The sequence below is a fragment of the Streptomyces sp. NPDC041122 genome (assembly GCF_055592445.1).
Genome location: NZ_JBVIYQ010000004.1, coordinates 1 through 54638 on the forward strand (window position 1 = coordinate 1; position 54638 = coordinate 54638).

General features: G+C 72.7%; 52 protein-coding genes and 1 riboswitch. Of the genes, 21 read left to right on the top strand and 31 right to left on the bottom strand.

All coding sequences use genetic code 11. The features are described 5' to 3' along the window. Positions 1-266: 266 nt before the first annotated feature. Together ACZ6B8_RS16010 and ACZ6B8_RS16015 are read right to left on the bottom strand one after the other, a co-directional pair. Positions 267-836 carry a transcriptional regulator gene (locus ACZ6B8_RS16010; RefSeq protein ID WP_471607570.1) on the bottom strand — a complete coding sequence of 190 codons (570 nt, stop codon included), beginning with the start codon at positions 834-836 and terminating at the stop codon, positions 267-269. A gap of 299 nt (positions 837-1135) precedes the next feature. Next, positions 1136-1756, bottom strand: coding sequence for an SH3 domain-containing protein (locus ACZ6B8_RS16015; RefSeq protein ID WP_471607571.1), 621 nt, complete (start codon positions 1754-1756; stop codon positions 1136-1138). Positions 1757-2036: 280 nt separating this feature from the next. Between ACZ6B8_RS16015 and ACZ6B8_RS16020 the strand changes: the two genes are divergently transcribed. Next, a complete protein-coding gene (locus ACZ6B8_RS16020) occupies positions 2037-2651 on the top strand; it encodes a class I SAM-dependent methyltransferase (RefSeq protein WP_471090730.1) in 615 nt (204 codons plus the stop codon). Between the two features lie 128 nt (positions 2652-2779). Here the strand turns inward: ACZ6B8_RS16020 and ACZ6B8_RS16025 are convergent, their stop codons facing one another. Further along, on the bottom strand, positions 2780-3034 hold the full coding sequence (locus tag ACZ6B8_RS16025) for a hypothetical protein (protein WP_471090732.1): 255 nt from the start codon (positions 3032-3034) through the stop codon (positions 2780-2782). A gap of 134 nt (positions 3035-3168) precedes the next feature. Between ACZ6B8_RS16025 and ACZ6B8_RS16030 the strand changes: the two genes are divergently transcribed. Next, entirely contained in the window at positions 3169-4230 is a 1062-nt protein-coding gene (locus ACZ6B8_RS16030) for a squalene/phytoene synthase family protein (protein ID WP_471607572.1), read from the top strand. Between the two features lie 138 nt (positions 4231-4368). Here the strand turns inward: ACZ6B8_RS16030 and ACZ6B8_RS16035 are convergent, their stop codons facing one another. After that, positions 4369-5154 carry an ArsR/SmtB family transcription factor gene (locus ACZ6B8_RS16035; protein WP_471607573.1) on the bottom strand — a complete coding sequence of 262 codons (786 nt, stop codon included), beginning with the start codon at positions 5152-5154 and terminating at the stop codon, positions 4369-4371. A 1110-nt stretch (positions 5155-6264) separates the two neighbouring features. After that, a riboswitch (cyclic di-AMP (ydaO/yuaA leader) is annotated at positions 6265-6426 on the top strand. 2 nt (positions 6427-6428) lie between these two features. Between ACZ6B8_RS16035 and ACZ6B8_RS16040 the strand changes: the two genes are divergently transcribed. From ACZ6B8_RS16040 to ACZ6B8_RS16060, 5 genes are all read left to right on the top strand, one after another. Next, a complete protein-coding gene (locus ACZ6B8_RS16040) occupies positions 6429-7157 on the top strand; it encodes a transglycosylase SLT domain-containing protein (RefSeq protein WP_471090742.1) in 729 nt (242 codons plus the stop codon). A 294-nt stretch (positions 7158-7451) separates the two neighbouring features. Continuing rightward, positions 7452-7916 (top strand): SRPBCC family protein, encoded by a 465-nt coding sequence (locus tag ACZ6B8_RS16045; RefSeq protein ID WP_471090744.1) that lies wholly within the window; start codon positions 7452-7454, stop codon positions 7914-7916. A 72-nt stretch (positions 7917-7988) separates the two neighbouring features. Next, complete coding sequence (locus ACZ6B8_RS16050; protein WP_471090746.1) at positions 7989-9620, top strand: phytoene desaturase family protein; 1632 nt, start codon at positions 7989-7991, stop codon at positions 9618-9620. Between the two features lie 265 nt (positions 9621-9885). Beyond that, a complete protein-coding gene (locus tag ACZ6B8_RS16055; RefSeq protein ID WP_471090748.1) occupies positions 9886-10290 on the top strand; it encodes a rodlin in 405 nt (134 codons plus the stop codon). 748 nt (positions 10291-11038) lie between these two features. Next, positions 11039-11365, top strand: a complete 327-nt coding sequence (locus ACZ6B8_RS16060) for a MerR family transcriptional regulator (protein WP_471090750.1) — start codon at positions 11039-11041, stop codon at positions 11363-11365. A gap of 206 nt (positions 11366-11571) precedes the next feature. On the opposite strand, the gene ACZ6B8_RS16065 is transcribed toward ACZ6B8_RS16060, so the two are convergent. Together ACZ6B8_RS16065 and ACZ6B8_RS16070 are read right to left on the bottom strand one after the other, a co-directional pair. Then, positions 11572-12267 (bottom strand): ribonuclease H family protein, encoded by a 696-nt coding sequence (locus tag ACZ6B8_RS16065; protein ID WP_471090752.1) that lies wholly within the window; start codon positions 12265-12267, stop codon positions 11572-11574. A 344-nt stretch (positions 12268-12611) separates the two neighbouring features. Further along, the gene (locus tag ACZ6B8_RS16070) at positions 12612-13343 is read right to left on the bottom strand and encodes an MgtC/SapB family protein (RefSeq protein ID WP_471090801.1); all 732 of its coding nucleotides are present in this window, start codon (positions 13341-13343) and stop codon (positions 12612-12614) included. A gap of 240 nt (positions 13344-13583) precedes the next feature. Between ACZ6B8_RS16070 and bdeA the strand changes: the two genes are divergently transcribed. The 4 genes from bdeA (at position 13584) to ACZ6B8_RS16090 (ending at position 19567) form a co-directional block, all read left to right on the top strand. Then, positions 13584-14603 (top strand): bis(hydroxyethyl) terephthalate hydrolase, encoded by a 1020-nt coding sequence (gene bdeA, locus ACZ6B8_RS16075; protein ID WP_471607574.1) that lies wholly within the window; start codon positions 13584-13586, stop codon positions 14601-14603. 238 nt (positions 14604-14841) lie between these two features. Beyond that, complete coding sequence (locus ACZ6B8_RS16080) at positions 14842-17442, top strand: helix-turn-helix transcriptional regulator (protein WP_471607908.1); 2601 nt, start codon at positions 14842-14844, stop codon at positions 17440-17442. A 143-nt stretch (positions 17443-17585) separates the two neighbouring features. Then, the gene (locus ACZ6B8_RS16085; RefSeq protein ID WP_471607575.1) at positions 17586-18830 is read left to right on the top strand and encodes a hypothetical protein; all 1245 of its coding nucleotides are present in this window, start codon (positions 17586-17588) and stop codon (positions 18828-18830) included. 263 nt (positions 18831-19093) lie between these two features. Beyond that, positions 19094-19567, top strand: coding sequence for a hypothetical protein (locus tag ACZ6B8_RS16090; protein ID WP_471607576.1), 474 nt, complete (start codon positions 19094-19096; stop codon positions 19565-19567). Positions 19568-19635: 68 nt separating this feature from the next. On the opposite strand, the gene ACZ6B8_RS16095 is transcribed toward ACZ6B8_RS16090, so the two are convergent. From ACZ6B8_RS16095 to ACZ6B8_RS16110, 4 genes are all read right to left on the bottom strand, one after another. Beyond that, the gene (locus ACZ6B8_RS16095) at positions 19636-20088 is read right to left on the bottom strand and encodes a hemerythrin domain-containing protein (protein ID WP_471607577.1); all 453 of its coding nucleotides are present in this window, start codon (positions 20086-20088) and stop codon (positions 19636-19638) included. Between the two features lie 120 nt (positions 20089-20208). Further along, positions 20209-20757 (bottom strand): TetR/AcrR family transcriptional regulator, encoded by a 549-nt coding sequence (locus tag ACZ6B8_RS16100; protein ID WP_471090805.1) that lies wholly within the window; start codon positions 20755-20757, stop codon positions 20209-20211. Between the two features lie 91 nt (positions 20758-20848). Further along, positions 20849-22243, bottom strand: a complete 1395-nt coding sequence (locus ACZ6B8_RS16105) for an amidase (RefSeq protein ID WP_471607578.1) — start codon at positions 22241-22243, stop codon at positions 20849-20851. Continuing rightward, complete coding sequence (locus ACZ6B8_RS16110) at positions 22230-22436, bottom strand: hypothetical protein (protein ID WP_471607579.1); 207 nt, start codon at positions 22434-22436, stop codon at positions 22230-22232. The genes ACZ6B8_RS16105 and ACZ6B8_RS16110 overlap by 14 nt, the downstream gene beginning before the upstream one ends. A gap of 305 nt (positions 22437-22741) precedes the next feature. On the opposite strand from ACZ6B8_RS16110, the gene ACZ6B8_RS16115 reads away from it, so the two are divergent. Further along, complete coding sequence (locus ACZ6B8_RS16115; protein WP_471090766.1) at positions 22742-23656, top strand: MBL fold metallo-hydrolase; 915 nt, start codon at positions 22742-22744, stop codon at positions 23654-23656. 40 nt (positions 23657-23696) lie between these two features. On the opposite strand, the gene ACZ6B8_RS16120 is transcribed toward ACZ6B8_RS16115, so the two are convergent. Then, on the bottom strand, positions 23697-25037 hold the full coding sequence (locus ACZ6B8_RS16120; RefSeq protein ID WP_471607580.1) for an aspartate aminotransferase family protein: 1341 nt from the start codon (positions 25035-25037) through the stop codon (positions 23697-23699). Positions 25038-25538: 501 nt separating this feature from the next. Between ACZ6B8_RS16120 and ACZ6B8_RS16125 the strand changes: the two genes are divergently transcribed. Both ACZ6B8_RS16125 and ACZ6B8_RS16130 read left to right on the top strand, forming a co-directional pair. Then, positions 25539-26435, top strand: a complete 897-nt coding sequence (locus ACZ6B8_RS16125; protein ID WP_471090770.1) for an SDR family oxidoreductase — start codon at positions 25539-25541, stop codon at positions 26433-26435. A gap of 87 nt (positions 26436-26522) precedes the next feature. Continuing rightward, positions 26523-26744 carry a hypothetical protein gene (locus ACZ6B8_RS16130; protein WP_471607581.1) on the top strand — a complete coding sequence of 74 codons (222 nt, stop codon included), beginning with the start codon at positions 26523-26525 and terminating at the stop codon, positions 26742-26744. Positions 26745-26784: 40 nt separating this feature from the next. Here the strand turns inward: ACZ6B8_RS16130 and ACZ6B8_RS16135 are convergent, their stop codons facing one another. Then, positions 26785-27963: a PP2C family protein-serine/threonine phosphatase gene (locus tag ACZ6B8_RS16135; protein ID WP_471607582.1), complete on the bottom strand. Its 1179-nt coding sequence runs from the start codon at positions 27961-27963 to the stop codon at positions 26785-26787. Positions 27964-28229: 266 nt separating this feature from the next. On the opposite strand from ACZ6B8_RS16135, the gene ACZ6B8_RS16140 reads away from it, so the two are divergent. Both ACZ6B8_RS16140 and ACZ6B8_RS16145 read left to right on the top strand, forming a co-directional pair. Continuing rightward, complete coding sequence (locus ACZ6B8_RS16140) at positions 28230-28508, top strand: hypothetical protein (protein ID WP_471607583.1); 279 nt, start codon at positions 28230-28232, stop codon at positions 28506-28508. 91 nt (positions 28509-28599) lie between these two features. Continuing rightward, positions 28600-28971 (top strand): hypothetical protein, encoded by a 372-nt coding sequence (locus ACZ6B8_RS16145; protein WP_471090778.1) that lies wholly within the window; start codon positions 28600-28602, stop codon positions 28969-28971. A gap of 81 nt (positions 28972-29052) precedes the next feature. Here the strand turns inward: ACZ6B8_RS16145 and ACZ6B8_RS16150 are convergent, their stop codons facing one another. The 3 genes from ACZ6B8_RS16150 to ACZ6B8_RS16160 form a co-directional block, all read right to left on the bottom strand. After that, complete coding sequence (locus tag ACZ6B8_RS16150; RefSeq protein ID WP_471607909.1) at positions 29053-29598, bottom strand: ferritin-like domain-containing protein; 546 nt, start codon at positions 29596-29598, stop codon at positions 29053-29055. A 282-nt stretch (positions 29599-29880) separates the two neighbouring features. Continuing rightward, positions 29881-30594, bottom strand: coding sequence for an esterase/lipase family protein (locus ACZ6B8_RS16155; RefSeq protein ID WP_471607910.1), 714 nt, complete (start codon positions 30592-30594; stop codon positions 29881-29883). A 139-nt stretch (positions 30595-30733) separates the two neighbouring features. Then, entirely contained in the window at positions 30734-31213 is a 480-nt protein-coding gene (locus ACZ6B8_RS16160) for a cupin domain-containing protein (protein WP_471090780.1), read from the bottom strand. A 282-nt stretch (positions 31214-31495) separates the two neighbouring features. On the opposite strand from ACZ6B8_RS16160, the gene ACZ6B8_RS16165 reads away from it, so the two are divergent. Then, positions 31496-32950, top strand: coding sequence for a multicopper oxidase family protein (locus ACZ6B8_RS16165; RefSeq protein ID WP_471607584.1), 1455 nt, complete (start codon positions 31496-31498; stop codon positions 32948-32950). 37 nt (positions 32951-32987) lie between these two features. Here the strand turns inward: ACZ6B8_RS16165 and ACZ6B8_RS16170 are convergent, their stop codons facing one another. Both ACZ6B8_RS16170 and sigJ (ACZ6B8_RS16175) read right to left on the bottom strand, forming a co-directional pair. Continuing rightward, the gene (locus tag ACZ6B8_RS16170; protein WP_471090784.1) at positions 32988-33461 is read right to left on the bottom strand and encodes a carboxymuconolactone decarboxylase family protein; all 474 of its coding nucleotides are present in this window, start codon (positions 33459-33461) and stop codon (positions 32988-32990) included. 100 nt (positions 33462-33561) lie between these two features. Continuing rightward, positions 33562-34491: an RNA polymerase sigma factor SigJ gene (sigJ, locus tag ACZ6B8_RS16175; protein ID WP_471090786.1), complete on the bottom strand. Its 930-nt coding sequence runs from the start codon at positions 34489-34491 to the stop codon at positions 33562-33564. A 188-nt stretch (positions 34492-34679) separates the two neighbouring features. Here sigJ (ACZ6B8_RS16175) and ACZ6B8_RS16180 point away from each other — a divergent pair, with 188 nt between their 5' ends. Then, entirely contained in the window at positions 34680-35063 is a 384-nt protein-coding gene (locus ACZ6B8_RS16180; protein WP_471090788.1) for a nuclear transport factor 2 family protein, read from the top strand. Positions 35064-35166: 103 nt separating this feature from the next. On the opposite strand, the gene sigJ (ACZ6B8_RS16185) is transcribed toward ACZ6B8_RS16180, so the two are convergent. Beyond that, entirely contained in the window at positions 35167-36099 is a 933-nt protein-coding gene (gene sigJ, locus ACZ6B8_RS16185) for an RNA polymerase sigma factor SigJ (RefSeq protein ID WP_471607585.1), read from the bottom strand. A 558-nt stretch (positions 36100-36657) separates the two neighbouring features. Between sigJ (ACZ6B8_RS16185) and wrbA the strand changes: the two genes are divergently transcribed. Beyond that, positions 36658-37269: an NAD(P)H:quinone oxidoreductase gene (gene wrbA / locus ACZ6B8_RS16190; RefSeq protein WP_471607586.1), complete on the top strand. Its 612-nt coding sequence runs from the start codon at positions 36658-36660 to the stop codon at positions 37267-37269. A 90-nt stretch (positions 37270-37359) separates the two neighbouring features. On the opposite strand, the gene ACZ6B8_RS16195 is transcribed toward wrbA, so the two are convergent. From ACZ6B8_RS16195 to ACZ6B8_RS16255, 13 genes are all read right to left on the bottom strand, one after another. After that, positions 37360-37866 carry a PhzA/PhzB family protein gene (locus tag ACZ6B8_RS16195; RefSeq protein WP_471607587.1) on the bottom strand — a complete coding sequence of 169 codons (507 nt, stop codon included), beginning with the start codon at positions 37864-37866 and terminating at the stop codon, positions 37360-37362. Between the two features lie 50 nt (positions 37867-37916). Continuing rightward, positions 37917-38579: a phenazine biosynthesis FMN-dependent oxidase PhzG gene (phzG, locus tag ACZ6B8_RS16200; RefSeq protein WP_471607588.1), complete on the bottom strand. Its 663-nt coding sequence runs from the start codon at positions 38577-38579 to the stop codon at positions 37917-37919. Between the two features lie 123 nt (positions 38580-38702). After that, positions 38703-40649: an anthranilate synthase family protein gene (locus ACZ6B8_RS16205; RefSeq protein ID WP_471607589.1), complete on the bottom strand. Its 1947-nt coding sequence runs from the start codon at positions 40647-40649 to the stop codon at positions 38703-38705. Next, the gene (locus ACZ6B8_RS16210) at positions 40646-41269 is read right to left on the bottom strand and encodes an isochorismatase family protein (RefSeq protein WP_471607590.1); all 624 of its coding nucleotides are present in this window, start codon (positions 41267-41269) and stop codon (positions 40646-40648) included. The genes ACZ6B8_RS16205 and ACZ6B8_RS16210 overlap by 4 nt, the downstream gene beginning before the upstream one ends. Before the next feature lie 52 nt (positions 41270-41321). Continuing rightward, complete coding sequence (locus ACZ6B8_RS16215; RefSeq protein ID WP_471607591.1) at positions 41322-42497, bottom strand: 3-deoxy-7-phosphoheptulonate synthase; 1176 nt, start codon at positions 42495-42497, stop codon at positions 41322-41324. Between the two features lie 35 nt (positions 42498-42532). Further along, the gene (locus ACZ6B8_RS16220) at positions 42533-43021 is read right to left on the bottom strand and encodes a PhzA/PhzB family protein (RefSeq protein WP_471070653.1); all 489 of its coding nucleotides are present in this window, start codon (positions 43019-43021) and stop codon (positions 42533-42535) included. Between the two features lie 359 nt (positions 43022-43380). Next, positions 43381-44295, bottom strand: coding sequence for an aromatic prenyltransferase (locus tag ACZ6B8_RS16225; RefSeq protein ID WP_471070656.1), 915 nt, complete (start codon positions 44293-44295; stop codon positions 43381-43383). Positions 44296-44384: 89 nt separating this feature from the next. Next, the gene (locus tag ACZ6B8_RS16230; protein WP_471070659.1) at positions 44385-45458 is read right to left on the bottom strand and encodes a methyltransferase; all 1074 of its coding nucleotides are present in this window, start codon (positions 45456-45458) and stop codon (positions 44385-44387) included. Between the two features lie 77 nt (positions 45459-45535). Further along, positions 45536-46438: an aromatic prenyltransferase gene (locus tag ACZ6B8_RS16235; RefSeq protein ID WP_471070662.1), complete on the bottom strand. Its 903-nt coding sequence runs from the start codon at positions 46436-46438 to the stop codon at positions 45536-45538. A 592-nt stretch (positions 46439-47030) separates the two neighbouring features. Next, positions 47031-47426: a DUF3099 domain-containing protein gene (locus ACZ6B8_RS16240; RefSeq protein WP_471070665.1), complete on the bottom strand. Its 396-nt coding sequence runs from the start codon at positions 47424-47426 to the stop codon at positions 47031-47033. A 242-nt stretch (positions 47427-47668) separates the two neighbouring features. Next, a complete protein-coding gene (gene qcrB, locus ACZ6B8_RS16245; protein WP_471070668.1) occupies positions 47669-49420 on the bottom strand; it encodes a cytochrome bc1 complex cytochrome b subunit in 1752 nt (583 codons plus the stop codon). Between the two features lie 434 nt (positions 49421-49854). After that, positions 49855-51408 (bottom strand): FAD-dependent oxidoreductase, encoded by a 1554-nt coding sequence (locus tag ACZ6B8_RS16250; protein ID WP_471070671.1) that lies wholly within the window; start codon positions 51406-51408, stop codon positions 49855-49857. A gap of 594 nt (positions 51409-52002) precedes the next feature. Then, positions 52003-53067, bottom strand: a complete 1065-nt coding sequence (locus ACZ6B8_RS16255; protein WP_471070674.1) for a polyprenyl synthetase family protein — start codon at positions 53065-53067, stop codon at positions 52003-52005. 902 nt (positions 53068-53969) lie between these two features. Between ACZ6B8_RS16255 and ACZ6B8_RS16260 the strand changes: the two genes are divergently transcribed. Together ACZ6B8_RS16260 and ACZ6B8_RS16265 are read left to right on the top strand one after the other, a co-directional pair. Then, positions 53970-54416 (top strand): hypothetical protein, encoded by a 447-nt coding sequence (locus ACZ6B8_RS16260; protein WP_471607592.1) that lies wholly within the window; start codon positions 53970-53972, stop codon positions 54414-54416. Further along, positions 54413-54634: a MerR family transcriptional regulator gene (locus ACZ6B8_RS16265; RefSeq protein ID WP_471070680.1), complete on the top strand. Its 222-nt coding sequence runs from the start codon at positions 54413-54415 to the stop codon at positions 54632-54634. Before ACZ6B8_RS16260 ends, ACZ6B8_RS16265 begins: the two co-directional genes overlap by 4 nt. Positions 54635-54638: the final 4 nt, after the last annotated feature.

Genomic DNA, 54638 nt, shown 5'->3' on the forward strand with positions numbered 1-54638 from the left:
GCGCGCGGTCTGCTCCGCAGACACGACGCGCCGCCGCTACGCGGCGGTACCCCGGCTGCGCTCCGCGCAGCCGGGCCGGGCAACTCCGTTGCCCGGCCCGCGAATTGCTCCGCAATCCGCTCTTCTGGAATTCGCTCCGCGAATTCCAGAGTGAAATCCGCTCCGCGGCTTTCACTAAAAGCAGCAGCAACGGCCGACAATCCTCAACCCGGTGCTGACGAACCGTCAGCTTTGTTGTACCCAGAATACTTAATAAACCATCAATTCTAGGCCGCAAACCCCACGGCCGAAACATACTCGTACTTCCCCCACTGAGACCCGAGGTCCACAATGACCTCGACCCACGCATCGTCCAGACCGCCAGCGTCTCCTGCTGCCCAGGCTCGGATCATCATGTCCCATCGCCGAACGTTGAGACTGCGGTACTCCAGCACCCTTTGGAACCTGCGGTCGACCTGGGACTGGTTGAACGGATGGATCTCAACCCGGGTCCCTCCCCCATCGTTCAGCCGGCGCAGCAAATACCGGGCCACGTTCTGGCGGCGCACCGTGCGGTAGGCGGATTCGATCTGCTGAAGACTGGAGCTGGATGGGCGTTGTTTACCCTCCAGCCAGGCTTTGATGGTGCGGTCGGTGACGGTCAGGCCTGCCTCGCGTGCTGCCGCGCGGGCGTGCTCGGATTTCGTCAGGTAGCGCAGACGTGCCATGAGGCCGCGCTTGGCAGTGATGGGCGTGGCGATGTAGCCGGTGAGCTGGTCGAGTTTACGTGCTACTGCATCACTGCCCTTGATGCCGCTGGCCCCGTAATGACCGAAATCACGCGTCCTTTCTGGCATTTGCGAGGCTCCCTTCCCGACGATCTGTGCTCCTCCAGAATACCTCAACTTCCTTGTATTCGCAGTGCTGTTGACCGTTCTCCGCACTTCCCATGAGGGAGCATTCAGGATGTCGAATTCACATTCTCATTCGCTGAATTACTGGTCCACCCAACAGATGGTGCGGCTTCGATAGCTTGCGTGAGTCCACGGCATACACCCGGGCGCAGCACCAGCGAGCGGCACGTCGCAATCGATGCGACGTGCCGCTCGCTGGTGCACGGCCTGTGACGAGGTGTCAGGTGGGCCGGGAGGCTTGGTTACCTGCAGTTGGGTACGTTTCCGTAGGCCTTGACGTAGCGGGCGGCGACCCAGCCCTGAGGGGCCTTCACCTGGTACCAGGTGCGATTGCTGCCCACCGACTGGCCGGCCTTCTTGCAGATGAGGGCGATGGTCTGGTTCTTGCGGTAGGTGCCGGTGGTCCGCGAGGCGGTGGTCGGCCGCTGGCGTACGTTGATTCCGCTCTTCGCCGTGACGACGCCCTTGACGGTCTTGGGGGGCGCTGCGAGGACGGTGAGTTGTGCCTTGGCGACCCACTTGCCGCAGCCGATGCCTGCGACGGTGACCTGCTGGACGCCGGGGGTGGCCTGGGGTTTTGCCTTTGCGTGGCCCGAGTAGGCCGGCGGGTTACCGCTCTTGGACAGGGCGGTGGTCTGTTCGAATGCGGGGGATTTTGCCTGTACTGCGCGGCATTCCTTGGGGGCTCCTGCGACCTTGACCGTGACCATGTCTCCCCGCTGGATGGTGCTCGGGGTGAGGGTTGCCCGCGGTGCTGGGGCAGGGGCCGGCGGCGGCTCGGCTGCTGCCTGTGCGGAGCCGGTCAGGACGGCGGAGGTGAGCGCCACCGTGGCGCAGCCGGTCACTGCCTTGCGAAGCATCATGTCGTTTCTCCCTTTTCTTGGCACTGGCCTTCAAGGCAGCCGAGGTTGTGCCCTGGGGGGAAAGGTAGGTTCGTCCGGGGAGGTGTTGGGTGTTACGCACCGTGGGGTGGTCGTTGAATCACCAGAATGTAGGAGCCGGTACGCTGTGTGATTCCTCGATATGTGGACTTCTGGGTGCGGGCTGATTATGGGGGATCGCGTCGGGGGTCTCGCTGCCACGCCGCCCGGTCTGTAAGAGGTGTCGGGGGTGCTTGTGTGCAGGTCACCTACGCTGTTGGTCATGAACCGTTGGGAAGAGCTGACCGGTGGGGTGTCCGGGGAGGATTACGCTGCTCGGTTTGCGGCGTTGGCCGGCAGTGGCCGGGACGTGCATGGTGAGGCGCGGTTGTGTGCCGCGCTGGTGCCTGGCGGTGGGCGGGTGCTGGATGCCGGGTGCGGGACCGGGCGGGTCATGATCCGACTGGCGGAGCTCGGGTATGACTGTGTCGGGGTCGACGTGGATGCTTCCATGTTGGCGGTGGCGCGTCGGCAGGCGCCGGAACTTGTGTGGGTGCAGGCTGACTTGGCGTCGTTCGATCCTGCTGAGGTGCGGGTCGGCGCGGGTTTCGATCTTGTGGTGGCCGCCGGGAATGTCTTCCCGCTTCTTGCTGCGGGCAGCGAGGCTGGGGTGGTCGGCCGTCTGGCCGCGGTTCTGCGTCCCGGTGGGCTCATGGTCGCCGGTTTCGGGCTGGATGGGGCCCATCTGCCGGTGCCGCCCGGTTTTTCTCTGGCGGAGTACGACGCCTGGTGTGCGGCGGCCGGTCTGGGGTTGGTCGACCGTTTCGCGACGTGGGATGCCCATCCTTATGAGGGCGGTGGCTATGCCGTCAGCGTGTATCGGGCGGGCGGCGGCTGACGGCGGCCCGTACGTGGAGGGCCCGCCGTCCCGGGCGCGGTGGGTCCGGGGCGGCGGGCCTTGCCGGCGCTGTGTCGCGGTTGTGTGGGCGTGTGCGCCGGTGACGGCCGGTCAGGTGGCCGGCGTCGTCAGCGGTAGTAGATGGGCATGATGCGCTGGCTGTCGTCGCACCACACCTCGTTGTAGCCGTTCGCCTTGGCGGAGGGGAGTTCCGAGGCCTCGCATGCCGCCTTGGAGGGGTAGGCCTCGGCTCCGACGGGCACCCAGCCGGCGCCGGGAGGTCCGGCGGCGTAGGCGGTTGCGCTGGTCAGTGGAATGGTGATCGCCGCGGCTCCGACAGCGAGACCGACACCGATACGGGTACGGGTGCGCCACGATTTCACTGGTATCTCCTTGCTCGTTTCTGCGCTCTGAGGTGGTCACGCTCAGAGGTCGGGTGAACCGACCGTTCCACTCTGAGGTGGGGGCTCTGCGTGGTTCCAGAGACTCGGGGGCAGCTTCGCGGAAGCGAAGGGGCATGAGGTCTGCCCCTGTTGCGGCCAGCGGGCCGGACGTCCGCCAGGCGGTGTCCGTCGGCCGACAGTGCGGCGGGCTGTTCGGTGGCGGGCAGGCGGGTGGGGTGTGTTCACTGGCGGACGTCGTCGTCACGATCTTGGGACTGGGTGTATTGATGAGTTCATGGGATGCCGCGTTGGATGCGGCCGGGGTCCGGGGCGGGCAGCTGCGCGCGGACTTCACGCGTGCGCGGCGTGTGGTGGCGCGGTTCCGGTTCGCTCAGTACGCGGCCGTCCGGCTGCTTCTGCCCGGGGCCGTCGTGCCTCATGTGGTGGCGGCGACCGCGTTCATGCATCACACCGACCATCTCCTGGACCAGGGCGGGTCGTTGGAGGAGCGGTCGGCCGCGTACGAGGTGTGGGCGAAGCAGGTTCGTCAGGCTCTGGTGACGGGGAGCAGCGAGCACGGGGTGTTGCGGGCGGTGGTGCACACCTGTGGTGCGTATCCGCAACTGGCGGGGCACATCGAGGAGTTCCTCGAGGGTGCGGTGGTGGAGCTCGGCTTTGCGGGCTTTGGTTCGGATGAGGACTATCAGCGTTACGTCGAGGCGTACTCTCTGCCGGCGTTCATGGTGGTGGCCGGTGTGCTCGCGCCGGGGGCGGATGCGGTCGGCTATCGCAAGGCCTGCCGTTTGTTCATCGACGGCAGTCAGCGGCTGGATTTCGTGAACGACCTGGCCGAGGATCTTCGGGTCGGTCGTCTCAACATCCCGCAGAGTGTGCTGGAGCGTCACCGGGTGGGGCGGGCGGAGCTGGTGGAGGGCCGGACCTCGGCGAGGGTCGGTGATCTGATCGCCCGGGAGCTCGATGAGGCGTGTGCCTGCCTGGGCGCCGGGCGGGCGATGGTCGGCTACCTTCCTGTGGCCCATCGTGCGCTGGGGCGGGCGTTGATCGGGATGGAGGAGGCGACGGCGGAGGCGGCTCGGGGCAAGGGGGCCGGGCTCCTTGTCTCTTCGGCCCGGCCGGCTGTGTTCAGGGCTCTGGGGCTGCTGGCGCGTGAGTATCGGCGGCGCGGGCGGGAGTGACGCTCCGTCCCCTCCTTCGCTCTCGCCGGGCGCCGATTGGGGCCGAGGTGGCAGCTCTGTCAACGGCATGAGGGGCTGCGGTTGCTCTCACGCGGCCACCGTTCGGTGGAGGGGGCGGCCGCGCGGGGAGGCGAGGGGTCAGGCTTTTTCGAGGATGGTCTTCAGGTGGGACAGCATCATGGTCCAGCCGCCGCTGACGCCTTCGAGCATCTTGGAGTCGGGGGAGGTGAAGCCGTCGTGGGTGATGGTCAGTTTCATGCCCAGGGCCGGTTCTTCGGCGGGTTCGATGTCGAAGGTGACTTTGGAGCGTTCCTTGGCCGCCTCGGCGTAGTCCTCGTCGCTCATGCCGAACATTTTTTGGTGCGTCGGCTGCAGCGTGTGCCAGGTGTAGGCGAGTCGTCTGCCGGGCTGTGACTCGGTGACGACCTGGCCGAGGTCCTGTGGTTCGCCGCCGTCCTCGACGGGCCACAGCACCTTGGAGCCGACCTTCCAGTCGGAGGAGGGTGCCCAGCCGCCGTGGTACTGCTTCAGGAACTCGGGGCTGGTCAGTCCCTCCCAGAGCTTCTCGGGGGTGGTGTTGATGTAGATCGTGTAGACATACTCGGGCTTGCTCATCGTTGTTCCTTCCAGGGCGTGCTTGAGGTTGCTGAGTGCGGACATGCGGCCGCGCTCGTACTGGCCGATCCAGCGGTCGGCGATGTCGTGGATGGGTACGGGGTTGAGGTAGTGCAGCCTCTCCCGGCCGTGGCGGACCGCGGTGACCAGGCCGGCGCCTTCCAGTACCGCGAGGTGCTTGGAGACCGCTTGGCGGGTCATGTCCAGGCCCGCGCACAGTTCGCGCAGGCTCTGTCCGGTCCGTTCGTTCAGCCGGTCCAGCAGTCGTCTTCTGCTCGCGTCCGCGAGTGCCTTGAAGACCTCGTCCATGTCTTCCGACCTCCTCACCATCAGATTGGCAACCTATTGGTTGCATGTCAAGCGGCCGTCGGCATGGCAGGGGTGTCTGGAGGGGGTGGGGTGTGGCCCCTGAGCTCCGGTTCGGGATCGGCACGCTCGTCCGCCGGGGGGGCGGGAGTGTCCGTCGGCGCGGGCCCGGCCATGGCAGGGCGTGGGCGAGTCCTGGAGGCGGCCGTCGGTCTGGACCTGGTTTCCGTCAACTCGCTTTGTCGTTATGCGTGATACGAGGTGAATCGGCGGGGCGGCGCCCGGCGGAAGAGGGGTGGTCCTGTCGCAACTCGTCCCGGGTGCAGGCGAGTTGCCCCTCCGATTGCCCCTCCCCCGTTTTGTGCACGACGGGACGTCACCTTCGGGTACGGAATGCCCTATTGTCCGGCGCGCTCTTCGCCTTGTCTCGGCTCGGCCGCTTCCCCCGTCCGGCTTCTTCGTCTCCCTTTTTTATCTGTTACCGGCTCAGGTTGCCTCTGCTGCAATGCGTGGCCGGTTTCTTCCGGTGCTCCTTTCTCTGTTTTTCGGGCGAGTTGAGGCTGGGCAGCGGGCGGCCTGCGGTTTCTCGGCGGCGGGGCGGTCGGCGTCGGGAGCCGAAGGCGGGGAGCGCGGGTGCGTGGTGCTGAACGCTTCCGCGCGGCGGCTGCGGGTCCGTCTCGCCGGACAACGGGACGGGCGTGATCGGCTCAACACCGTACGCCTTATGCCTGGTTTGTACTTAATTGCACGCTTTCTGCATGACCGGATTGACGCGAATAACCCTGTTTGGGCTGTACGTGGTGTGATGGGGGCATCGAAGGCGTATCCGGCGGAATGACCGCCTGTGGCGTCGGGGCGGAGTCGCATGCCGCTCGCCCGGTTCCGTGAAATGTGTCACGCCGGGGAGTGCGGCTCCGGGAGGCGCCGTTGTGCGTACTTCCGTTCTGGGCAAAGAAAGTTGAGTTTTTCGATCAATGGGTGCGGGGTGGCTCCCGTGGCCGGGGGCGGGGTCCGCGCATTCGTCTTTCGAATTCCTGCCTTGTTCCGTCCGGGCTTTCTCGCTTAACGTCACCGTCAATCCCGGGCTGAACGCCGAATCCTGCCGCTGCCCGGAAACCCTTCCCACCCACTCACTTACGCATGGCAGGAGCGGGGGACCCAGGTAAGCGCCGTTCCGGATTCCGGCACGGCTCGGGGTGAAGTCGCATGCAGTGCGACCGGACATCTCCCGTCCGAACCCGACAGCTCACCTCGCAGGCGACGGAGAGGAATTCGTCATGCCCGCAAAGGGAAAGCACCGCCGCCCCAAGTCCAGCTCGCTGCACCGGGGCCTCGCCGCCGCCGGTACGGGCGGGGCCGTGCTCGTCCTCCCGGTGCTCGGCGCGACCGGCGCGAGCGCGGCGCAGGCCGCTCCGGCCGCCGAGCCCGCCGCGGCCCCGAAGACCTACGTCGTCGCCGCGGGCGACTCCCTCTCCAAGATCGCCGAGGACCACTCCGTGAGCGGCGGGTGGAAGAAGCTGTACGAGGACAACCGCGGCGTCCTCGGCGGTGACCCGCAGCTCATACGCCCCGGCGTCAAGCTCACCCTCGGCCAGAAGAGCCCCGAGCCCGCCCAGCGCGCCGACCGCTCCTCGCGCGAGAAGGCGGCCGTCCAGCCCGCCGTCGCCCCGGCGAAGAAGGCCTACGCCGACAATCTCGACGGATGGATCAGGGAGTCGCTCGACATCCTGGCCCAGCACGGCATCCCCGCCTCCTACGAGGGCATCCACCGCAACGTCATGCGCGAGTCCTCCGGCAACCCGATGGCCATCAACAACTGGGACATCAACGCCGTCGCCGGCACGCCGTCCAAGGGGCTCCTGCAGGTCATCGGCCCCACCTTCGACGCCTACCACCTGCCCGGCACCTCCACGGACAGCTTCGACCCGGTCGCCAACATCACCGCCGCCTGCAACTACGCGGCCGACCGCTACGGCTCGATCGACAACGTCAACGGCCCCTACTAGGAGCGCCCGGGCGTATCAGGAGCGCCCTCTTCCCTCCCCCGCCGTGAGCCCCGGCACGCCCCCGTGTCCGGGGCTCCGGCCTGTCCCGGCGCCGCTGCGCCGCTGGACACCCTGCACGCCCGGGACAGGGACGGGCCGGGGGCTCGTGCGGCCTGCCGAGGGGGGCGTGTACCCGGTCGGGGTGCGGCAGGCGGCGGGCGTGGCCGATGGCTGGTGTGATGAAGGGGTGAGCCTTCGGCGGCCGGGCACCCGGGCGGTCACCGGGCAATCCGACGACGACGGGTGGGACACACCATGGCTGTACGGCACCGACTGATCGAACGCCCGCCGCACGAGGTGTGGGCGGTCCTGGAGGACGGCAACCGCTACGGCGACTGGGTGGTCGGCACCCACGAGTCCAAGCCCGTCGATGACATGTGGCCGCAGACCGGATCCCGTATCGAGTACACCGTGCGGCTGGGGCCGTGGGAGCTGTCGGGGCACACCATCGTGCGCAGGTGCGAGGCTCCCCGCCTGCTGGAACTGGAGGCCGACAGCGGCCGGCTGGGGACCGCGCGCATCGCCATCGACGTACGGCCCTGGGGCGAGCACACGCTGGTCATCCTCGACGAGCACCCGCTGCGCGGGCCGGGCGGGCTGCTGCACTCCGCGGCCGTCGACGTCCTGATCCAGGTACGCCACCGCGCCATGCTCGCCCGGCTGGCCGACGTCGTCGAGAACTCCCCGCGGCGGCCGGCCCGTGCGGCGCACGCGCACTGAATCCCGCCGACCTCATATCAGCGGCCCTCCCGTCCGGCGGGCCGGGCGGCGCGAGGGAGACAGGAGGCGCTCATGCCGGACGCGGTGGTGATCGGCGCGGGCCCCAACGGTCTCGTCGCGGCGAATCTCCTCGCCGACGCCGGATGGAGCGTGGAGGTGCTGGAGGAGCAGCCGGGGCCCGGCGGCGCCGTGCGCAGCGACCGCGGTGTCCATCCCGACTACGTCAGTGATCTGTTCAGCGCCTTCTACCCGCTGGCCGCCGCCTCCCCGGTGCTGGCCGCTCTGCGCCTCCATGAGGAGGGGCTGGGCTGGAGTCATGCCCCCAGCGTGCTGGCGCATCCGCTGCCGGACGGGCGGTGTGCGGTCCTGGAGCGGCGCGGGCAGGACACGGCGGCCGGGCTCGAGGCGTTCGCCGGCGGGGACGGGGATGCCTGGCTCGCACTCCATGAGGTCTGGGAGCGCCTGGGCGCGGACATCCTCGGTGCTCTTTTCACTCCGTTCCCGCCCGTGCGCTCCGCTGCCCGTCTCGCCGCCCGGCTGCGGGCGGCGGGCGGTCTGCGGCTGGCCCGCACGCTGCTGCTGCCCGCCCGGCGGCTGGGTGAGGAGGAGTTTCGCGGTGAGGGGGGCCGGCTGCTGCTGGCGGGCAACGCGCTGCACGCGGACCTCTCCCCCGAGTCGGCGGGCAGCGGCGGTTTCGGCTGGCTGATGTCGATGCTCGGCCAGAGCCACGGTTTTCCCGTCCCCGTGGGCGGGGCCGGCGCGCTCACCGCGGCCCTGGTGCGGCGCCTGGAGCGGCGCGGTGGTGTGCTGCGCTGCGGCGAGCGGGTGGCGGAGGTCGTGGTGCGCGGCGGCCGGGCGGTGGGCGTGCGCACCGCGGCCGGTGAGGCGGTCGCGGCTTCGCGTGCGGTGCTGGCCGACGTGTCCGCTCCCGCCCTGTACGGCCATCTGGTGGCGGCCCGGCATCTGCCGGGGCGGCTGCTGCGTGATCTGGAGCGGTTCCAGTGGGACTTCGCCACCTTCAAGGTGGACTGGGCGCTGTCGGGGCCGGTGCCCTGGAGCGCGCCGGAGGCCGGGCGGGCGGGGACGGTGCATCTGGCCGACGGGGTCGACGGCCTCACCCGGTTCGCGGCGCAGATCGCCATGGGCCAGGTGCCCGACCGGCCCTTCCTCCTCTTCGGCCAGATGACCACGGCCGACGCCTCGCGTTCCCCGGCCGGCACCGAGTCGGCCTGGGCGTACACCCACATTCCGCACCGGATCAAGGGTGATGCGGGTGAGGAGGGTCTGAGCGGGCTCTGGGACGGGCGCGAGCAGGAGGTCATGGCCGACCGGATGGAGGCGGAGGTCGAGCGGTGGGCGCCGGGCTTCCGCTCGATGATCCGCTCGCGGCGGCTGCTCGCGCCGCCCACCCTGCAGGCGCTGGACGCCAATCTGCGCGGCGGTGCGATCAACAACGGCACCACCGCGGTCCACCAGCAGCTGGTGTTCCGCCCCACCCCCGGCACCGGCCGGCCCGAGACGCCGGTGCCGGGGCTCTTCCTCGCCTCCGCCGCCGCCCATCCCGGCGGCGGCGTCCACGGCGCGCCCGGCGCCAACGCCGCGCGCGCCGCCCTGCGGGTGCGCGGCCCCTCAGATCTGCTCAGCCGCGCCCAGCGGGGCCTCGGCCGGCGGGACAGGAAGGGCGGGCGCACCGGCGGGCGCTGAAGGGGGCATCGGCAGGTGCGGGAGGGGGCTCGGCGGGTTCTGGAAGCGGGCTCCGGTGCCGTCGCGCCGCGTACGCGCTCGGCGGGCCCCCGGGGCCGGGCGGACGCAGGACCGGAGCGGGCGGATGCAGGGCGGAGAGCGGTGAGGCGGCGGCGTCAGCTCCGCTCCTCCGACACTCCACTAACGGGCGAATATCCCCCTGTCTGGGGCATTGGCGGATGTACTGGCCTCTTCCGGCAACTGACGTTTTCTGTACTGGAGTGACATGCGTACCCGTAATCTCCCCCTTGCCCTGAGCCTGGCCGCCCTTGCCCTGGCCGGCGGCGCCGGAAGCGCCGCCGCCATCGGCGACGACACCGGCACCCAGAGCGCGAGCGGCAACGGTGCCGAGCAGGCGTTCGGCAACAGCGCCAGCGAGGGGAATCTGAGTCCGCAGGCGCACCTGGTCGGTGGCTCGCTGAACAAGCTCTGCGCCGGCGTGCCGGTCAAGGCGAACGTGGGCTCCCTGGTCGGTCTCGTGCCGATCGCCGTTCAGGACATCCCCGTCCTCTCCGCGCCGCAGAACCAGCAGTGCGTGGAGAACTCCACGCAGGCCAAGCAGGACGAGCCGCTCTCCCACCTGCTCAGCGACATCTCGGCGCTCTCGGGCAACGGCGAGAACAACCACTGATCCACACGCGCTGCGCGGGCCGGCACCGCCCGGTCCGCGCAGCGCACCCACTGCGGGCACAGGAGGCCGAAGGGCGTCCTGTGCCCGCAGTGCGTTCCGCCGGGGAATCCGGTGGCCCGCGGGCCGGGGCAGGGGTGTCCTGGGCTTTGGCCGGGGCCCGCTCGGGCTGCTGTCCGGAGGGCAGCCTTCCGGGGGTGGGCGGCGCAGAAGTGCCCGACTCACCCGTGCAGGAAATCTATAGCGGTGACAGTAGACATTGGCTTGTCGCCGGGTTACTGTTTTCTCGTACTCACCAAGTCGAAGAGGGCACGGCAGAGGCGAACTGCCGTGCATGCAGGTCAAGCAGGTCAAGTAGCAGGCGGAACGGCAGTGGAGCGTCGGGGCCAGAAATGGTGGGGTCCCGGGGCTGGCGGCCGGGCCGAGCGGTCCCAGGGGCCGCGAGCAGTAGCAGTACCGCGGTATCGAGCAGTACGACCGAGTAACACAGCAACAAGTAACCGAGTGAGGTAAGGAGCAGACGCCATCAGGATCGCCCGGGCCGGCAGCACGTTCGCCCGGGTACCGCAGGCCCCGGATTGGAAGGTGGTCCCCGGTCACGCAACCGCGATCCCCGCGCCTCCGCTCTCCCAGGCGGACCCCGCGGAACAATGAGGCCGGCGCAGTCAGCCGGTAGATGGTGTTGAAAGCTCGGGGCCCGGGTGCCGGTACGGCATCCGGGCCCCTCGACGCGTCCTGAAAGAAGAGGTCTATGCCCCCTCGCAGTACCAGCCCCGTCGACAAGCTCGACGACGACGACTATCCCGCCTACACCATGGGCCGGGCCGCCGAGATGCTCGGCGCCACCCCCGCCTTCCTGCGTGCCCTCGGCGAACACCGGCTGATCACCCCCCTGCGCTCCGAGGGCGGCCACCGCCGCTACTCCCGGTATCAGCTGCGGATCGCCGCCCGCGCCCGCGAACTCGTGGACCAGGGCACTCCCGTCGAGGCCGCCTGCCGCATCGTCATCCTCGAGGACCAGCTCGAGGAGGCCCAGCGCATCAACGAGGAACTGCGCACCCAAGACGCTCCTTCCTGACCGGCGGGGCGGCCCTGACCGGCGGGGCGGCTCCGAGGGACGGGGCGGCTCTGACGGCGGGACCCACGAGGCGGGGCGTACGACAAGCACCCTCCGCCCGCTCTGCCGCCCGGGAGACGACGAGCCGGCCCCCGCGCGATGAGGGGCCGGCCCGTGGCGCATTCGCCCGGGCCGGAAGGGGTCCACGGTCCGGGCGGGCGCGGGTGTCAGGCGCCGGCCGTCTCCCGGCACTCGACGTGGCCCCAGCCGTGCGCGTTCTTGGTGATCTTCTCCCCCGCCTCGTAGGGCTTCTGGCAGTGGCAGCGGCCGGGGAACTTGGCCTTGATGACCGCGCCCGAGCCGCTCCTGCCCGCCCGGCCCGCCGCCTTCTTGGGGGCGCGGCCCGCGGGAGCGGCGGTGGTGCGGTCCGCGCGCGGCTCGGGGATGGCGGTCGCACCGTGGGCGGTGCCCGCGGGCTCCTGGCTCGTGGCGGCGTCGCTGGCCGCGACGTCGGCGATCGCGTTGAGGTGATCGCCGTCCACCCGGTGGGCGGCCACGTGGCGGAACGTCACGGCACGGCCCTGCAGCAGCGCGTCGATGCGTACGACGAGGTCCTTGTTGGCGACCGGCTTCTTGGCCGCGGTCAGCCAGCCGTTGCGCTTCCAGGAGGCGATCCACTGGGTGACCGCGTTCATCGCGTACTGGCTGTCCATCCGCACTTCGAGCGGCACGTCCGGGTCGGTGGCCTCCAACAGCTGGGCCAGCGCGGTCAGTTCGGCGACGTTGTTCGTGGCGTGGCCCAGCGGGCCGGCCTCCCAGCGCAGCGGGCGGGCCTCGGCGTCGGCGACGACCCAGGCCCACGCGGCGGGCCCGGGGTTCTTCTTCGCCGCTCCGTCACAGGCGGCAATGATCAAGTCAGGCATTCCCCGATGATTTCATCCCCCGCGCCCCGGCCTCCCCGCCCCGCCGCGCCCCGGTGTGAGACGGGGGTCTCGCCGCGCGCATCACCCCCTGCCTCACTCGGGGGATGAGGCAGGGGGGTGATCCGCGTCTGCCCGTGATCCCGTCCGCCATGCACGGACCACCCGCCCGGAGCAGCCCGGGCATCTCGTCCGCGGCAGGCAGGCAGGGAGGGAGGTAGGGAGGTACGTACGGTGCGTGTGCCCGGCCCCGCGGCCGGCCGGCTGGGCGGACGCCGGCAGCCCTGCGGTCGGCGGAGGGAGCCGGCGGACCGTGGGTCAGCGAGCGCCGGCCGGCGGCCCCGCGGTCATTCGGTGGCGTCCGTCGCCGCGCCCAGGCCGACCTCGCTGACCCCTTCCAGGCGCGCCAGCTCGGCCACCAGGCGGTGGGTCTGTGCCGTGCCCGTCAGCCGCAGGCGCACCCAGGCCCGGCCCGGCGGCGCCTCGTCGCGCATCACCCGTACCGCCTCCACCCGGAAGCCCGCGTGCGTGGTCAGCTCCAGGACCCGGCCCAGCAGGCCCTGCGCGGTGTCGTAGGCGAGGGTGAGCTCCAGTTCTCTTGGCCGGGGTGTGCGCGGGATGCGGTCCGTCAGGTGGGGCAGCCCGCGCACTACGAGGAAGTGCACGGCGGTGGCCGCGGCGGCCAGCAGCGGCAGGCCGCCGCCGCACGCCATGCCGATGCCGCAGGCCAGCCAGATGGTGGCCGCCGTGGTGAGGCCCTGCACCGCGTCGCGTTTGACGAAGATCAGGCCGCCGCCGATGAAGCCGATCCCGGAGACGATCTGGGCGGCCACCCGCGAGGGGTCCAGGGAGACCTGCCCCATGTGGGCGGCGGCGCCGAAGCCGTGCACGGAGACTTCCATGAACAGGGCGCTGCCCACCCCGACCAGGGTGTGCGTGCGCATGCCCGCGCTTTTTTGGCGGGCTTCGCGCTCCACTCCGATCAGCAGGGACAGCACCAGGGCCAGGCCGAGTTCGGCGAACTGGCGGGCGCCCTGCCCCGCACCGGTATCGAAGAGGGGGGCGGCGCTGGAGTGCAGTGCCTCACCGGTCGACAACATGCCCCAATTGTTCCACTCCGGGGGGCGGGGGCGGGCAGCGGCACGAGGTGGGGCGGGGCGCCGGTGCGGGCGGCGCCGGCCGCGGCGTGGGCGGGAGAGGCAACGGCGGGGAGAGGACGGGGATTTGGGGCCGGGGGTCCCGGCGCCCCCTCGGTCCGCTCCCCCGGCCGGCGGGCGCGGCGGGCGCGGCGGGCGCGGCGGGCGCCGGTGATTTCGCCGATGCCGGCACGCCGTGGCGGCGCCACGGTGGGAGCGCCGACGAACACGGCGGCCCGGCACAAGGACGCACCGCTGCCGTTGCTGTCCTCGCGCGTGGCCCGCCCCGACCCTGAGGAGTCCCCCGTGCAGCTGCACGCCTTCGCCCGCCCGGTGCTGCGGGCCTGTCTGGCCGCCGCCCTGGCCACCGCCGGACTGCTGGGCACCGGGCTCGCCCCCGGCGCCCGGGCCGCCGCGGACAACCCCTACGAGCGCGGCCCCGCCCCGAGCAACGCCAGCATCGAGGCTCCCCGCGGCTCCTACGCCGTCTCCCAGACCAGCGTCTCGCCGCTGGGTGTGAGCGGGTTCGGCGGCGGCACCGTCTACTACCCCACCTCCACCGCCGACGGTACGTTCGGCGCGGTCGTCATCTCCCCGGGCTTCACCGCCTCCCAGTCGAGCATCGCCTGGCTCGGGCCGCGGCTGGCCTCCCAGGGCTTCGTGGTCTTCACCATCGACACCCTCACCACCCTCGACCAGCCCGACAGCCGCGGGCGCCAGCTCCTGGCCGCGCTGGACTACCTGACGACGTCGAGTGCGGTGCGCGGCCGCGTCGACGCCACCCGGCTGGGGGTGATGGGGCACTCGATGGGCGGCGGCGGCACCCTGGAGGCGGCCAAGAGCCGCACCTCGCTGAAGGCGGCGATCCCGCTGACCGGCTGGAACCTCGACACCACCTGGCCCGAACTGCGCACGCCCACCCTGGTGGTGGGCGCGGACGGGGACACCGTGGCGCCCGTCGTCACCCACTCCGAGCCGTTCTACCGCTCGCTGCCCGCCTCCCTGGACAAGGCCTACCTGGAACTCAACAACGCCACCCACTTCACCCCCAACTCCTCCAACACCACGATCGCGAAGTACAGCATCTCCTGGCTGAAGCGGTTCATCGACGACGACCTGCGCTACGAGCAGTTCCTGTGCCCGCTGCCGCGGCCGAGCCTGACCATCGAGGAGTACCGGGGCAACTGCCCCCACACCGCCTGAACCTGACGTTTCGTCACAGGGCTGTGGTGGTGCGGGGGTTGTGCCCGGGCACAGCTGCGGGCGGGGCGCGCTGGGGGTGTGCCCAGAGCGGTGGAGCAAGGGGTTCTGGGCGGTGTCGCGCGTCAGTAGCGTGCGGGCCGTGTCCCTTTCGACGCCCCCTCCCCCACGCCCCCAGCCTCATCCCCGCCCGCTGCCTCTCCCGTTCAGGGCCCCCGAGCTGTACGGCCGCCACGAGGCGGTGGCCGCCCTACGGCTGCTGGTGGAGGGCGTGCGGGCGGGCCGGGGCGGCGCGCTCGTGCTGAGCGCGCCGCCCGGTGGCGGCCGCACCGCACTGGTGGAGTACGCGCGCACGCTCTGCGCGGAGCTGCCCGTCCTGCAGCCCGCCCCGCCGGACCTGCCGGCCGCACTGGAGCAGCCGGGGCCGCTGCTGATCTGCGCCGAGGACGCGCACCGCTGGACCCCGGCCGCGCGGGCCCTGCTCGGTGCGCGGCTGCGCCGGCTGCCCGCCGCACGGCCGGTGGGTGTGCTGGTCACCCTCGCCGGACACCGGGATGGGGCACCGGAGTTCGCCGGGGTGCCCGCGCTGCGTCTGGGGCCGCTGGAGGACGGTGCGGCCACCGCCCTGCTCTCCCGTATCACCGGCGGCGGCGCCGAGCAGGCCGTGGCGGCCCGGCTGGTGCGCGAGGCCGCCGGCAACCCCCGGCTGCTGGCCGCGCTCGCCGCCGCCCTCACCCCCGGCCAGCTGGCCGGACGCACCCCCCTGCCCGACCCGCCGGCCGGCGGCGAGGACGTCTTGGACGACTTCCTTGGGCCCGTGAAGGGCCTGCCCGGCGCGGCCCGTACCTGGCTGCTGCTCGCCGCGGCCGCCACCGAACACGAAGGCGAGGGGGCCGGCGCGGACCTCGCCCTGGTCCTGCGGGCCGGCGCCGATCCGGCCGGGCTGGCACCGGCCGAGGCCGCCGGCATCGTCTGCGTGACGGGCGGCCGGATCCGCTTCGCCCACCCCCTGCTGTGCCGGGCGGTACTGCGCCGCGCCCCGCTCGCCAGGCGCAGAGCCGCCCATCTGCGCCTGGCCGAGGCCTGCCGGGGCGCTCTGGCCCGCCTGGTCCAGCTCGCCTGCGCGGCCTGCGAACCCCACGCCCGGCTCGCCGCCTCCCTCACCGCCGCCGCGGCGGCGGGGGCGGCCTGTCCCCCGCACGCCGAACGTGCCGCCGTGCTCGCGCGCGCCGCCGCCCTGACCGCCGACCCCGCCCTGCGCACCGACCGGCTCGCCCAGGCCGCCGACGCCGCCCGGCTGGCCGGGGACCCGCTGCAGGCCCGCGCCCTGCTGGCCCGCGCCGGCCACGCGCCCGCCCACGGTGGCGTGCACCGGGTGCGCGGACTGCTCGCCCTCGCCGACGGGCCGGCCGACGACGCCGCCACCCTGCTGCGCGCCGCCGCCGCGCTGCTCCCGCCCGAGCACGCCCGCCAGGCACTGGCCGGCGCGGCCGAAGCGGCCTGGGCCATGGGGGACGCCGCCGCCTACCGGGAAGCGATGGCACAGGCGCCCGGCTGCCCCGGGGACCCGCGGTGGGAGGCCTACCGGGGCGGCATGTGCGCGGTCCTGTCCGGCCGCACCGCCCAGGGGCACGCGCTGCTGCGCCGCTGCTGGCAACAGCCGCCGCCCGCACCGCACGAGGCGGGCGGGCTGCCCGCGCCGGGTGGCGCGCACGAGCCGGCCGGGCTGCTGCGCGCGGGGGCCGCCGCCCTGGTCGTCGGGGAGGTCGGGACCGCCTGCGCGATGGGCGCCCTGGCCCTTGCCGCGGTGCGTGCCCACGGCCCCGAGGTGCTCCTGCCGCGCGCCCTGGAACACCTGGCCTACGCCGAACTGCGCGCGGGCCGGCACACCGTGGCCCACGCCCACGCCCGCCAGGGGCTGGCGGCGGCGCGGCGCTCGGGCCAGTCCAACACGGCGCTCTCGCTGCACGCCGTGCTCGCGCTCGCCGCGTCCGTGGCCGGGGACGCCGAGGCCTGCGCCGCACACGCGGCGGCCGCGGCGGCCGGCGCGGGAGCCCACCGGCTGACCCAGGCCGCGAGCCTGGCCCAGTGGGCCCTGGCCCGCGCCCAACTGGCCGCGGGACGCCCGGCCGCGGCCGCGGCACGGCTCGGCCCGCTCATCGCCCCGGCCCCGCGCGGGGGGCACTTCGCCGTCAGGATGCCGGCCGTGCCCTGCTTCGTGGAGGCCGCCGTCCAGAGCGGACGCACCGCCCAGGCCCGGCACGCCACCGCGGAGTTCACCCGCTGGGCCCACACCACCGCCGACCCGCTGGCCCCCGCCCAACTGGCCCGCTGCCGCGCCCTGCTGGCACCGCCCCAGCAGGCCGCCGCGGCCTTCGAGGAAGCCCTCGCCCACCACGACCGGCTGCCCGGCGAGTTCGAACGCGGCCGCACACAACTGCTGTACGGGCAGTGGCTGCGCCGCCGGCGCCGTACCCGGCAGGCCCGCGGCCCGCTCCTCGACGCGCTGGTCTCCTTCGAACGGTGCGGGGCCCGGGTGTGGGCGGAGCGCAGCCGCGGTGAGCTGCGGGCGGCGGGCGAGAGCGGTCCGCCGGAAGCAGGGCGGGCAGGAGCGGAGGCGGGCCCCGGTGTGCTGGCGGCGCTGACGCCGCAGCAGCAGCGCATCGCCCGCCAGGTGGCCCAGGGCGCCACCAACCGGGAGGTGGCGGTGTGCCTTTCGGTGAGTCACCGCACCGTCGACCACCACCTGCGCAACGTCTTCGCCACGCTCGGGGTGCGCTCCCGCGTCGAGCTGTCGCGGCTGCTGACCGGGGGCGGGGTGCTGCCGGGCGGCGGGGGTTGAGAGGGCCCTCCTGCCGCGACGGCCCCAAACACGGTTTATGAGTTCATAAGTACGAACAAGGTAGTGAAAATTTGGACAACTGAGAAGGATGGGTGACTCCACGTCAGAGCAACAGATTTGGCTCTCCCTTGAAGCACCTACGCATGGCAGTCCTGGCCGCCGTCTCGATGGCCGCCCCCACGCTCCTGGCCGCCGCACCCGCGGCGGCGGCAGAGGCCGGCCCGCCGGCCCTCTCCATACCGGATCCTGCTCCGGAGCCCGGGGACCCGGAGCCCCCGGCAGGGCAAGGAGAGCCGTCAGCCGGCGATCTTGCCGGCCCCGGCGCCACGGCACCGCCCCAGCCCCCTGCGGCACCCGAGACCCCCGGCACCGCCGGGTCGGTGCCGGCCGGCGCCCCCGCCACGCAGCCCGAAGCCCCCGCCACCGCGGACGCGGACGCGGACGCGGGAGAGGAGACGGGCGGCGAAACCCGGCCGCCCTCCCCCACCCCCGTCACCGCCACCGCCACCGCCACCGAGGGCACCATCGAGCCGACCGGGACCCCCGGGTCCGCCGCCCCGGCCCCGTCCGCCGCCGGGCCGGGCCGGGAATCCGAAGAAGTCCCCGACGGCGGAGAGGAGTCGGGCGAGGCGGCACTGAGCACTACGCTGCACGGTCTGCCCAGCAAGGTCGTGCCCGGCTCCGGCTGGAAGAACTTCACCTTCCGCGCCGTCAATTCCTCCGCCAAGGCGATCAAGTCGGTCGACGTCTACACCCTGCTGGCGGCCTTCGACCACCTCTGCCGCGACAGGTGGCACCTGCTGACCCTGCAGTGGTACGACGAGGACACAGGTCTCTGGAAATCGGTCAACCCCAACATCGGCTACCTCACCACCCTCGCCGGGATGGCGCCCGGTGAGCACACCGACATCAAGTTGCGGATGAAGGTCGACGCCGCCATGCCGGTGGGTGACGGCTTCGCCTCGGCGCTCGGCGGATACCTCGACGAGAACGACGTCCACTCCGCGTGGGAGACGATGCCCTACGACTACAACTTCGACATCGTGCTCGAAAAGAGCGAGCCGCCGGCCCCGGGCGACGAGCCGGCACCGCAGGGCGACGTGAGGGAGCTTTCGGTCACCGGCGACTCCGCTGCCACCGGCACGGGGAGCGGCGCCGACGGCCCGGCCACCGGGCGCCCCGGCGCGGACGACGGCCTCACCGGCCGGGCCGACGCGGACACCGCCTTGACCGGGACCGGCAGCGACGCCGGCTCGGGTGCCACCTTGGCCGCGACCGGCACCACCGCCGCCGGCTCCGGCTGGATGCTCGGGGCCGGCAGCGCCTCGATCGCCCTGGGCGCGGCGCTGGCCGCCGCCGCCCGCAGGCGTCGCCCTCACACCTTCTGAGCGGCGGCGGACCTTGGACGGCCCTGGCTCCCGGGATGGCCGGCGCACCCTGCCCGAGGGCGGCACCGGCTGCCGGCACGGGGGTCGGGAGGACGGCCCGGCCCGGGGCCCGGCTCGTGGTGCCGCCGAGCAGGACGCGGGAGGCCGGAGCGTGGAGCAGGAATCTTGGATGAAGGATTGAGTGCGTGTTCGACCGGTGGGGTGTGTGGGATGCGGTGCCCGACAGCGGGCGGCGGCGTTGGTCGCTGGAACCGTTCCAGAGCGTGGGTCCGTTGCGTTTCGGGATGTGCCCCGAGGAGGTCACCGCGGCGCTGGGCACCCTCGCAGGAAACCCCCAGCGCCATACGCGTGCGGCGCTGTCGCCGGATCGGTGCGGCACGGTCAGGGGAGAGTGCTGGGGGCTGGGGCTGACGTTCTACTACGGCCGGGAGGAGCGGCTGCGGGGGATATCGGTCGACGCCCTGAAGGGCCCTCAGGTCTACGCGGACGGTGTCGCGCTGGTCGGCCGGACGCCCTCGGAGCTGGAGCAGTGGATCGTCGACCGTGCCGGGATCCGCGAGCCTTTCTCCGAGCTGTTCTATGCGAACCTCGGTGAACCCGGATCGCGGAGCCTGGGCGTGGTGATCGGCGTCCAGCGGTCGGGGGACCGTCTGCTCACCCGGCCGGTGTTCCTCCCCGCGCACGCCATGGACGCACCGGTGAGTTTCCTCCCCCCTGAGGCGTGGACGATCCGCTGACCGCCACCCGCCCCCGCGTCCGTGGGTGCGCCGGGTCAGCGTGGCGGGCCTCGTGCCAGGCCAGGCCGTCAGGACCGGTGGGCCTCGCGCCAGGCCGCCATGGACTGGTTCCACTGCTCGCCGTCCAGTGCGGTCAGCGAGGCCGGGAAGAGGCCGTCCTCCTCCTTGGCGATGTGCCGGTGCAGTTCCTCGACGGCCTCGGTGAGGGTGGCCGCGTCGGCGGGGTCGGACAGGTCAAGGGCGGGCAACAGCGCCTGAAGTTCGCGGTGTTCGCGCTCCAGGGCCTCGATGTAGTGCGTGTACTCGGGGTCGGTACGCATCACCGCGAACAGGCCGTTCTCCTCTCCTTGCCAGTGCGCCCGCAGCTCGCGGGCCATCACCTCCACCAGCGCCCGGGCGCGGGCGGTCTCGCCCCGGCGCAGGGCGCGCAGCGCGTCTCCCGCGGCGTCGGTGACCCGCTCGTGTTCGGCGATGAACTCCTTGATCAGGGGGATCTCCCGGCAACCGCAGTAATGGCACATGGAGCCGTTTGTAGGCAGCTCCCCCATCGCTCGGCGCCGCGCCACGCGCGTACGGCGGCGGCCTTCACCCGCGCGCGGGCGCACGGACCGCGGGCCGCTCAGGCGGCCAGACGTCAGGTGTCAGGTGTCAGGTGTCAGGATGCCGTCCACCAGGCGGCGCGCGTAGGCCGCGTCCAGGCCGCCCGGGCGGAACAGGATCCGGTACATCATCGGTGCGACGACGTGGTCCAGGACCGTCTCCGTCTGCGGCGCGCGCTGCCCGCGGCCGGCCGCGCGGGCGCGGATGACGTCGATCTGCTCGGCCGCGTAGGCCGAGCACTGGCCGGCGTTGGCGCCGTCCGCATCGCCCAGCAGCGCGTCGCGGATGTAGGCGCGGCCCGCCGGGGAGGCCATCTCGTCGAGGAACTGCTCGGCCCAGGCCCGCAGGTCGGCCGCCAGGTCCCCGTGGTCCTGCGGAGGTGTCTCGGGGCGCAGCCGCTCCACTGCCACGTCCGACAGGAGTGCCTGCAGATCGCCCCAGCGGCGGTAGACGGTCGAGGGGGTGACCTCGGCGCGGGCGGCGATCTGCGGCACCGTCAGGGCGTCGCGGCCCACCTCCGCGGCGAGTTCGCGGACGGCGGTGTGGACTGCTTCCTGCACGCGGGCGCTGCGGCCGCCGGGGCGTGCCATCGGTCTACGGCTCACGGGCCTCACCTTAAGACGGATCAGGCCTCCGGCAGGACGCGCGGTCCGCACCGGAGGCCTGCGGGAGGAGGGGTTTTCAGGGGGCGGGGGCGGGCAGGGCGGGCCGGGGGGCGGTCTGTTCGTAGGCGTGGCCCACGCGCAGCAGGTCCGCGTCGGCGCGGGGGCGCCCGAGCAGCTGCATGCCGATCGGCAGGCCGGCGCGGTCGCGGCCGACCGGCAGGGACAGTGCCGGTACGCCGGTGATGTCGGCGGGGGCGGACAGGCGTACGTAGGCGTCGGAGACGCTCTCGTGGGTGCCGTCGGGCCAGGTGAGTGTCTCCTGGCCGGCGGGCACAGCCGTCATGGGCACGGTGGGAGCGGCGATCACGTCGGCCTGCTCCAGCAGTTCCAGCCAGGCGCGGCGCATGAGGGTGCGGGCCCGCTGGGCGCGCAGGTAGTCGGCGGCCGGCATGAGGGCGCCGGCTTCCAGCAGGACGCGGATGTCGGGTCCGTAGCGTTCGGGGGCCGAGCGCAGGGTCTGTTCGTGGTAGGCGCTCGCCTCGGGGAGCATCAGGCCCCACTGGGTGGCCTGGATGTAGCGGGTCATGGGGATGTCGACGTCGACGAGGGTCGCGCCGAGGCTCTGCAGGTGGGCGATGGCCGCGCGGACGGCCCTCTCGACCTCGGGGTCGACGTGGTCGAAGTAGTAGGTGCGCGGGACCCCGACGCGCAGCGCGCTCAGGTCGGTGCCGGGGGCGGGCCGGTGATCGGCCGGAGGCAGGGGCAGGGAGGCGGGGTCGCGGGGGTCGTGGCCGGCCAGGACGCTCAGGGCCAGGGCCGCGTCCTGGACCGTGCGGGCCAGGGGGCCGACGTGGTCCAGGGTCCACGACAGGGACGTCACGCCGTGCCGGGGCACCAGGCCGTAGGTGGGCTTGAGGCCGACGACGCCGTTCAGCGCGGCCGGTACGCGGATCGAGCCTCCGGTGTCGGTGCCCAGGGCGAAGGTCGCCGCGCCCGCGGCGACGGCGACGGCCGAACCGCCGCTGGAGCCGCCGGCCACCCGGGCGGTGTCCCAGGCGTTGGCGGTCTGGGGCGTGGTCAGCCCGAAGGCGAATTCGTGGGTGTGGGTCTTGCCCAGCAGGGCGGTGCCGGCCGCGGCCAGGCGGGCGGCGACGGTGCTGTCGGCGGCCGCCCGGTGCCCGGCGCGGACCCGGGAGCTCGCCGTGGTCGCCAGGCCCGCGACGTCGATGAGGTCCTTCAGCGCCACGGGGATGCCGTGCAGCGCTCCCCTGAAGCGGCCGGCCGCGGCGTCGTCCGCGGCCTTGCGGGCGTCGCGGCGGGCCCGCTCCGCGGTGACGGTGACGTAGGCGTTGAGGGCGGGCTGGGTCTGCTCGATCCGCGCCAGGACGGAGTCGACCAGTTCCACCGGGGAGAGGCTGCGGGCCCCGATCGCCGCCGCGGCGGCGGTGAGGGTCAGTTCATAGGGCTGCATGGTGCTCCTGGCCGGCGTGGTGGTGGGCGGGCGGGGTCTCGGCGAAGTCCAGTTCGCGCAGGACGGCGACGACGCAGTGGATGTGCTCGGCGGTGGCGGCGACCGCACGATGGCGGTCCCCGGGCAACGGCAGCCCGGTGCGTGCCGCCCACCGGGCGGCCTCGGGTGGGGTGAGTTCTTCGGCGGCGGACATCAGGGGCCTCTCCTGCGGGGCGGGGGGGGGCGGCGGGGTGAACAGGGTTCTGGGGGCGGGGAGTTGGGGGTGGTGCGGTACGGGGGTGCGCGGGGGTGGTGCGTGCCGTACCGCTTCAGCGGCAGCCCCGCCCCCGCGCTAAAAGCTAAATGTTTGCGTTAGTCCACGGTAGGACCTACGCTCACTTAACGCAAACACTTAGCTTTTAGTGGGATGGGGTGAGACGGCGCCCCGGATCCGGGGGCCGGCGGCCCCGCCCTCCTCCGGCCCCCGCACACCGCCGGCCCCCGGGAAAGGACCCAGACATGCAGACACCTCCCCTCACCACGGCGCACTGGAGCGTCGGCGACATCACCGTCCACCGCATCGACGAGACGCCCCTGCCCCCGGAGACCGGGCCCTGGCTGCTGCCCGGCGCCACCCCCGCCCTGGTCTCCCGGCAGGACTGGCTCAGCCCCGACTTCGCCGACCACGAGGGCACCCTGCGCCTGGACAGCCACAGCTTCGCGCTCACCCTGGGGCCCCTGCGGGTCCTCGTCGACACCGGCATCGGCAACGGCAAGACGCGCGCCAACCCCGCCTGGCACCGGCTGCGCACCGACTACCTCACCCGCCTGGCCGCCGCCGGATTCACCCCCGACACCGTCGACCTGGTCGTCCTCACCCACCTGCACACCGACCACGTCGGCTGGAACACCCGTGAAGTGGACGGGACCTGGGTGCCCACCTTCCCCAACGCCCGCTACCTGACCTCCCGCACCGAGCGGGAGTACTGGGCCGCGCAGAGCATGGACGGACCGCGGCGGCAGATGTTCCGCGACTCCGTGCACCCCGTCCAGGACGCCGGGCTGCTCGACCTCCTCGACGTCCCCGCCCGCGGCCTCGACATCGCCCCCGGCCTGCGCGTGCTGCCCACCCCCGGGCACACCCCCGGCCACCTCGCCGTCGAACTGGCCGGCCGCGGACAGCGCGCGGTCATCACCGGCGACCTCATCCACCACCCCGTCCAGCTCCCCCACCCCCACCTGGGAAGCTGCGTCGACACCGACCCCCGCCGGGCCGAGGCATCACGCCGCGCCCTGCTCTCCTCCCTCGCCGGCACCGACACCCTCCTGCTCGGCACCCACTTCCCCCACCCCACCGCCGGCCGGGTCACCGCCCACCAGGACACCTACCGCCTCACCCCCGTCCCGCCCGCCCCTCCGGCCCGCACCCCGTGAGCAAGGCGGGCCGGGCCGGGGCAGGGCAGGGCAGGGCGGTTCAGAGGGTGGCGCAGGCCTCGCCCAGCGCCTGGTCCAGGATCTCCAGGCCGAGCGCCAGCTCCCCCTCACCGGCCGTCAGCGGCGGCGCGATCCGGAACACCCCGCCCATGCCCGGCAGCTGGACGATGTTCATGTGCAGGCCCAGCTCCAGACAGCGCCGGGTGACCCGGGCACCCAGCTCGTCCGCGTCCCGCTCCGCCCCCTGGCCGGCGACCAGTTCCAGGCCCATCAGCAGACCGCGGCCGCGGATGTCGCCGACGACCCGGTGGCGGCCGGCGAGCTCCTCCAGGCCCGCGCGCAAGAGCGCGCCCAGCTGCCGCGCGCGGGCGTCGAGCTCCTCCTCGGCCAGGACGTCCAGGACGGTGGCGCCGACCGCGGCCACCAGCGGGTCGGCGACATGCGTGGTGAAGAACAGAAACCCCCGCGCGTGCGCCTCCCGTTCGATCTCGGCGCCGGTGACCACCGCGGCCAGCGGCAGCCCGGCGCCGAGCGTCTTGGAGAGCGTGAGGATGTCCGGGACGACACCGTCGCGCTCGAAGGCGTACCAGGTGCCGGTGCGGCACAGCCCGGTCTGCGCCTCGTCGAGGATCAGCAGCATGCCGCGCTCACGGCACTTGGCGCGCAGGGCGGCGAAGTAGCCCGGCGGCGGCTCGATGACGCCGCCCGAGCTGAGGATCGGCTCGACCAGGCACGCCGCCAGACTGCCGGTCGACTGCGCGTCGATCAGGTCGAAGGCGTCATCCAGCTGACGGCGCCAGTCCGGCGCCCCACCGCCGGCGGCCCCGGGCCGGCGGGCGTCCGGTACCGGGATGGCGAAGTTGCCCGGCGCGCCCGGACCGTAACCCCTGCGGCCCGCGCTGTAGGTGGCGGACGCGGCGCCCTGGGTCATGCCGTGCCAGGAGCGGGCGAAGGAGACCACCTCGTGCCGGCCGGTGACGAGCCTGGCCATCCGCAGCGCCGCCTCGTTGGACTCCGCGCCGGTGCTCAGCAGCAGCGTCCGCTCCAGCGGCGCGGGCAGCGTCGCCGCCAGCCGCCGGGCCAGATCGACCACCGGGCGGCTGAGCATGCCGCTGTAGAGGTGGTCCAGGTCGCCCACCTGGCGCCGCACGGTGGCGACGATCCGCGGATGGCAGTGACCCAGGATCGCGCTCATCTGCCCGGAGGTGAAGTCCAGGATCCGGCGGCCGCCCTCGGTGAACACGAAACTCCCGGCGGCGCGGGCGATGACCTCCGGGGTGAACTCGACGCCGTAGCGCACGAGATGACGCCCGGCATCGGCCCAGAAAGAGGCGGCGGGGCGGGAGACGTCCGCAGCCGGGGCTGTTCTCTCAACTGCCATGCCCCAGACGCTAGTTCGCGCCGCGGGACCGCGTCCATCGGATCCCCGCACCTCTTGCCCCGCACCGCTTGCGGGCCGGCTCGGCACGTGCCCGGGCGGCGTCTGTCGCGGTGGCCGGTCAGCGTCCCTTGCGCGAGTTCATGAACCAGGCGACGGCGACGGCCAGCAGGACGAGGATGATGAGGATCTTCATGCCTCTTCAGCTCCCCCCGATTGCCCGGGACATGCCTGCCGGTCCCGCACCGGATCCTCCTGCGGCGTGATGAACCGCGGCACGGGCGGTGAGGGGCGGGGCGCCGGGGGGCGTTTTGTCCCTGGGGGCCCAGGGAACCCGAGGGCCGCGCGCGGCGGGTGCGGCGCACCGGACGGGCCCGGGTGGTGCGGCGCACCGGTCTTGCCGAAGGTGGGCAGAGGCGCCGGGCCCGCCCGGCGCCGGCCCGTCCCCGCCTCCGCGCGAGCACGGAGCCCACGTACCCCACGTACCAGGGAAGGCGAGAGCAGATGAAGGACACCCCCGGCACGCAGGGCCCGCAGGACCCCACCACCAGGGGGCCGCGGCCGGACTTCCCCCGCCAGGAGCAGCAACCGCCGGGCTGGACCGGTCCCATGGACCCGCCGCCCGACCACGGCGAGGAGTCCTACCGCGGTGCGGGGCTGCTGCGCGAGAAGGCCGCGCTGGTCACCGGCGGCGACTCCGGGATCGGGCGGGCCGTGGCGATCGCCCTGGCCCGGGAGGGGGCGGACGTCCTGTTCACCCATCTGCCGTCCGAGGCCGACGAGGCGCGGGAGACCGCCCGCTGGGTCGAGGACGCCGGGCGCCGGGCCGTCGCGGTGGCCTGCGACATCCGCGAGGAGGAGCAGTGCCGCGCACTCGTGGAGCGGGCGGTGGCCGAGTTCGGGCGGATCGACCTGCTGGTCAACAACGCCGCGTACCAGATGTCGCAGCCCAAGGGCATCACCGACATCTCCACCGAGCAGTTCGACCGGGTGATGCGCACCAACCTGTACGGCATGTTCTGGCTGTGCAAGATGGCGGTGCCGCACATCCCGCGGGGCGGGTCGATCATCAACACCACGTCGGTGCAGGCCTACCAGCCCAGTCCGCACCTGCTGGACTACGCCATGACCAAGGGCGCCATCGTGACCTTCACCCAGGGGCTCGCGCAGATGCTGGTGGAGGACGGGATCCGGGTCAACGCGGTGGCGCCGGGGCCGGTGTGGACGCCGCTGATCCCCGCGACGCTGCCGGACACCGCCGAGTTCGGCAAGCAGGCGCCGATGGGCCGGCCCGCGCAGCCGGCGGAGATGGCGCCGGCCTACGTCTTCCTCGCCTCGGAGCACGCGAGTTTCATCACGGCCGAAATCGTGAACGCCACGGGCGGCACACCGCTGCCCTGAACCGCCCCGCCCCCCTGCTTCCCCCCACCCCGACCTCCATCCCCTCCCCCACTGCAACAACACCAGCCCACGGAAAGGGACCTCACCATGCAGGACAGCCACCACGACAGCTCCCGCCCGCACGCCCCCGCCCAGACCGCGGCCGAGGAGGTGCTGCAGGAGGTGGCGGACGCCGAGGAGCGGCCCGTGCCCGATGAGGAGCGGGAGCGGGCCAAGGACGGCGAGGCCGGCGACACCCTCACCCCCAGCACGGCCGCCCAGGAGGACATCCACCAGGACGACGGCAACACCGGCAGCGGCAACCGGTAACCGGTGACTGATAGCCGGCCGGGGGCGGCTGCGGGGCGGGTCACCGGCCGGGCGGCTGCCACTCGATCATGAGGATGGTGGCGTCGTCGCGCAGCCGGTCGCTCTGCGCGTCCAGGACCGAGTGGATGAGCCGGCGCAGCGCCTCCGCGGCGACCTCGCCGGCGCTGGAGGCGCGGATGACGGAGTCGACGAACCGTTCGAGGCCGAACTCCGTGCCGTCCGCCAGCCGGGCCTCGGTCAGGCCGTCGGTGTAGAGCAGGACGCGGTCGCCCGGTTCCAGGGCGATCTCGTGCACCTGGCGCTCGCCGCCGCGGAAGTCGGCGGGAAAGCCCATGGGCGGGTCGGGTTGGCGTTCCATGGCGCCCTCGACGAGCCGGTTGCCGCGGATCAGCAGGGGCGGCGGGTGCCCGCAGTTGCTCCAGCGCAGCGCCCCGTCGGCGAGGTCGAGGCGGGTGAGGACGCCGGTGCAGAACTGGTCCGGCAGCCACTGGCCCAGCGCCGTGTCCACGGCCTCCATGAGCTCGGGCAGGTCCTGGCCGCAGCGGCGGCCGTTGCGGCAGGCGGCCAGGGTGACCGCCGTGGTCAGGCCGGAGAGCAGGTTGTGGCCCATCGCGTCGACGATGGTGGCGTGCAGGTCCGTCCGGGTGAGGCAGTGGTCGAAGGCGTCACCGCCGATCTCGTAGGCGGGTTCCAGGACGGCGGTGGAGACCACATGGGCGTTGCCGATGGTGCGCGGCGGCAGGAAGGCGCGCAGCATCTCCGCGGGCAGCTGCATGGGTTCGGAGCGGGTGCGCTGGACGAGGTTGTCCTTGTAGGCGCGCTTGGAGGTGATCATCATCGCGAGCAGGGAGGCCAGGGCCCGGCCGCGGCGCAGCAGGGGGCCGTCCAGGAAGGGGGCGTGGACGGCGACCACGCCGAGGCGCTCCGCGCCGTCCAGCAGGGGCAGCCAGGCGGTCATGCCGCCCGTGGCGGACTCCTCCACGCGCAGCGCCAGGGTGCGGTAGGCCCAGCCGGCCAGGGAGCCGTCCACGGCGATCGCCGGGGCGTCCTCGCTCAGCGGGACCAGCCGGCGCTGCTGGAGGTCGGCGAGGTAGACCACCGCCTGGGGCACGCCCAGGGACGCCGCGCACCGCGCGAGCGCGGTGGGCAGGTCCAGTGCGGCGTTGGCGGGGTCCGCGAGGAACTCCTCCAGGCCGCCGGGCGGATCCGCTCTCGGCACGTCTTCTCCCTTGCGCGGCGGGGGGGGCGACAGGAGCAAGTCTCACACCGGCCCGCGGTGTCCGCCCGGCCGCCGCGGGGGCGGGCGCAGGGGGTGGCGGGTGGCGGCGGCTCGTTTTCCGTGTCGCCGATCCGGCGCGGGTGGTCCACGGTGATCAGTACGAGTTGTCCTGCCCTGCGCGGGTACCTGCACCCCAGCCCCGGAACGGGCGTCCGGGCGGCAAGGGCCGGGCGCCCACGCAGCCGAAGGGCCGAGAGGAGACATCGATGAGTGAGCAGGTGCCGGCGTCCCCCGGCGCGGACGGCAGCACGCCGGTCCCCCGGGACCCGCCCGACCAGCAGGCCGACGGCTCCCAGGACCCCTGGGAGCCGCAGGAGGAGGAGGGCCAGGAGCAGGGCCAGGAGCGCGGCGCGGCGGACGACGTCCCCGACACCGACGAGGCCGGCACCGGCCGGCGCGGCACCTCCGGCGCCCCGCGGCGGTCCGGGCAGGGGGACGCGGACGGGACATCCCAGGAGCCGGTGCCGGACGAGCCCTCCGGGTGAGTGCGGCCCTTCTCGGTGAGCGCGGCCCGCACGCGGCCGCGGGGCCAGGGCGGTTGCCGGCCCGGTACGACCACGATGGAAAGGAACGACGGTGAGCGGTGCGGGAGATCCCTCGGCGCAGGTCACGGTGGAACTGAGCGGTGCGGCGGACGACGCCGGGAGCGTCTTCGCGGTCCTGGGGGCGGCGTTCGCCTCGGACCGCAAGGACGGTGCGGCCCCGCACTCCACGTCCTCCGGCGGGCCGACGGTGTGGAGCGGCGTCTTCGACACCGCCCGCCCGGCGGGCGACGCGCCGGAGCAGACGCCCTCGCTGGACGGGCCGGTGACGGCGTCCGTGCAGGGCGGCTATGTGGCGGTCGACCAGATCGTCACGGTGCTCTCGGCGGCGTTCGCCGTCACTGAGGAGGGCTCCGCCTCGGGCGACCAGGAAAAGGATGTGACCCTGCGGCTGCGCGGCCGGTGAGCGCGGGCGCACACCACGGGCCCGGCCGGATGTGATCCGGCCGGGCCCGTGCGGTGTGCGGGTCCCGGCGCTGTGGGCGGGTCAGCCCCGGCGGTCGCCGGGGATGCGCTCGAGCAGGCCGCGCAGGTCGTCGGCGTGCTCCTCCTCCTGGGCCAGGAGTTCCTCGAAGACGCGGCGGGTGGTGGGGTCGCCCTCCCCCAGCCACTGGGCGATCTCGGTGTAGGCGGCCACGGCGACGCGTTCGGCGACCAGGTCCTCCTTGATCATTTCGATCAGGTCGGTGCCGTCGGTGTATTCCGCGTGGGAGCGGGAGGTGAGGGTGTCGGGGTTGAAGTCGGGCTCGCCGCCCAGCTGCACGATGCGCTGCGCCAGCTTGTCGGCGTGCTCCTGCTCCTCCTGGGCGTGCTCCAGGAACTCCGCGGCCACCGGCTCGGAGTAGAGGCCGGAGGCGGTGTAGTAGTGCCGCTTGTAGCGCAGCGTGCAGACGATCTCCGTGGCGAGGGCCTCGTTGAGCACGATGAGGACGCGCTCCAGGTCCGCTCCGTAGGCCTCGGTCACCGGGCCCTTCTCGATCTGCCGGCGGGCCCGCTCGCGGATGGTCTTGATGTCGGTCAGGAACTCGGCCATGACAACTGCTCTCTCCTCGGTGAACGAGACAGCGGGCGGACCGTCCGGCGCCCCGCTGACCTTGAACGTACCCATTTCTCCACATTCATCCCGTGGGGGTGGGCCGCCACGCGGTGCGCGCCGCCGGGCCCCGGGCACGAACGGGTCATCACCGCGTAACCGCCGGCCGGCCGGTTGAAACAGCGGCGCGCCCCGGGCCGGGCGGGCCGGGGCGCGGCCGGGCCCGGCACCGGAACGGGGACGGACGGGCGGACGGCGGGTGGCGGGTGGCGGGTGGTCGGGTCAGGGGCTGTTCAGAAAGTCCTGTACGCCGCGGGAGACGCCGTCGTCGCCGAGCAGGTCGTTGTGGGCCAGGCAGCCGGCCGGGTGGTTGGCCGCCCCGGCCAGCGCGACGCTGGAGTCGGGGTTGATGACCTCGTCGCAGTTCGACCACCACGTCGCGTACGCGGTGGGGCCGGGGGTCTCATCACCCTGGGCGAGCCGGCCGGTGACGTAGGAGCCCGGGGTCATGTCCCGGCAGGCCTGCGACCACAGGGCGCAGGCCCAGGCGGTGGAGGTGCCGTGGTTGGGGCCGGCCAGCGAAGCCCAGTGGGCGACCGTGGCGGTGCCGCCGCCGTACTTCACATACCAGCGGGTGACGAGGCTGCCGAAGGAGTGGGCGACCAGGTCCACGCGGTCGGCGCCGGTGGTGGCGCGCACCTGCTCGACGTAGGCGGCCAGTTGGCCCGAGAGCTCCTCGTTGACCGAGCGGCTGGTGTCGTAGCCCCAGGCGAAGAGGTCCTCGGGCGGGTAGCCGGCGGCGGTGAGGTCCTCGCGCAGGGCGCCCCACACGCCGGGGTCGGCGTTGTAGCCGTGCACGAACACCACGGGGCGGTGCGCGGCGGGCGCGGGGCTCTGCGCGCGGGCGGCGGGCGAGGCCAGGGCGGCGAGCAGGCACAGCAGGGCCAGCAGGGCCAGCAGGACGGGCAGGGCGAGCGGGCGGGCCGGTCGGACCATCGGCACGGAAGGCTCCTTCGGCGGGCACGGCAACAGGGGGGATGCGGCGGGGCGGGTGCGGCAGGGCGGGGCCGGCCGCGGGGCGAGGGTGATTGTGGGGGCGGGCGGCGCAGATGAGAAGGGGCCGGCGCGGGGCGGGTCAGGCGGGGGCGGTCAGTGCGGTGCCGCAGCGGGCGCAGTAGCGGGCGTCGCGGTCGGCGGCCGGGCGGGCGCAGGCGGGGCACAGCCGCGGCAGCAGGCAGGCCGGCTCCCCGGCGGTGTCGGGGGCGGCGGGGCGGGGCGGGCGGCGGTGGGCGGTGGTGTAGGTGAGGCCGTCGGCTCCGGCGTGCAGGGCGCGGGGGGTGTGGGCGGGCAGCCAGGCCAGGGCGCCCGGGGCGAGGGCCAGGACGGTGTCGGGCAGGCGCAGTTCGCCGCTGCCGGCCAGCACGGTGAGCAGGACGCACACGCCGCTCCCGGTGTGTTCCTCCAGGCCCGCGCCGGGGGCCAGGCGGACGACGGCGGCGTCCAGGTCGCGGTCCCCGGCGCCCAGGGACCACACGAGGCTGACCGGTGCGGGCCGCTCGGCCAGGCTCTGCTGCGGGCCGACGAATTCGGGGGCGGCGAAGGCCGGTTCACTCATGGACGAAGACTCCCTGGGCGGGCTGTGGGCGGTGCGGGCGGGCACCGGCAGTGTGCGCCGGTGGGGCCGCCCGCGGCGAGGCGGCGCCCGGCCCCGGGGGCGGGCGGGGGCGCGGGGGCGCGGGGTGCCGGCGCGCGGAGCAAACCCGAGTGAGCCTCGAGCCGCCCCTGGTGGACTGCGACTGGCACCGCAGGACTGTGCGCTGCCGCGTTCCCGCCGGGTGCGGGGGCCGCGGCCGCCGGCCGGGTGCCGTTTTCATCCACGTAACTAGGAGGGCACACCATGGTCACCCGACGCCGTCTGCTCGGCACCGGACTCGCCGCCGCGGGCGTAGGGCTCACCGGGGCGTCATTCACTCCCCTGCTCGCCGTGGACCGCGCCAAGGCCAGCCCGGCCAAGGCCGCCAAGGCGGCCAATCCGCCGCTGTTCGCCGTGCCCCTGCCCAAGATGCCGGTGCTCAGACCCGCCTTCAGGACCGCGACGGCCGACCATTACGACGTCACCATGCGCCCGGCCCGCCGGGAGATCCTGCCGGGCATCCAGACCGACCTGCTGACCTTCGACGGGAACTTCCCCGGCGCGACCATCAAGGCCCGCACCGGCCGCCCGGTGATCGTGCGTCAGCGCAACAAGCTGGCCGTGCCCACCTCGGTCCACCTGCACGGCGCCTCGGTGACCCAGGCCAACGACGGCGACCCGATGGACACCCTCGCCCCGGGCGGCGAGCGGCTGTACACCTATCCCAACAAGCAGCCGCACGCCTCCCTCTGGTACCACGACCACGCCCACCACGTGGAGTCGGAGAACGTCTACCGCGGGCTGCACGGCAGCTACCTGCTGACCGACTCCGTGGAGGAGAGCCTGCCGCTGCCCAAGGGCGAGCACGACGTGGTCCTCGCGATACGTGACGCGCACTTCGATGCGGCCGGGCAGCTGGTGTACGTGATGGACGACCAGGAGCGCACCACGCTGCTGGTCAACGGCGCCCCCTACCCCTACTTCCAGGTCGCCGCCCGCAAGTACCGGCTGCGTTTTGCGAACATGTCCAACCAGCGCTTCTACAGTCTGCGGCTGGCCGACGGCAGCGACATCGTCCAGGTGGGCTCGGACGGCGGCCTGCTGGAGCGCCCGCACACCACCAGCTCCTTCCTGCTCTCCCCCGGTGAGCGCGTCGACGCCGTGGTGGACTTCTCGCGCTACGCGGTGGGCGAGAAGGTGGTGCTGGAGAACACCCTGATCTTCGCCGGCACCCCCGAGCAGGTCGGCCAGGTGATGCGCTTCGACGTGGTGCGCACCGCCCCCGACGACAGCTCCGTGCCCGCGGTGCTGCGCACCCTGCCCGCGCTGCCCGCGCCGACCAACGAGCGCACCATCACCATGCAGATGGACGAGGGCGTCGCGCACCCCAAGGGCTACATGGACGGCAAGAGCTACGACCCCGCCCGGGTGGACTCCCGCATCCGCTTCGGGGCCAGCGAGATCTGGACGGTCACCAACACCAACACCCGGGTGCCGCACAACTTCCACATGCATCTGGTGCAGTTCCGGGTGCTGGAGCGGGCCGGGAAGCCGCCGGCCCCCGGCGAGGCGGGCCTGAAGGACACCGTGATCGTCGCGGCGGGCGAGACGGTCAAGCTCCAGGCCACCTTCGACAGTTACCGGGGCACCTACCTCTACCACTGCCACATGCTCGACCACTCGGCCATGGGCATGATGGCCACCATGAAGATCAGCTGACGCCCGGCCCCCGCCCGCCCGGCGGGCGGGGGCCGCTCTAGCCGAACTGGCCCACCCGGTAGTCGCCGGCGGGCTGGCGGACCAGGACGTTGACGCGGTTGAAGGCGTTGATGACCGCGATCAGCGCCACCAGCGCGGCGAGCTGGTCCTCGTCGTAGTGCTTGGCGGCGTCCGCCCACGCCTCGTCGCTGACGCCGCCGGCCGCGTCGGCGACACGGGTGCCCTGCTCGGCCAGTTCGAGCGCGGCACGCTCGGCGTCGGTGAAGACCGTGGCCTCCCGCCAGGCGGCCACCAGGTGCAGGCGGGTGGCGCTCTCCCCGGCGTGCGTGGCCTCCTTGGTGTGCATGTCCGTGCAGAAGCCGCAGCCGTTGATCTGGCTGGCGCGCAGGCGCACCAGTTCCTGCGTCGCGGCCGGCAGCGTGGTGCCCGCGCTCACCTGGCCCGCCGCGGCCAGGTGCTTGAGGAACGTGGCCGAGACGGGGTTGTCGAAGAGGTTCATGCGCGCATCCATGTCGTGCTCCTTCGCCGTGCTGGGTACCTACACAGCTCTGACGAAATGGCCCGCCGCGATGTGACACCACCCCCGCCGGCCTGCACCGCCGGGGCGGGGCTCAGGCGGTCGTCCAGGGGCGCAGCTTCTCGGGGTTGCGCACCGCCCACAGGTGCTTGATGCGATCGCCGGCGAAGTCGAAGGCGAGGACGGAGACGGTCACGCCGTCCTGCTGGACGACCAGGCCCGGCTCGCCGTTGACGGTGCGCTCCAGGATCGTCAGGTCGGGCGCCCGGCCGGTGATGGTGACCAGGTAGCGGGCGATCTGCTCGCTGCCGCCGGTGGGCGGCGCGGCGTTGACCAGGCCGCCGCCGTCGGCCAGTCCGGTGGCGTCGGGGTCCAGGAGGCTGATGAGGGCGCCGATGTCCTTGGCCTCCCAGGCCTGCTTGAAGCCGCGGACGATGCCGGCGCGCTGGGCGGTGCCGGTGGCGGGGGCCTGCTGGGCGCTGCGGATGCGGCGGCGGGCGGAGGAGGCCAGCTGGCGGCAGGCGGCCGGGCTGCGGCCGACGCTTTCGGCCACCTCGGCGAAGGAGTAGCGAAAGACGTCGTGGAGGATGAACGCGACCCGCTCGGCCGGCGTCATGGACTCAAGGACGACGAGGAAGGCCATGTTGACCGACTCGTCCAGGGTGATCCGGTCGGCCGGGTCGGCGGTGGCGCAGGGACCGCTGATCCACTCGGAGTGGTCGGGCAGCGGCTCGGGGATCCACTCCCCCACATAGCGCTCGCGCCGGGCCCGGGCGGAGCCCAGCAGGTCCAGGCAGATGCGGCTGGCGACGGTGGTCAGCCAGCCGCCCGGCGAGGCGACCGCCTCGCGCTGGGAGCGGGACATGGCATACCAGCGGGCGTAGGCCTCCTGCACGACGTCCTCGGCGTCGGCCAGGGATCCCAGAAAGCGGTAGGCGAGGTTGATGAGCTGGCGCCGCTCGCTCAGGACCGTGCTCAGGCCCGCCTCGAGCTCCTCGTCGTCCGGGCCGGTCTGCGTCCTCATCGCTCGCGTACTCCCTCTGCTCCCTTGGCCGAAACTGCCGTCCTGGATACGACGAGACAGCCGCCTCGAATGTGAGGTCGCCCCTGGCCGCCGCGGGGTGTTCGGGCCCGGCCCCGGGGGGTGGGGGGTGCGTCCGCTTCTGTCGGGATTCCAGCGCCCTCCTAGGACCGGCCCATAGTCATGGGGGCATGAGCAAACACAAAGAGATCGTGGAGCGGTACCGCGACGGGGTCCTCAGCGGCGACCACGAGCAGGTCCTGGCCCTGGTGACCGACGATGTCGTGTGGGAGAGCCTGGGCCAGACCCGGGTGCAGGGCAAGGAGGCCCTGCGGGGCATCGTGCAGAACAAGGACGGTGCCGCCGCGCACGGGGTGGTGCAGCGGCCGACGATCACCGTGGACCGGCTGATCGAGGAGGGCGACACGGTGGTCGCCACCGGCCGCGCCGTGCTCGCCCTGCCCGACGGCAAGAAGGCGGAGTTCCTCTTCTGCGACGTGTTCACCTTCGCCGGGGAGGCGATCAGCCACCTGGAGAGCTACAAGGTGCCCCTGGGCGCACCGCCGAGGGGCTGAACCGCCGTTGCGGCCCGGCGCCGGCCACACCCGCGCCGCCGGGCCGCAACAGGTGGCCGGGCCGCGCGGGTGGCCGGAAGACTGCGGGCCCCCCGGGCAGGGGTCAGCCGGCTGTCCAGGGGCGCAGCTTCTCGGGGTTGCGCACGGCCCAGATGTGCGTGATGCGATCGCCCGCCACGTCGAAGGCGAGGACGGAGACGGTGACGCCGTCCTGCTGGGCGACCAGGCCGGGCTGGCCGTTGACGGTGCGCTCCAGGACGGTCAGGTCGGGGGCCTTGCCGGCGACGTCGGCGAAGACGCGGGCGATCTCCTCGCCGCCGGTGACCGGGCGCAGCTGGGCGCTGACCAGGCCGCCGCCGTCGGCGATGGTCGTGGCGTCGGGGTCGAGCAGTGCGATGAGGGCGTCGATGTCCTTGGCCTGCCAGGCCTGCTTGAAGCCGCGGACCACCTCGGCGCGCCGCGCCGTGGCGGGTGCGGGGGCCTGCTGGGCGTCGTGGATGCGGCGGCGGGCGGAGGAGGCCAGCTGGCGGCTTGCGGCCGGGCTGCGGCCGACGATCTCGGCGATCTCGGCGAAGGAGTAGTGGAAGACGTCGTGGAGGATGAACGCGACCCGCTCGGCCGGGGTCATGGAGTCCAGGACGACGAGGAAGGCCATGTTGACCGACTCGTCCAGGGTGATCCGGTCGGCCGGGTCGGCGGTGGCGCAGGGCCCGCCGATCCACTCCATGCGGTCGGGCAGCGGCTCGGGGATCCACTCCCCCACATAGCGCTCGCGCCGGGCCCGGGCGGAGCCCAGCAGGTCCAGGCAGATACGGCTGGCGACCCGGGTCAGCCAGCCGCCCGGGGAGGCGACGGCGTCCCGGCGCTCCTGGGACAGGGCATACCAGCGGGTGTAGGTCTCCTGCACGACGTCCTCGGCGTCGGCGAGGGATCCAAGGAACCGGTACGCGAGGTTGATGAGCTGGCGCCGCTCGCTCAGGACGGCGCGCAGACCGGGTTCGAGCCGGCTCTCCTCCGGCTCGGGATGCATGCTCATGGTGTCGCCAACTCCCTTGGCTGCGCCCTGGCTTCACCAGTTCGATGAGGCATCGCACTGAAGGTGGCGCTCGTCACCTCACATTACAACGGCCTGTGTCGTCGGTAGGGGTGGAGATCGAATTCGGATCCGGGCCTCCCTCCCCCGGTCGCCCGGATCCGCAAATCGGCTCTCCTTGCCCCGGCTTCGCCCGCGAAGCCCTTTTCTCACGGTCAGGAGAATCGCCGTGCACGTGACGTCGATCCGCGGATCACCAGCCGGAATGCCGCGCCCGCGCCGGGCGGTGGCCGGGCGCGGCTGAGCCGGCCCGGACGGGCGGGCGCCTGCGGCCAACTCGGGCCGCTCGGGCTCCAGTTCGCAGGGGTGCCGGCAGGGCCCGTACCGGGCCGGCGACACCCCGCGGACCGGACCGGCCGCCGCCTGCACGGCCTCCTGTTCTCCCCTTTTCCTTCACCGACTTCTCCCCTCCTTGTCTCCACCGGGAGTTCGGCCCTTGCGCATGAGCGGCCGTATCCCGTGGCACCACCCGATAGAGCACGCAGAGAAAAGGATTCAGTTGTGGAACCTGTGAACGTTGCCATCATCTATTACAGCGCGACCGGCACCGTGCACACGCTGGCCCAGGCGGTGGCCGAGGGCGCGGAGAAGGCCGGTGCGCGCGTGCGGCTGCGTACCGTGGCCGAGACCGCCCCCCAGGCGGCGATCGAGGCCAACCCGGCCTGGGCGGCCCACCGTGCGGCCACCGCGGATGCCACCGAGGCCGGCCACGAGGACCTCGCCTGGGCCGATGCGGTCCTGTTCGGCACCCCCAGCCGGTTCGGGAACCCCGCAAGCCAGCTGCGGGCCTTCATCGACACCACCGGACCCCTGTGGTTCGCCGGGAAGATCGCCGGGAAGGTGTTCTCGGCGTTCACCGCCAGCAACACCGCCCACGGCGGCCAGGAATCCACCATCCTGGCCCTGTCCAACACCTTCTACCACTGGGGCGGCATCATCGTGCCCCCCGGCTACACCGACCCCGTCCAGTTCCAGTCCGGCAACCCCTATGGCACCTCCCACGTCGCCGGCGACGGCGCCCCCGGCGAAATCGCCCTCCAGGCCGCACGCCACCAGGCCCGCCGCGTCGTCGACACCACCGCCGCCCTCAAAACCGGCCGCGCCACCCTCTGAACAGACACCGAGGGACTCTTTCCCTCTCCTCACCTTGGAAGGGCCGCCCGGCCGACTGCCGGGCGGCCCTTCGGAGTTGAGGGGCCACGTTCAGGAGGGGATCCAGTCGCGGTTGATGTGGGGGGTGTCGATGCTCAGGGCGCGCATGTGCTCGATGGGGTTGGTGTATTCGCGGCTGGCGGCGATCTGTCCGTCGGCCAGGGTGAAGCCGTGGATGAAGTGGTTGCGGTAGCGGCCCTCGGGATAGCCGGGGAAGCGGATGGTGCCTTCGCCGTCGCACTCGACCCAGATGGTGTCGGGGTCCTGGGTCTCGTAGAGGTGCACGTCAAACCATTGCCAGTCGGGCAGGACCTTCAGGGACAGCTCCCCGTGCCGTTTCAGCTTCTCCCGGCCCTTGACGACGATGGGGCGGCCGATGTCGGTGTTGAACAGGGCGGCGGTGCCGTCGTCGGTGTAGAGGGTGTAGCGGCGCAGCCGGGCCTCGGGGCCCATCTCCATGTACTGCTCCACGGCACGGCGGTTGCGGGCCCGCAGCTCCAGGTGGCTGGTGAACACCGGTCCAGTGGGGGCGAGTTGGTTCGGGGCGGGCGCGGTCATCACGGTCTCCGGGAAGGGTGTCGGCGGGGGCGGTGGTGGCGGGGCGGGTTTCAGGGCTGGAGGCGGGTGACGGTCCAGCCCTGGTCCTGGTCCTGGCTGGTGCGGTCGTAGCGCAGGCGTTCGTGGAGGCGGTCGGTGCCGTTCGCCCAGAACTCCACACTGGACGGCTCCAGGCGGTAGCCGACGAACGGCTCCGGGCAGGGCAGCGGGCGGGCCGGCTCGCCCAGGGCCAGGGCGCGCTCGCGGATCTCCTCCAGGTGGGCGAGGTCGCGCAGCGGCTCGCTCTGCAGGGAGACCGTGGACATGGGATGGGTGAACACCGCGCGCGCCGCCCAGAGTTGCTCGGCCTCGGCGCGCGACAGCTGGACGACGGGGCCGGCCAGGGTGACCTGCTGGCTGGTCTCACGCCAGTACAGGACGCCCGAGGCGTGCGGGTTGGCGGCCAGTTCGCGGCCCTTTTGGCTGCCGTCGTGGGTGATGAACACCAGGCCGGTGTCGGTGATCTGGTTGACGGCCACGATCCGGGAGGAGGGCCGCCCCTGGGCATCGGCGGTGGCCAGGGCCAGCGCGCGGGGCTCACGCACCCCCAGCTCCGTGGCCGCCTTCAGCCAGGACGACAACAGCCCCAGCGGCTCGGCCGGCGGGGTGCGGAACTCGGGGAAGGACACCTCCACAGAGCCCGTCAGGGTTTCGGAGCGCCGTACATCAGACATGGATCAATCCTTCGGCGAATGCGGCCACAGGGCGACTGCGGCCCCAGGGCGGCTTCGGGGGCAGGGCAAGGGCCGGGCCGGCGCTCGGGGGAGGGCGCCGGCCCGGCGGTCTTGGGGGGTGGCTCAGGCCGGGTCGGGGGTGCGGGCCGGGGCCAGGAGGTGGGCCAGGGTGGTGCCCACGATGCGCGGGCCCTGGCGGGTGAGGACGGATTCGGGGTGGAACTGCAGGGAGGCGAAGCCCGCGCCGCGCAGGGCGTGCACCTCCCCCGTCGCCGCGTCCCGGCTGACCTGGACGGGAGTTTCCTCGCTCACGCCGGGCACGCCGCGGGGGGTGAATTCCTCGGCCTGGCTCAGCAGCGCGAAGGTGTTGTAGTAGCCGACGTGTTCGGCGGCGCCGAAGAGGTCGATCTGTTTCTGCACGCCCTGGTTGGGCACGCTCCTGCGGCGCAGGGGCAGGCCGAGCTGCAGGCCCAGGACCTGGTGGCTGAGGCAGACGGCGAGGAAGGGCCGCTGTTCGCGCAGCAGGGTGGCGATCGCGGTGTGCAGGTGGCCCATCTTGGGGTGGGCCACCTCCTGGGGGTCTCCGGGGCCGGGTCCCATGACGATCAGGTCGTGGCCCTCGAAGGCGTAGTCCTGGTCGTAGCGGCGCACGGTGACGTCCAGGCCCAGCGAGCGCAGCTGCTGGTCGATCATCGAGGTGAAGGTGTCCTCGGCGTCGACGACCAGGACCTTGCGGCCGGCCAGTTCGGGCCGGGCGGCGGTGCGGGCGCGGGTGTCGGAGAGCCAGAAGCCGGCGATGGAGTCGTTGCGCAGTTCCAGGGCGCGGCGCACGCTGGGGTGGTCGGCGAAGCGTTCGGTGGGGTCGCCGCCCAGGGCGGCGACGAGTCCGGCGGCCTTGGCGCGGGTCTCGGCGGCTTCGGAGGCGGGGTCGGAGTGGCGCACGATGGTGGCGCCGACGCCGATGGCCAGGCGTCCTTCGTGGCTGATGTCGGCGGTGCGGATGAGGATCGCGGAGTCCAGGGCGCGCTCGCCGTGTGCGTCGCGGCCGATGAGGGCGGCGGCGCCGCTGTAGTAGCCGCGGCCGCCGGGTTCGTACTCGCGGATGATGCGGCAGGCGCTCTCCAGCGGGCTGCCGGTGACGGTGGGGGCGAACATCGTCTCGCGCAGGATGTCGCGCACGTCGCGGTCGGTGCGGCCCTCGATGAAGTACTCGGTGTGGGCGACGCGGGCCATTTCCTTGAGGTAGGGGCCCACCACGCGGCCGCCGGTGTCGCAGATGCGGGCCATCATCTTGAGTTCTTCGTCCAGGACCATGTACAGCTCGTCGGTCTCCTTGCGGTCGTCCAGGAAGGCGAGGACGCCTTCCAGGGTGGAGCCGGCGGGCGGGTAGCGGTAGGTGCCGCTGATGGGGTTCATCACGGCGGTGCCGCGGTTGAGGCTGACGTGGCGTTCGGGGGATGCGCCGACCAGGATGCGGCTGCCGGTGTGGATGAGGAAGGTCCAGTGGGCGCCGCTCTCGCGTTCCAGGAGCCGGCGGAAGAGGGCCGGGGCGCTGGCGGGACCGTAGTCGGTGATGTCGGCGACGAAGGTGCGCTTGATGACGAAGTTGGCGCCCTCGCCGGTGCCGATCATCTCCTTGGCGATGCGGCGTACGACGTCCTCGTACGCGGCGTCGTCGACGTCGAAGCCGCCGCCGGCCAGCGGGGTGGGGACGTCGGCGATGCGGGCCAGGGCCTGGGTCAGGGGCAGGTGGCCCTGACCGGTGACGGTCATGGCGAGCAGCGGGGTGCCGTCGTCGGCGCAGGCGAAGCCCCGTTCGGACAGCTGCCGGTAGGGCATGACGACCAGCACTTCGTGGTGGGCTGGGGTGCCGGGTGCGGGGGCGGGGGGCAGCGGGATGTCGGCCAGGGTGGCCGGCAGGGTCACCGAGCCGGTCAGGACCTCCACCACGTCCGGGCCGTTCGTGCCGGGGCGGTGCAGCAGCGCGAAGGCTTCGGCGCGGCCGGTGAGCGCCTGTTCCAGGAGGTCGGCGCCGGCCGGCGTGGTGGGGGTGGGTGGTGTCGGTGTCATGTGAACAGCCCCTTGACGGTGGTGACCCGGGCGCACCGCTCGGCGGCGTAGGTGAGGGCCGAGCGGTGGTAGTCGTGGGTGAAGTCGGCCGTGGCGTCGGCGACGAAGAACGGCTGGATGTCGTGGGTGAAGGCGTCGACGGCGGTGGCCAGGACGCCGACGTGGGCGTAGACGCCGCACAGGATGAGCTGGTCGCGTCCGGCGGCGCGCATGCGCTGAAGCAGGTCGGTCTTGAAGAAGGCGCTGTAGCGCCACTTGGTGAGCAGCCAGTCCTGGGGGGCGGGAGTGAGGGCGTCGACGACCTCGCGGTCCTGGGGGGAGGTGCGCATGCCCGGGCCCCAGAAGTCCTTGAGCAGGCCGCGCTGTTCGTCGCTCATGCCGCCGGGCTGGGCGGTGTAGGCGACGGGGATGCCCAGGCCGGCGCACCTGTGGCGCAGTGCGGCGGCGTTGGCGGTCAGTTCCTGGCGCAGGGTGTCGGGGAAGGGGGCCAGGAAGTAGCGCTGCATGTCGTGGACCAGGAGGACCGCCCGGTCGGCGTCGGCGGTCCAGGACACGGCGGCCTCGGGCAGGTCGCCTTCGGCGGGCAGGGGGTAGGCGCTGATGGGGGGTATGCCGGTCATGGTGGCAGTCCTCGGTCGTGGGGCGGGTGCTGAGGTGCGGGCCCGGGTGGGGTCAGGCGGGCCAGGCGTTGACGGCGGTGAGGGCCTGGGCGGGGTTGAGGCGGGGGTCGCAGCAGGAGGTGTAGCGCTCGCCGACGGTGTCGAGGTCGGCTTCGGTGGTGGCGCATTCGGTGACGTCGTCGGGGGTGGTTTCCAGGTGCAGGCCGCCGGCGGTGCCGCCGCCGGCGCGGACGGCCTCGACGAAGCCGGTGATCTCCCTGGCGACGGTGTCGACCATGCGGGTCTTGTAGCCGCCGGGTGCGGTGACGGTGTTGCCGTGGACGGGGTCGCTCAGCCAGATCGCCGGGTGGCCGGCCTCGCGTACGGCTTCCACCAGGCGGGGCAGGCGTGTGGCGACGTGGTCGGCGCCCATCCGGGCGATGAGGGTCAGGCGGCCCGGGTCGCGCCAGGGGTCCAGCCGCTCGCACAGGGCGAGGAGATCGGCCGGTTCCATGGTGGGGCCGACCTTGCAGGCCACGGGGTTGCTGACCTCGGCGAGCAGTGCGACGTGGGCGCCCTCGACCTGCCGGGTGCGTTCGCCGATCCAGGGCCAGTGGGTGGAGCCCAGGAACATGCGGCCCTTGTCGTCCATGCGCAGCATCGGCGTCTCGTAGTCCAGCAGCAGCGCCTCGTGGCTCGTCCAGACCAGGGGTTCGACGACGTCGCGGCCGGCGGCGCGGTCGCGCCAGCCGAGGTGTTCGATGATGTCGCCGGCGGCCATGTAGCCGGTGAGGATGCGCAAGGGGTCGGGGCGGCGGCTCTCGGCGTCGGGTTCGGGGCCGTTGACCATGTGGCCGCGGAAGACGGGCAGTTCGACGCCGTCGATGATCTCGGTGGGCTTGGAGCGGGGCTTGGCGAACTGGCCGGCGATGCGTCCCACCCGCAGGACGGGCTTGCCGGTGATCAGGCCGAGTGAACCGGCCAGCACCTCCAGCAGGGCGGCCTTGCGGGCCACCTGGCGGGGTGTGCACTCCTGGGGGTCCTCGGCGCAGTCACCGGACTGCAGCACCATCGCCTCGCCGGCGGCGACCTTGCCCAGCAGGGTGCGCAGGGTGGCCAGGTCATCGCCCTGGACCAGCGGGGGGCGGGCGGCCAGTGCCTCCGCGACCCGGTTCAGCTGGGATATGTCACTCCAGTCGGGTTGCTGGAGTGCCCCGCGGATACGAATCTCCCGTATGACGTCTTCCATGACGTAACTCCGATCCAGCGGTAATCGAGTGGTTCTCAGGTGGGAATGCCGGTGCGCTTGATCTCCGGTACCGGAATGCCGAGCGCCCGCAGCTGCTGGAACGGGTTCATGAACTCGCGATTGCGCTTGATTTTCCCGTTGTCCAGTTCGAAGGAATGCAGGAAGTGGTTCTCGTAGTAGCCCTCGGGGTAGTCGCCGAAGCGGATTTTCCCGCGTCCGTCGCATTCCACCCAGATGTGGTTGGGGTCCTGCGTCTCGAAGATCTGGATGTTGTACCACTCCCAGTCGGGGAAGCAGTCGAGGGACCATACGGCGTGCTCGGCGAGCCGGTCGCGGCCCACGGTCTCCACCGGGGATCCGGTGTCGGTGGTCCACAGGCCGCCGCGGCCGTCCTCGGTGAACAGTTCGTGCCGGCGCAGCCGGTCCTGTCCGCGGGTGTGCATGTACCGCTCGACGGTGGCGCGGTTGGCGGCGCGCAGTTCGGCGGCGTCGGCAAAGCCCTGGCTCTGGGCGGAATCAGACATGGGTGTCCCCTCTGTGGATAGTGGGCTGAATGCGGGAATCGGTGCTTCCGGGCGCACTTTTCCCGGCGATCGGTTGCGATCCTGCCTGATTCACCGGAGCAAAATCAACACCGTTCCGACGTTACACTCCTGAACATTGTGTAATGTTCAACTTTAATGAGGGCATGGTGCGGCACGCACCGGTGGAAATAAAAAGAAAGGCTTTCGGTAATGCGTCGGGCAGGCCGCCGGAATGACGCCGGGGCGCGGGCCGGGCGGCGGGTGGAACAAAGAAAGGCCTGAGCCGGACCGGGGTCCCGGTCCGGGCTCAGGCGGGGGTGCCGCCCGGGGGCGGCGGAGCGCGGTGCGGTGTGCTGGGTTCAGATGCGGCCGTTGTGGACCGCGCTGATCACCGTGCGCATGAGCGGGGAGAGCTGGTGGTAGGGGCCCAGGTTGAGGTACCTGCCGCCGGGCTCCCACTTGACGGCGGCGATCACGATGGGATCGCCCTCGTAGGCGCGCGGGGCCTCGCGCACGAACCGCTCCACCTGCTCGGTGATGGCCACCGGAAGCGCCGCGGCCTCGAAGCCGCGGGCCGGCGGCGGGGCGTAGCAGATCCGCCCGACGTCGGGCGAGTCCCAGCTGAGGGTGGTGTAGATGCGGAAGGAGCGCCCGGCGAAGGCCAGCATCTGTTCGTCGGGCTCGGGCAGGGCCAGGGCGCGGTGCAGGGCGCGGATGTTCTCCGGTGCCAGGCAGGCCGGGGAGAGCTGGGTGAAGTACAGGTTCACCGTGCGGCGCCGGTAGTCGATCCCGGTCATCGCGACGTGGCTCAGGCCGTGCCGTTCGAACAGCGCGGCGTGGCCGGCCAGGGCGCGCGGCATGCCGGGCAGTCCGGCGAGTTCGGCGACGGGCTGTACGTCCTGCGGGAAGTGCGCGTAGATCTTGCTGAATCCGCCGACGACGCCGCCGTCGATGAGGTACTCGGCGATGGCGCACCGCTCCTGCAGGGCGGCCAGCAGGCCGGCGACGGGGTGGTCGGTGGCCTCGAGGAAGCCGTGGGCCAGGGCGGTGGCGTAGGGATCGCCGGCGGCGGGCGGCACGGTGACGGTGTAGTCGAGCTCGGTGGGGGCGTGCTCGGTGGTCGAGACGCTGTAGACGACGCCGGCCTGCTCCAGGCCGTCGGCGTAGGCGGCCAGGACCGGCCGGACCCGGTCCGGCGCGCAGGCGACGCCGGCCAGCCGGGCCGCCTCCTCGATGGCCGCGTACACCCGGTCGATCCCCGTGAGTGTGGGCATGTGTCCTCCGTGTGCCGGTGGGCGCTTGTTCGCAGCAGGGAGCGGTGCCCTGGGCCGGGCCCGCACGGGGCGGTGCCCGGCTCAGCCGGTCACGCGATCTTCGTGGCGCTCAGGATGGCCTGGACGGGGATGACGTCGCGGGGCACCTCGGCGGGGTCCTTGGTGAGGGCCTGGGTGACCTTGAACCCGCACTCCTCCAGCCACCGCTGGTAGGTCGAGATCTTCTGCGGGCCGCCCTGGCCCATGGTGCAGCCGATGAAGAAGGCGGGGAAGAAGTCGACGTTGTAGTTGTCGGTGTCGCGGATGTCCTCGGGGTAGACCGGCACCATGATGTGGACCTGGCCGCCGTCCTCCAGGGAGCGGTGCACGCCCTTGAGGATCGTGAAGACGTCGTCCTTGTCGAACATGTCCAGGAAGTGCTTGATCAGTACGGTGTCGAAGCCCCGGGGGATCTCGTCGAAGACGTTGCCGCCGATGAAGGAGCAGTGCTCGGCCACGCCGTGCTCGGCGAAGTTGGCCAGACAGGCGCTCTCCTTCTCCGGCAGGTCGAAGGTGGTCACCTTCAGCCCCGGGGAGGCCTTGTGCCGGTAGGTGTGGATCGCGCCGAGTCCGGTGTTGCCGGCCACGTCCAGGACCTGGGCGCCGGCGGGGACGTCGATGTTGGCGAAGAACCAGGGGTCGATGTTGGCGGTGACGTTGTTCATCAGCGTCAGCCAGGCGTCGTTGAGGTCGCTGTGGTCGGCGACGGCGTCGTAGAGGGTGCCGCCCTCGGTGCCGTACAGCTCCTTCAGGCCCACCAGGGTGCCGGTGCGGGCGCTGTCGGTGAGGTGGAAGAGCTGCCGCAGCGCCACCACCTTGATCATGTTCATGTAGGTGAGGGCGCGCTGGAGGTCGCTCTCGGCGACCTCGGCGAGCGCGTCCAGGCTGTAGCCGCCGCTCGTCTCGTCCTGGGCGACGAAGCCCTCCTTGACCAGGAGGAACAGCAGCTGCTCCACGGCGTCGGGCTTGGCGCCGACGGCCTGGCCGAGCTCGGCGGCGCTCTGGCCGGGCCGCTCGCGCAGCCGGTCGATGATGCCGAGCTCGAAGACCGACAGCAGGCTCATGAACCGCGAGGGGCCGACCATGTATTCGCGAAAGCGCCCGAGAGTGGCTTCAGTTGACATGTGCGCTGTTCCCTTTCGACTGGGGTGAGGTGCGGTGCGCCAGGGGTGGCTGCGGTGCGCGGGGGAACGGCCGGGCCCTACGAACGCCCGCCGATGTACGAAAGGTTCAGTCGGCTGTTGGTGCGCCACTGGTAGTAGGACTGGAGCTTGTAGTACTCCTCGCCGCTGGAGGTCACCGCGGCGTAGACCATCTTGGGCGTGCCGGCGCCGTAGGGGTTGGTCTTGAGGAACTGCTCGACCTTGCTGCCCAGGCGGGCGGAGAGCTCCAGGGGGTCCTCGGTCTTGACGCTGTAGGAGATCCGCTCGACCTTCAGGGAGTCCCAGTTGACGGTGGCGTAGACGCCGAAGGCCTTGCCGCAGAAGTCGAGCATCTGCTCGCTGGGCTCCCGCAGCCCCATCTCGCGGTGCATGGCGCGCACCGTGTGGGGGGCCACCACCTCGGGCGAGGCCGCGAAGTACACGTTCATGGTGCGCCCGGCGTAGTCGATGCCGATCAGGTCGACCTTGTCGGCCAGGCCGTAGCGGGCGAAGAAGTCCTGGTTCTCGGCCAGCGCGGCGGGCATGGAGGGGACCTGCGCCAGGTGGGAGACGGACTCGTGGCGGCCGCCGGGGAAGTACACCCAGATCTTCTTGAATCCGCCCTGGACACCGAAGTCGACGCCGTAGCTGTCGACGGCGCAGTGCTTTTGCACCTCGGTGACCAGCGACTCGATGGGGTGGCCGGTGGGGCTGGTGAGTTCCTTCTCCAGCGCGGTGGCGTAGGGGTCGATGCCCTTGGGCACGGTGAACCGGCAGTCGAACTCCCCCTCGTGGCGCGCGTTGGTCGCCACCCGGAAAGCGATCACGGCGTCCGGCAGGACCTCCTCGAACGCGCTCAGGATGGGCCACACCTTCTCGCGCGCGCATGCCACGCCCAGCAGCCCGGCTGACTCCTCGACGGCGGCGTAGACACCTGCCGGATCGGCGGTTCCCGACATCATTCCTCCATGGGTGGATTGCGCGCCGGTATGAGCGGCGGCGGTTACGTGCCCCGGCGCGCCGGGGCGCGCGAAGACGCGGCCGAAGGCGGGCCGGGCGGCCGGTGTCCTGCCCGGCGGCGTCCGTGCGGGAGGTGCGCGGACACCGGCCGGCACCGCGCGCGGCGGTGCCGGCCGGTGTCCGGGAAAACAAAAAAAGGGGGGGTGGTGAGGGGCCCTGCGTCCCGCGGACGGGCGCGCGGTGTCCTGTACGGATTTTCCGTGCGGGTCGACCGTGCGGTGTCCCGGGCCCGGCTCAACTCCCGTGCCGCTGTGGGCTCCACGCTCCGCGAAGGAGGGGGCAGGCGTTTTCGGGCAGGGGAGGTCTGCAGAAATAGTGACACGGGCCGGGCTCCACACCAAGAGCCCTTCAAAGTGACGTGGGTCACGCCAGCTGGCGGTGTGCGCGGCGCGCGTGCCAGGAGGGCAGCGGACACCCCCGGCGCCCGGCAGAGCGGGGCGGGCGCGGCTCTGCCACCGCCCAACGGCACTGTGGGCGAGGCGAGTTGGTCCGTTGGGCGCGCCGGAGGGAGTGGTGGCGGGGCCAACGGGCGGGTCAGGGCGCGGGGTTGTGTACGGGGGGCAGGATGAGGGTGGGTTCGAGCGGGGTGCGCGCGGTGTCCTCCCGGGGCAGCGGGGCCAGCGCGGCCCGCTCTCCTCTTTGCTGGCGCCAGCCGGCCTGGGCGGCCACCACGGCCACGTAGGGGATGGCGACGCCGCCGATGAGGGCGCACACGGCCAGAGCGGGCCAGCGGTTCCAGGTGAGGGCCATCAGGACCACGCAGGCGGTGCGGACCAGCATGGCGCCGACGTATCGGCGCTGACGGCCGCGCAGTTCCCGGCTCAGGCCGGTGCGCGCGGCGGTGCCGGCGGTCAGGGTGCCCGGCCCGGGCGCGGGCGCGGGGGCGAGGGCGGGCCGGGGGCGGTCGCGGTGGCCTGGGGGGCGGTGCATGAGGACCATCCCTTCTGCGGCCCCGGCCGGGCGGGCCCGGGTCCGGCCGCCCGGCGGGCGGGGCCGGGCGCGTGCGGTGCGCGGGAGGGGCGGGCGCGGTGCGGTGCAGGGGGGTTGCGCGGGGGTGCCGGGGCGGTACGGGAGGGGCGGTGCGGTGGTGCGGGGCGGCGGGGGTGGGGGCGTTGCCCCGCTCCCCCGCGCCGCTGCCGGCGGCCCGGCCGTGGGCGGGCCGGGCCGCCGCGTCAGTGCAGTTGCTGGTCCGGCTCGCGTCCCTCGACGGCGCCCGGCGCGTGGCCGTCGGCGGAGCCGTGGCCGTTGACCGGGGGGTGGCCGTTGAGCGGGGCGTGGCCGTTGACGCCGGCCGGGCCGTGGTCGAGGTGCTCCAGGGCCTGGCGCATCTCCTGCTCGGTGGGGGCGGCGATCTGCCCGCCGGAGAGCCAGCGGCTGAGGCGGTGGCGGACCGTCTCGGTACGGGATTTGGGGTTGGGCACGCCGTCGCGGTCCTCGCGCAGCGGGGCCGGCAGCGGCTGGTGGATCTCGCGGGAGAGCAGCATGTACTCCTGCCCGCGCTCCAGGCGCTCGTGGACCTCGACGAACTCCCCGTGCGGCAGGCGCTTGATGCGGCCGGTCTCGCGGCCGTGCAGGAGCTTGTCGCGGTCGCGCAGCTGCAGGCCCAGGCAGATCCGCCTGGTGATGACGTAGGTCAGGGCGGGCACCACGAAGACGCCGACGCGGACCGCCCAGGTGATGGAGTTCATCGACAGGTGGAAGCGTTCGGCGAGGATGTCGTTGGCGCCGCCGAAGAAGAGCACCAGGTAGAAGGCGGCCAGGGAGCACACGAACGCGGTGCGGGTGGGCTGTTCGCGCGGCCGGTCCAGCAGGTGGTGCTCGCGCTGGTCGCCGGTGATCCAGGCCTCGATGAAGGGCCACAGGCAGGCGATGCCGATGAGCAGGGTGGGCAGGACGACGGCCGGGATGAGCACGCCCATGTTGACGGTGTGGCCGGCGACGGCGAACTCCCAGGCGGGGAAGGCGCGCAGGGCGCCCTCCAGGAAGCCCATGTACCAGTCGGGCTGGGACCCCTGGGAGATCTGGTCGGGGCGGTAGGGGCCGTAGAGCCAGACGGCGTTGATCTGGGCGATGCCCGCCATCAGCGCCAGGACGCCGGAGACCAGGAAGAAGAACCCGCCGGCCTTGGCCGCGTAGTGCGGCATCAGCGGCTGGCCGATGACGTTCTGCTGGGTGCGGCCCGGGCCGCGGAACTGGGTGTGCTTCTGGTAGACGACCAGGATCAGGTGGACGGTGACCAGGGCCAGCATGATGCCGGGCAGCAGCAGGATGTGGAGGCTGTAGAAGCGCGGGATGACGTCGGTGCTGGGGAACTCGCCGCCGAAGAGGAACATCGTCAGGTAGGTGCCCACCAGCGGGATGGCCAGGGTGACGCCCTCGGCGATGCGCAGGCCGGTGCCCGAGAGGAGGTCGTCGGGCAGCGAGTAGCCGAGGAAGCCCTCCAGGGTGACCAGGATCAGCAGAACCACGCCGATCAGCCAGTTCAGCTCGCGCGGCTTGCGGAAGGAGCCGGTCAGGAAGTGGCGCAGGGTGTGCGCCATCGTCGCGGCGATCATGGTGAGCGCCGCCCAGTGGTGCAGCTGGCGGATGAACAGGCCGCCGCGGACCTCGAAGCTGATGCGGAGCGTGGAGGCGTAGGCCTCCGACATCTGCACGCCCTGCAGCGGGACGTGCGGGCCCTCGTACACCGTCTCGCCCATGCTCGGGTTGAAGAACATGGTGAGGTAGAGGCCGGTGAGGATCAGGATGATGAAGCTGTAGAGGGCGATCTCGCCGAACATGAAGGACCAGTGTTCGGGGAAGACCTTGCGCATCAGGGTGCGCCACTGGTAGATCCCGAGGCGCCCGTCCGCCCAGTCGGCGATGCGTTCGCCCTGCGGCGCCTTGCTCCGCTCCCGCTGCGGTGCGTCTTCGGTGATGCTCATGCCCGCGCGCCCTCCCCTCGCCGCTCGGTGGCCACAGGCACACCCGCGCCGGCCGGCGAACGGTCGGCGGTGGGGGCGGCCTGCAGCGGCGCAAACGGGCCCGTGCCCTGGAGCGGAAGGAACGCTATCGAGCTCCCGCGCGGGCGAACAACCGCGCTCGAGCCGGTTGCCGGTCCCCACTCCAGCGTCTCTCCAGTGGAGTTCCAGTGGTGCTCAAGTGCCGGGGCGCGGCCGGTGCCCAACAGGGCGTGCGAGAAGGGTGAGTTGTGGCCGCGCGCCCACTCCGGGTCGCCCAAGTAGGCCTGAACAGCGGGGAGTTGCTGCCTTCTTGTCATGGCCGAACCCTATGTCCAGGGGGTGGGGCGTCCGCGCGCGCCCTCCCCTTGTGCCCCCTGCGGCTGTGTTCCCCTGCGGCGGGCAGGGGGGCTTCCCCTTCAGGCCTGGCGGCCCTTGGCGGCCGGGGTCACGGCCGGCCACCGGGCGGAGGAGCCGGGCGGGTTCAGCAGGGCGGAGCCGGTGGCCACCCCGATGGCCGGGGCGGCGGGGCGGGTGGCGGGGCGGCGGCGGGCGCGGGGGCCGTGGGTGGAGCTGGGCGGCGCCGCGGCGCCCGGATCGAGGCCGCCGGGTGCGGGTGCGGGGCGTGGGGTGGCCGGGTGCGGGACGGCGGCGAGCGGTCCTGCCGCCTGCAGCCGGGCGACGAGGAGGGTCGCGGCGTGCGGGTCGGTGGGCGCGGCGGCGGCGATCTTGGCGGTGTGGCGCCGGCCGAGGCGGGCGCGCAGGCCGGTGGGGGCGTCCTGGCCGGTGGTGGTGAGCAGGTGGCGGGTGCTGGACTGCCAGGCGGGGGCCAGGCGGTGGGCCAGGGCGCGGCGCAGCCGGTAGGTGAGGCCGACGGTGGTGCCGTGGCCGGCCAGCAGGTGGTCCAGGACCAGTGCGCCCTGCACGGCCAGGGTCATGCCCTGGCCGTGGGCGGGGTCCAGCAGGGCCAGTGCGTCGCCCAGGACGAGGAACTGGTCGGGGAAGCGGCGCAGTTTGTCGTAGTGGCGCCAGCGGTGGTGCGTCCCGGTGCAGGCGTGGAGGGGGGCGAGGGGGGTGGCGGCCTGGATGACGTCGTGCAGCAGGGGGTGGCGCAGCGCGGCGGCGGCGCGCAGCAGTGCCGTGTGGTCGGCGGGCGGGGGCCGGCCGTCACCCGAGCACAGGCTCACCGACCAGCGGCCGCCCTCGATGGGGGTGAGGGTTCCTTGGTGGGGGTGGCCGGGTGCGGCCATCAGCAGCAGGCCCTGCCAGTCGGCGACGTGGCCGACGGGCGGGGCGAAGACGGTGGAGACGTAGGTGGTGCGCGCCGCGGCCACGCTCTCGCGGGGCGGTTCGTAGCCGAGTTCGGCCAGCCAGTGCGGGGCGCGGGAGGTGCTGCCCGAGGCGTCCACGACGAAGTCGGCGGGGATCAGCCGGCACCGGCCGCGGCCGTCGGGGCTGGTGCGGTCGCGGCCGCGGGCGAAGACGCCGGTGACGGTGTCGTTGCGGCCGGGCCGCAGGGCGACCACCTCGTGGTCGCTCACGAAGTGCACCCGGGGATCGGCGCGCAGCCGCTCGCGTATCACCGCGTCGATCACGTCGCGGCCGGCACTGAGCAGGGACAGGCCGGAGTCGAAGCGGGGCAGCCAGCCGTCGGGGCCGAGCAGCAGCATGTCCTGGGGCATGCGCAGGCGGACGGCCCCGGCGCGTGCGAAGTCCGCGCCGATGCCGGGGAAGAGCTGTTCCAGGCCTTGCTGGGCGGTGGTGGTGAGGGTGTGGGTGTGGCGGGCCTGGGGCACGCCGCGGCGCCGGCCGGTGCCGTGCGGGGGGCGGTCGCGTTCGATGAGGGTGACCCGGTCCATGGAGTTGGCCAGGGCGCGCGCCGCGGTGAGTCCGGCCAGGCTCGCCCCGATCACCACGGCGTGGCCGCGGCCGCCCCCTGCGCTCCCGTCGACGCCGTGTGCGTCCAGAGTCATCGTGGCCGCCCTTCCGGTGCATATGTGGTTGCATCATGCGGTGTGCGCCGCCCCGGCCGGCGGGCTTTGCCCAACTGCCCGGGGCGCTCCCGCCGTTGGCCCGGGGCCGAGCCGTCCGGTACGGGGGTGCGGGGCGCCGCCGCCGGATGGTGTGACGTGCCTGGTGGGGGCGCAAGGACCACTGCCGCGCGGGGCCCGGCGCGGGGCCGGCGGGCCGGGCGGGGCGGCAGGGGGCTCCAGCGTGCCTCGAGGCGGCCGCGACGCGCACTCCGGCGGACGTCGAGCCCTCCCCCCTCCCCCCGGCAGGCCGGTGAACGGGCGGTGTTCGGGCGGGAGTTGCGCCGTACGCCCTCACCTCTCCCCCGCCACCGGCCCGGCAGGCCCCGCGGGTGGGGCGGGAGGGGGCCGGCGCCGGGGGCCGGGCCGCACCCGGCCGCCTGGGCGTGCCGCCCCCCTGCCGCCGCGATGCCGCCGTCCGGTTCATCGGCCGGCGCACGGACTTCAGCCCGCCGGCCGGCGTTTCGTCCGCGGTGCGAGGGGCCCTGCTCCGCCACCCCCTGGGGCGGGGTGGCGGGGTGGGCGGGGTGGCGGGGTTCAGGAGGTGCGGTAGGCGACCCGTTCGGCCATGGCGGTCAGTTCCTCGCGCCATACGGGGTCGATGGGTGCGCCGGCGATGGCGGTGCGGCCCTGGTCGACGAGGGCGGCGATGTGTTTTTCGACGTCGTCGGGGACGCCGGTGTCCAGCAGGCGGCGGCGTACCGCGTCGGGGGTGTGGCCGGGGGTGGTGATCATCTGGTGGATGCGGGGGTCGCGCTGCATCGCCCAGCCCAGCAGGAGGGTCATCTTGTGCTGGCTGAAGTCGAGTCCGGCGGGTTTGCCGGTGGCGGCGGAGTCGCCGAAGGCGTCCAGCAGGTCGTCGCGGAGCTGGAAGGCCTCGCCGACCGCTTCGCCGTAGCGTTCGAAGGCGGGGGCGAGGTCGGGGCGGCCGGCCGCGCCCGCGCCGAGGGCCAGCGGACGGTGGATGGTGTAGTGGCCGGACTTGGCCAGGGCGATCCAGCGGGAGAGCTGGGGGTCGACGTTGAATTCGGCGGCCGCGGTCATGTCCATGTACTGGCCGATCATCAGCTCCGAGCGCAGCCGGTGCCAGACCGCGTCCGCCGCCGCGGGCACGGGGGCCATCAGCTGCTCGGAGTAGACCAGGGCCAGGTCGCCGACGAGGAGGGCGACGCCCTCGCCGTAGCGGCGTGACTCGCCCTGCCAGCGGTGGTGGCGGTGCAGGGCGCCGTGGCGGGCGTGGACGGTGGGCAGGCCGCGGCGGTGGGTGGAGGCGTCGATGATGTCGTCGTGGATGAGGGCCGAGGCGTGCAGCATCTCCAGGGCCGCGGCGGCCGCGACGACGGCCGTGTCGCGGGGGTCGCCGTCGGCGGCGAGGTAGCCGGCGATGCAGAAGGCGGGGCGGATGCGTTTGCCGCCCGCGGCGACCAGCTCGCTCAGTGCGTCGACGGCGCCGACCGCGCGTTCATTCACCGCCACCCATAACTCGTGCTCGGCGGAGAGGAATGTGCGCAGATGTTCTTCCATCTGGTGCAGCAGATCGTCGCGGGTGCGGCGTGCCGTCGCCGCCCATTCCTGTTCCGTGCCGATACAGGTCATTTCCATGGCCACAGCCTTTCGGTGTCGGGGGTGGGCACTGAAGGGGGGGTGGGTGCTGAAGAGGGGGTGGGTGACGGCGGCGGAGAAGGGGCCCGTCGCCTGCGTGCACAGCACGGCGGGCGGCCGGTGCCGCCAACAGGGCCGCACGGGGCGGGAGTTGGTACGGCGGGGCAGGGGGTGCCGGTGGGAGAGGCTAGCGGGGCGAGCCTGCGGCGGGGCGGGGTCCGGGTGCGGCGCCCCTGGAGGAAAGCTGGAGTTCCCCCGCAAGAAAGGGGAATCTAGAGTTCCCCTTTAGGGGGGATCGATTACGAAAAGAAAAATTTAACGCCGCTGGATTGCCGCTCTCTTCCCGGCGGGGTGCACGTTGACACCCTGGAGGCGCTCGTGGAACTCTCCGATGTGCGTCCATGGCTGCGGCTGGGCAGCGTGGGCATCTGGGCACCAACCGGGGGGATGGAATGCGCATGAGGTCCGTATCCAAGGGACATATCGGGTCCGGTGCGTGCCGGGCCGCATTCGCGTCCGCCGGAATTTCCTGACCGGTACCGCCCGTTCACCGCGGCGTCCGTCAGCAGCCCCGCACCGTCGGGCCCCGGACCTGCCGCCCCTCTCTTCCTTGCGCGGGATCCGTCGATCCCTGGTCCTTTCTTCACCACGGTGTCCGGCACGGTTTTCCTTTTTCTGGGGCCGGCCGGGTGCGGGGCGCGTTCAGCTCATGAAGGAGATTCGCATTGGAGTTTCACTCATGCCCGAGGAACCATGCCCGGGACTTACCCGTCGCGGCCGGCTCCGTCCTGTGTGCTCTCTGCGTCGAGCAGCTGGAGCGTAATCTTCGTGTCCTTCCCGGACTTCACCAGGAGGGGCTGCACCACATTCTTTCGACGTCCCGCCGCAGGAACCCGACGAAGGTGTCGGGCAGCCGTCGGCGCGATCACCTGAATATTTCCGCGCTCGATGCCAGGAACAATATTCTCGCCATCCTGGAGTCGTGGTCGGGGTATGTGGTGGAGAAGCTCGGGCAGGCCGCGCCGGGGCGTTCCGTCCCGCATCTGGCGGGTTTTCTGATACGTCATCTGGAGTGGCTCGCAGCCCAGGCGCCGGCCGTGGAATTCGCCGACGAAGTCGAAGGCCTGCACCAGGAGTCGCTGCGGGCGATCGACCCCGAACCCGACGAGCAGCGCCCGCCCGCCATCGGGTGCGTGGTGCAGGACTGCCCGGGGACGATCAACGCCGCGCCGCCCGGCGACCCGGCCCGCAGCGCCGGTGTGAGCTGCACGTCGGGGCATTCCTGGGAGATGCGCGAACTGCTCACCATCCGCCACCGCATGGACCGGCAAGGGAAGGACGCCGCATGAACCGACCACCACGCCACCGTCTGGTACCCACCAATGTGGCCGCTCTGGCCACCGGGGTGTCCGAAGCGACCATCCGCAAGTGGGTGAGCCGGGGGAAGATCACCCGCTACGGCACGCCGGGACGCTCGCAGTTCGACATCGAGGAGCTCACCGAGATCGCGCTGCAGCGCAGCACCTCCCCCACGCCCGCACCCGCGCCCGCCTCCTGCGGTTCCTGACGTG

Excerpts from the sequence above, each read along its gene's own strand:
- ACZ6B8_RS16170 (WP_471090784.1), bottom strand. The coding sequence starts at position 33,461 with ATGGATGCGCGCATGAACCTCTTCGACAACCCCGTCTCGGCCACGTTC.
- ACZ6B8_RS16180 (WP_471090788.1), top strand. The coding sequence starts at position 34,680 with ATGAGCAAACACAAAGAGATCGTGGAGCGGTACCGCGACGGGGTCCTC.
- ACZ6B8_RS16035 (WP_471607573.1), bottom strand. The coding sequence starts at position 5,154 with ATGGACGAGGTCTTCAAGGCACTCGCGGACGCGAGCAGAAGACGACTG.
- ACZ6B8_RS16150 (WP_471607909.1), bottom strand. The coding sequence starts at position 29,598 with ATGGCCGAGTTCCTGACCGACATCAAGACCATCCGCGAGCGGGCCCGC.
- ACZ6B8_RS16250 (WP_471070671.1), bottom strand. The coding sequence starts at position 51,408 with ATGACTCTGGACGCACACGGCGTCGACGGGAGCGCAGGGGGCGGCCGC.
- ACZ6B8_RS16220 (WP_471070653.1), bottom strand. The coding sequence starts at position 43,021 with ATGTCTGATTCCGCCCAGAGCCAGGGCTTTGCCGACGCCGCCGAACTG.
- ACZ6B8_RS16205 (WP_471607589.1), bottom strand. The coding sequence starts at position 40,649 with ATGACACCGACACCACCCACCCCCACCACGCCGGCCGGCGCCGACCTC.
- ACZ6B8_RS16255 (WP_471070674.1), bottom strand. The coding sequence starts at position 53,067 with ATGGAAATGACCTGTATCGGCACGGAACAGGAATGGGCGGCGACGGCA.
- ACZ6B8_RS16120 (WP_471607580.1), bottom strand. The coding sequence starts at position 25,037 with ATGGCAGTTGAGAGAACAGCCCCGGCTGCGGACGTCTCCCGCCCCGCC.
- ACZ6B8_RS16225 (WP_471070656.1), bottom strand. The coding sequence starts at position 44,295 with ATGCCCACACTCACGGGGATCGACCGGGTGTACGCGGCCATCGAGGAG.
- ACZ6B8_RS16155 (WP_471607910.1), bottom strand. The coding sequence starts at position 30,594 with ATGGTCCGACCGGCCCGCCCGCTCGCCCTGCCCGTCCTGCTGGCCCTG.
- ACZ6B8_RS16130 (WP_471607581.1), top strand. The coding sequence starts at position 26,523 with ATGCAGGACAGCCACCACGACAGCTCCCGCCCGCACGCCCCCGCCCAG.
- ACZ6B8_RS16015 (WP_471607571.1), bottom strand. The coding sequence starts at position 1,756 with ATGATGCTTCGCAAGGCAGTGACCGGCTGCGCCACGGTGGCGCTCACC.
- ACZ6B8_RS16230 (WP_471070659.1), bottom strand. The coding sequence starts at position 45,458 with ATGTCAACTGAAGCCACTCTCGGGCGCTTTCGCGAATACATGGTCGGC.
- ACZ6B8_RS16140 (WP_471607583.1), top strand. The coding sequence starts at position 28,230 with ATGAGTGAGCAGGTGCCGGCGTCCCCCGGCGCGGACGGCAGCACGCCG.
- sigJ (WP_471090786.1), bottom strand. The coding sequence starts at position 34,491 with ATGAGGACGCAGACCGGCCCGGACGACGAGGAGCTCGAGGCGGGCCTG.
- ACZ6B8_RS16010 (WP_471607570.1), bottom strand. The coding sequence starts at position 836 with ATGCCAGAAAGGACGCGTGATTTCGGTCATTACGGGGCCAGCGGCATC.
- ACZ6B8_RS16055 (WP_471090748.1), top strand. The coding sequence starts at position 9,886 with ATGCGTACCCGTAATCTCCCCCTTGCCCTGAGCCTGGCCGCCCTTGCC.
- ACZ6B8_RS16020 (WP_471090730.1), top strand. The coding sequence starts at position 2,037 with ATGAACCGTTGGGAAGAGCTGACCGGTGGGGTGTCCGGGGAGGATTAC.
- qcrB (WP_471070668.1), bottom strand. The coding sequence starts at position 49,420 with ATGAGCATCACCGAAGACGCACCGCAGCGGGAGCGGAGCAAGGCGCCG.
- ACZ6B8_RS16160 (WP_471090780.1), bottom strand. The coding sequence starts at position 31,213 with ATGAGTGAACCGGCCTTCGCCGCCCCCGAATTCGTCGGCCCGCAGCAG.
- bdeA (WP_471607574.1), top strand. The coding sequence starts at position 13,584 with ATGCCGGCACGCCGTGGCGGCGCCACGGTGGGAGCGCCGACGAACACG.
- ACZ6B8_RS16040 (WP_471090742.1), top strand. The coding sequence starts at position 6,429 with ATGCCCGCAAAGGGAAAGCACCGCCGCCCCAAGTCCAGCTCGCTGCAC.
- ACZ6B8_RS16065 (WP_471090752.1), bottom strand. The coding sequence starts at position 12,267 with ATGCCTGACTTGATCATTGCCGCCTGTGACGGAGCGGCGAAGAAGAAC.
- ACZ6B8_RS16100 (WP_471090805.1), bottom strand. The coding sequence starts at position 20,757 with ATGGCACGCCCCGGCGGCCGCAGCGCCCGCGTGCAGGAAGCAGTCCAC.
- ACZ6B8_RS16165 (WP_471607584.1), top strand. The coding sequence starts at position 31,496 with ATGGTCACCCGACGCCGTCTGCTCGGCACCGGACTCGCCGCCGCGGGC.
- ACZ6B8_RS16115 (WP_471090766.1), top strand. The coding sequence starts at position 22,742 with ATGCAGACACCTCCCCTCACCACGGCGCACTGGAGCGTCGGCGACATC.
- ACZ6B8_RS16265 (WP_471070680.1), top strand. The coding sequence starts at position 54,413 with ATGAACCGACCACCACGCCACCGTCTGGTACCCACCAATGTGGCCGCT.
- ACZ6B8_RS16240 (WP_471070665.1), bottom strand. The coding sequence starts at position 47,426 with ATGCACCGCCCCCCAGGCCACCGCGACCGCCCCCGGCCCGCCCTCGCC.
- ACZ6B8_RS16235 (WP_471070662.1), bottom strand. The coding sequence starts at position 46,438 with ATGATGTCGGGAACCGCCGATCCGGCAGGTGTCTACGCCGCCGTCGAG.
- ACZ6B8_RS16210 (WP_471607590.1), bottom strand. The coding sequence starts at position 41,269 with ATGACCGGCATACCCCCCATCAGCGCCTACCCCCTGCCCGCCGAAGGC.
- ACZ6B8_RS16095 (WP_471607577.1), bottom strand. The coding sequence starts at position 20,088 with ATGTGCCATTACTGCGGTTGCCGGGAGATCCCCCTGATCAAGGAGTTC.
- ACZ6B8_RS16050 (WP_471090746.1), top strand. The coding sequence starts at position 7,989 with ATGCCGGACGCGGTGGTGATCGGCGCGGGCCCCAACGGTCTCGTCGCG.
- sigJ (WP_471607585.1), bottom strand. The coding sequence starts at position 36,099 with ATGAGCATGCATCCCGAGCCGGAGGAGAGCCGGCTCGAACCCGGTCTG.
- ACZ6B8_RS16215 (WP_471607591.1), bottom strand. The coding sequence starts at position 42,497 with ATGGAAGACGTCATACGGGAGATTCGTATCCGCGGGGCACTCCAGCAA.
- ACZ6B8_RS16105 (WP_471607578.1), bottom strand. The coding sequence starts at position 22,243 with ATGCAGCCCTATGAACTGACCCTCACCGCCGCCGCGGCGGCGATCGGG.
- ACZ6B8_RS16085 (WP_471607575.1), top strand. The coding sequence starts at position 17,586 with ATGGCAGTCCTGGCCGCCGTCTCGATGGCCGCCCCCACGCTCCTGGCC.
- ACZ6B8_RS16195 (WP_471607587.1), bottom strand. The coding sequence starts at position 37,866 with ATGACCGCGCCCGCCCCGAACCAACTCGCCCCCACTGGACCGGTGTTC.
- ACZ6B8_RS16125 (WP_471090770.1), top strand. The coding sequence starts at position 25,539 with ATGAAGGACACCCCCGGCACGCAGGGCCCGCAGGACCCCACCACCAGG.
- phzG (WP_471607588.1), bottom strand. The coding sequence starts at position 38,579 with ATGTCTGATGTACGGCGCTCCGAAACCCTGACGGGCTCTGTGGAGGTG.
- ACZ6B8_RS16110 (WP_471607579.1), bottom strand. The coding sequence starts at position 22,436 with ATGTCCGCCGCCGAAGAACTCACCCCACCCGAGGCCGCCCGGTGGGCG.
- ACZ6B8_RS16060 (WP_471090750.1), top strand. The coding sequence starts at position 11,039 with ATGCCCCCTCGCAGTACCAGCCCCGTCGACAAGCTCGACGACGACGAC.
- ACZ6B8_RS16045 (WP_471090744.1), top strand. The coding sequence starts at position 7,452 with ATGGCTGTACGGCACCGACTGATCGAACGCCCGCCGCACGAGGTGTGG.
- ACZ6B8_RS16030 (WP_471607572.1), top strand. The coding sequence starts at position 3,169 with ATGAGGTCTGCCCCTGTTGCGGCCAGCGGGCCGGACGTCCGCCAGGCG.